Annotated in this window: 59 protein-coding genes and 1 tRNA gene (1 of these 60 only partly in view); 23 read left to right on the top strand and 37 right to left on the bottom strand. The window is 29.5% G+C overall.

Annotation, left to right across the window (positions count from 1 at the left end; all coding sequences use genetic code 11):
- Positions 1–72 precede the first annotated feature (72 nt).
- The 12 genes from AC2D8I_RS04900 to AC2D8I_RS04955 all read right to left on the bottom strand — a co-directional run bounded on the left by AC2D8I_RS04900 (position 73) and on the right by AC2D8I_RS04955 (position 5,916).
- On the bottom strand, positions 73–810 hold the full coding sequence (locus AC2D8I_RS04900) for a glycosyltransferase family 2 protein (protein ID WP_484704876.1): 738 nt from the start codon (positions 808–810) through the stop codon (positions 73–75).
- Positions 811–814: 4 nt separating this feature from the next.
- Entirely contained in the window at positions 815–1,033 is a 219-nt protein-coding gene (locus AC2D8I_RS04905; protein WP_484704877.1) for a hypothetical protein, read from the bottom strand.
- Positions 1,034–1,095: 62 nt separating this feature from the next.
- Positions 1,096–1,284, bottom strand: a complete 189-nt coding sequence (locus AC2D8I_RS04910) for a class IIb bacteriocin, lactobin A/cerein 7B family (RefSeq protein WP_484704878.1) — start codon at positions 1,282–1,284, stop codon at positions 1,096–1,098.
- A 31-nt stretch (positions 1,285–1,315) separates the two neighbouring features.
- On the bottom strand, positions 1,316–1,537 hold the full coding sequence (locus AC2D8I_RS04915) for a class I lanthipeptide (RefSeq protein ID WP_484704879.1): 222 nt from the start codon (positions 1,535–1,537) through the stop codon (positions 1,316–1,318).
- Between the two features lie 36 nt (positions 1,538–1,573).
- Positions 1,574–1,795, bottom strand: coding sequence for a class I lanthipeptide (locus AC2D8I_RS04920; protein WP_484704880.1), 222 nt, complete (start codon positions 1,793–1,795; stop codon positions 1,574–1,576).
- Positions 1,796–2,024: 229 nt separating this feature from the next.
- On the bottom strand, positions 2,025–2,216 hold the full coding sequence (locus AC2D8I_RS04925; protein WP_484704881.1) for a class I lanthipeptide: 192 nt from the start codon (positions 2,214–2,216) through the stop codon (positions 2,025–2,027).
- Positions 2,217–2,236: 20 nt separating this feature from the next.
- Positions 2,237–2,398 carry a class I lanthipeptide gene (locus AC2D8I_RS04930; protein WP_484704882.1) on the bottom strand — a complete coding sequence of 54 codons (162 nt, stop codon included), beginning with the start codon at positions 2,396–2,398 and terminating at the stop codon, positions 2,237–2,239.
- A 200-nt stretch (positions 2,399–2,598) separates the two neighbouring features.
- Positions 2,599–2,757 carry a hypothetical protein gene (locus tag AC2D8I_RS04935; protein ID WP_484704883.1) on the bottom strand — a complete coding sequence of 53 codons (159 nt, stop codon included), beginning with the start codon at positions 2,755–2,757 and terminating at the stop codon, positions 2,599–2,601.
- A gap of 33 nt (positions 2,758–2,790) precedes the next feature.
- Positions 2,791–2,940 (bottom strand): hypothetical protein, encoded by a 150-nt coding sequence (locus tag AC2D8I_RS04940; RefSeq protein WP_484704884.1) that lies wholly within the window; start codon positions 2,938–2,940, stop codon positions 2,791–2,793.
- Positions 2,941–2,955: 15 nt separating this feature from the next.
- Positions 2,956–3,126: a hypothetical protein gene (locus tag AC2D8I_RS04945; RefSeq protein ID WP_484704885.1), complete on the bottom strand. Its 171-nt coding sequence runs from the start codon at positions 3,124–3,126 to the stop codon at positions 2,956–2,958.
- 12 nt (positions 3,127–3,138) lie between these two features.
- The gene (locus AC2D8I_RS04950) at positions 3,139–3,321 is read right to left on the bottom strand and encodes a class I lanthipeptide (RefSeq protein ID WP_484704886.1); all 183 of its coding nucleotides are present in this window, start codon (positions 3,319–3,321) and stop codon (positions 3,139–3,141) included.
- 819 nt (positions 3,322–4,140) lie between these two features.
- Entirely contained in the window at positions 4,141–5,916 is a 1,776-nt protein-coding gene (locus AC2D8I_RS04955) for a helix-turn-helix domain-containing protein (protein ID WP_484704887.1), read from the bottom strand.
- Between the two features lie 211 nt (positions 5,917–6,127).
- Between AC2D8I_RS04955 and AC2D8I_RS04960 the strand changes: the two genes are divergently transcribed.
- A complete protein-coding gene (locus tag AC2D8I_RS04960; RefSeq protein WP_484704888.1) occupies positions 6,128–6,313 on the top strand; it encodes a class I lanthipeptide in 186 nt (61 codons plus the stop codon).
- 325 nt (positions 6,314–6,638) lie between these two features.
- On the top strand, positions 6,639–6,824 hold the full coding sequence (locus AC2D8I_RS04965) for a twin-arginine translocase TatA/TatE family subunit (RefSeq protein ID WP_484704889.1): 186 nt from the start codon (positions 6,639–6,641) through the stop codon (positions 6,822–6,824).
- 95 nt (positions 6,825–6,919) lie between these two features.
- Here AC2D8I_RS04965 and AC2D8I_RS04970 read toward each other — a convergent pair whose 3' ends face one another.
- The 3 genes from AC2D8I_RS04970 to AC2D8I_RS04980 form a co-directional block, all read right to left on the bottom strand.
- Positions 6,920–7,897 carry a DUF4837 family protein gene (locus AC2D8I_RS04970; protein ID WP_484704890.1) on the bottom strand — a complete coding sequence of 326 codons (978 nt, stop codon included), beginning with the start codon at positions 7,895–7,897 and terminating at the stop codon, positions 6,920–6,922.
- Positions 7,898–7,921: 24 nt separating this feature from the next.
- Positions 7,922–9,472: a lytic transglycosylase domain-containing protein gene (locus AC2D8I_RS04975; RefSeq protein ID WP_484704891.1), complete on the bottom strand. Its 1,551-nt coding sequence runs from the start codon at positions 9,470–9,472 to the stop codon at positions 7,922–7,924.
- Positions 9,473–9,578: 106 nt separating this feature from the next.
- Entirely contained in the window at positions 9,579–10,766 is a 1,188-nt protein-coding gene (locus AC2D8I_RS04980) for a phosphoglycerate kinase (RefSeq protein WP_484704892.1), read from the bottom strand.
- 234 nt (positions 10,767–11,000) lie between these two features.
- On the opposite strand from AC2D8I_RS04980, the gene AC2D8I_RS04985 reads away from it, so the two are divergent.
- A complete protein-coding gene (locus tag AC2D8I_RS04985; RefSeq protein WP_484704893.1) occupies positions 11,001–12,134 on the top strand; it encodes a DNA polymerase III subunit in 1,134 nt (377 codons plus the stop codon).
- Between the two features lie 57 nt (positions 12,135–12,191).
- Here the strand turns inward: AC2D8I_RS04985 and AC2D8I_RS04990 are convergent, their stop codons facing one another.
- The 8 genes from AC2D8I_RS04990 to AC2D8I_RS05025 form a co-directional block, all read right to left on the bottom strand.
- Positions 12,192–14,543 (bottom strand): TonB-dependent receptor domain-containing protein, encoded by a 2,352-nt coding sequence (locus tag AC2D8I_RS04990; protein ID WP_484704894.1) that lies wholly within the window; start codon positions 14,541–14,543, stop codon positions 12,192–12,194.
- Positions 14,544–14,601: 58 nt separating this feature from the next.
- A complete protein-coding gene (locus tag AC2D8I_RS04995; protein WP_484704895.1) occupies positions 14,602–15,516 on the bottom strand; it encodes a FecR family protein in 915 nt (304 codons plus the stop codon).
- A 60-nt stretch (positions 15,517–15,576) separates the two neighbouring features.
- Positions 15,577–16,083, bottom strand: a complete 507-nt coding sequence (locus AC2D8I_RS05000) for an RNA polymerase sigma factor (protein WP_484704896.1) — start codon at positions 16,081–16,083, stop codon at positions 15,577–15,579.
- A 304-nt stretch (positions 16,084–16,387) separates the two neighbouring features.
- Complete coding sequence (locus tag AC2D8I_RS05005) at positions 16,388–16,900, bottom strand: OmpH/Skp family outer membrane protein (RefSeq protein WP_484704897.1); 513 nt, start codon at positions 16,898–16,900, stop codon at positions 16,388–16,390.
- A 230-nt stretch (positions 16,901–17,130) separates the two neighbouring features.
- On the bottom strand, positions 17,131–17,985 hold the full coding sequence (locus tag AC2D8I_RS05010; protein WP_484704898.1) for a class I SAM-dependent methyltransferase: 855 nt from the start codon (positions 17,983–17,985) through the stop codon (positions 17,131–17,133).
- 423 nt (positions 17,986–18,408) lie between these two features.
- The gene (gene mnmG / locus AC2D8I_RS05015) at positions 18,409–20,280 is read right to left on the bottom strand and encodes a tRNA uridine-5-carboxymethylaminomethyl(34) synthesis enzyme MnmG (protein WP_484704899.1); all 1,872 of its coding nucleotides are present in this window, start codon (positions 20,278–20,280) and stop codon (positions 18,409–18,411) included.
- 178 nt (positions 20,281–20,458) lie between these two features.
- Complete coding sequence (ybeY, locus tag AC2D8I_RS05020) at positions 20,459–20,875, bottom strand: rRNA maturation RNase YbeY (protein WP_484704900.1); 417 nt, start codon at positions 20,873–20,875, stop codon at positions 20,459–20,461.
- Complete coding sequence (locus tag AC2D8I_RS05025) at positions 20,868–24,347, bottom strand: hypothetical protein (protein WP_484704901.1); 3,480 nt, start codon at positions 24,345–24,347, stop codon at positions 20,868–20,870. The genes ybeY and AC2D8I_RS05025 overlap by 8 nt, the downstream gene beginning before the upstream one ends.
- A gap of 310 nt (positions 24,348–24,657) precedes the next feature.
- On the opposite strand from AC2D8I_RS05025, the gene gltX reads away from it, so the two are divergent.
- Complete coding sequence (gltX, locus tag AC2D8I_RS05030; RefSeq protein ID WP_484704902.1) at positions 24,658–26,169, top strand: glutamate--tRNA ligase; 1,512 nt, start codon at positions 24,658–24,660, stop codon at positions 26,167–26,169.
- Between the two features lie 27 nt (positions 26,170–26,196).
- On the opposite strand, the gene AC2D8I_RS05035 is transcribed toward gltX, so the two are convergent.
- Positions 26,197–26,526, bottom strand: a complete 330-nt coding sequence (locus AC2D8I_RS05035) for a hypothetical protein (protein WP_484704903.1) — start codon at positions 26,524–26,526, stop codon at positions 26,197–26,199.
- Positions 26,527–27,045: 519 nt separating this feature from the next.
- On the opposite strand from AC2D8I_RS05035, the gene AC2D8I_RS05040 reads away from it, so the two are divergent.
- Positions 27,046–27,978 (top strand): SPFH domain-containing protein, encoded by a 933-nt coding sequence (locus AC2D8I_RS05040; RefSeq protein WP_484704904.1) that lies wholly within the window; start codon positions 27,046–27,048, stop codon positions 27,976–27,978.
- A 135-nt stretch (positions 27,979–28,113) separates the two neighbouring features.
- On the opposite strand, the gene AC2D8I_RS05045 is transcribed toward AC2D8I_RS05040, so the two are convergent.
- From AC2D8I_RS05045 to AC2D8I_RS05070, 6 genes are all read right to left on the bottom strand, one after another.
- Positions 28,114–29,271 (bottom strand): GNAT family N-acetyltransferase, encoded by a 1,158-nt coding sequence (locus AC2D8I_RS05045; protein ID WP_484704905.1) that lies wholly within the window; start codon positions 29,269–29,271, stop codon positions 28,114–28,116.
- 194 nt (positions 29,272–29,465) lie between these two features.
- The gene (locus AC2D8I_RS05050) at positions 29,466–31,487 is read right to left on the bottom strand and encodes a glutamine--tRNA ligase/YqeY domain fusion protein (RefSeq protein WP_484704906.1); all 2,022 of its coding nucleotides are present in this window, start codon (positions 31,485–31,487) and stop codon (positions 29,466–29,468) included.
- A gap of 116 nt (positions 31,488–31,603) precedes the next feature.
- Complete coding sequence (locus tag AC2D8I_RS05055) at positions 31,604–32,770, bottom strand: S41 family peptidase (protein WP_484704907.1); 1,167 nt, start codon at positions 32,768–32,770, stop codon at positions 31,604–31,606.
- A 19-nt stretch (positions 32,771–32,789) separates the two neighbouring features.
- Positions 32,790–33,821 carry a TolB family protein gene (locus AC2D8I_RS05060; RefSeq protein ID WP_484704908.1) on the bottom strand — a complete coding sequence of 344 codons (1,032 nt, stop codon included), beginning with the start codon at positions 33,819–33,821 and terminating at the stop codon, positions 32,790–32,792.
- A 95-nt stretch (positions 33,822–33,916) separates the two neighbouring features.
- Positions 33,917–34,780: a hypothetical protein gene (locus AC2D8I_RS05065; protein WP_484704909.1), complete on the bottom strand. Its 864-nt coding sequence runs from the start codon at positions 34,778–34,780 to the stop codon at positions 33,917–33,919.
- Between the two features lie 299 nt (positions 34,781–35,079).
- Positions 35,080–36,138, bottom strand: a complete 1,059-nt coding sequence (locus tag AC2D8I_RS05070; protein ID WP_484704910.1) for a helix-turn-helix domain-containing protein — start codon at positions 36,136–36,138, stop codon at positions 35,080–35,082.
- 123 nt (positions 36,139–36,261) lie between these two features.
- Between AC2D8I_RS05070 and AC2D8I_RS05075 the strand changes: the two genes are divergently transcribed.
- From AC2D8I_RS05075 to AC2D8I_RS05085, 3 genes are all read left to right on the top strand, one after another.
- Positions 36,262–36,675 carry a DoxX family protein gene (locus tag AC2D8I_RS05075; protein ID WP_484704911.1) on the top strand — a complete coding sequence of 138 codons (414 nt, stop codon included), beginning with the start codon at positions 36,262–36,264 and terminating at the stop codon, positions 36,673–36,675.
- Positions 36,676–37,044 (top strand): dihydroneopterin aldolase, encoded by a 369-nt coding sequence (gene folB, locus AC2D8I_RS05080; RefSeq protein ID WP_484704912.1) that lies wholly within the window; start codon positions 36,676–36,678, stop codon positions 37,042–37,044.
- Positions 37,045–37,090: 46 nt separating this feature from the next.
- Positions 37,091–37,161, top strand: a tRNA-Cys gene (locus AC2D8I_RS05085).
- 250 nt (positions 37,162–37,411) lie between these two features.
- On the opposite strand, the gene AC2D8I_RS05090 is transcribed toward AC2D8I_RS05085, so the two are convergent.
- The 3 genes from AC2D8I_RS05090 to AC2D8I_RS05100 form a co-directional block, all read right to left on the bottom strand.
- On the bottom strand, positions 37,412–38,128 hold the full coding sequence (locus AC2D8I_RS05090) for a LysE family translocator (protein WP_484704913.1): 717 nt from the start codon (positions 38,126–38,128) through the stop codon (positions 37,412–37,414).
- A gap of 172 nt (positions 38,129–38,300) precedes the next feature.
- Positions 38,301–38,975, bottom strand: a complete 675-nt coding sequence (locus AC2D8I_RS05095; protein ID WP_484704914.1) for a head GIN domain-containing protein — start codon at positions 38,973–38,975, stop codon at positions 38,301–38,303.
- Positions 38,976–39,304: 329 nt separating this feature from the next.
- On the bottom strand, positions 39,305–41,548 hold the full coding sequence (locus AC2D8I_RS05100; RefSeq protein WP_484704915.1) for a ribonuclease R family protein: 2,244 nt from the start codon (positions 41,546–41,548) through the stop codon (positions 39,305–39,307).
- A gap of 906 nt (positions 41,549–42,454) precedes the next feature.
- Between AC2D8I_RS05100 and rpiB the strand changes: the two genes are divergently transcribed.
- The gene (rpiB, locus tag AC2D8I_RS05105; RefSeq protein WP_484704916.1) at positions 42,455–42,889 is read left to right on the top strand and encodes a ribose 5-phosphate isomerase B; all 435 of its coding nucleotides are present in this window, start codon (positions 42,455–42,457) and stop codon (positions 42,887–42,889) included.
- Positions 42,890–42,910: 21 nt separating this feature from the next.
- On the top strand, positions 42,911–43,351 hold the full coding sequence (locus AC2D8I_RS05110) for a GNAT family N-acetyltransferase (protein WP_484704917.1): 441 nt from the start codon (positions 42,911–42,913) through the stop codon (positions 43,349–43,351).
- A gap of 499 nt (positions 43,352–43,850) precedes the next feature.
- On the opposite strand, the gene AC2D8I_RS05115 is transcribed toward AC2D8I_RS05110, so the two are convergent.
- From AC2D8I_RS05115 to AC2D8I_RS05130, 4 genes are all read right to left on the bottom strand, one after another.
- Complete coding sequence (locus AC2D8I_RS05115; protein ID WP_484704918.1) at positions 43,851–44,705, bottom strand: OmpA family protein; 855 nt, start codon at positions 44,703–44,705, stop codon at positions 43,851–43,853.
- A 51-nt stretch (positions 44,706–44,756) separates the two neighbouring features.
- Positions 44,757–46,400, bottom strand: a complete 1,644-nt coding sequence (locus AC2D8I_RS05120) for a S41 family peptidase (protein ID WP_484704919.1) — start codon at positions 46,398–46,400, stop codon at positions 44,757–44,759.
- Positions 46,401–46,507: 107 nt separating this feature from the next.
- Positions 46,508–46,867: a ribonuclease P protein component gene (gene rnpA, locus AC2D8I_RS05125; RefSeq protein ID WP_484704920.1), complete on the bottom strand. Its 360-nt coding sequence runs from the start codon at positions 46,865–46,867 to the stop codon at positions 46,508–46,510.
- A gap of 18 nt (positions 46,868–46,885) precedes the next feature.
- The gene (locus tag AC2D8I_RS05130) at positions 46,886–47,698 is read right to left on the bottom strand and encodes a S24 family peptidase (protein WP_484704921.1); all 813 of its coding nucleotides are present in this window, start codon (positions 47,696–47,698) and stop codon (positions 46,886–46,888) included.
- A gap of 498 nt (positions 47,699–48,196) precedes the next feature.
- Between AC2D8I_RS05130 and AC2D8I_RS05135 the strand changes: the two genes are divergently transcribed.
- The 13 genes from AC2D8I_RS05135 to AC2D8I_RS05195 form a co-directional block, all read left to right on the top strand.
- Complete coding sequence (locus AC2D8I_RS05135) at positions 48,197–50,368, top strand: hypothetical protein (protein WP_484704922.1); 2,172 nt, start codon at positions 48,197–48,199, stop codon at positions 50,366–50,368.
- 237 nt (positions 50,369–50,605) lie between these two features.
- Positions 50,606–51,121, top strand: coding sequence for a hypothetical protein (locus AC2D8I_RS05140; protein ID WP_484704923.1), 516 nt, complete (start codon positions 50,606–50,608; stop codon positions 51,119–51,121).
- 667 nt (positions 51,122–51,788) lie between these two features.
- On the top strand, positions 51,789–53,354 hold the full coding sequence (locus AC2D8I_RS05145) for an HAD family hydrolase (RefSeq protein ID WP_484704924.1): 1,566 nt from the start codon (positions 51,789–51,791) through the stop codon (positions 53,352–53,354).
- 7 nt (positions 53,355–53,361) lie between these two features.
- Positions 53,362–53,793: a hypothetical protein gene (locus AC2D8I_RS05150; RefSeq protein ID WP_484704925.1), complete on the top strand. Its 432-nt coding sequence runs from the start codon at positions 53,362–53,364 to the stop codon at positions 53,791–53,793.
- A gap of 120 nt (positions 53,794–53,913) precedes the next feature.
- Complete coding sequence (locus AC2D8I_RS05155; protein ID WP_484704926.1) at positions 53,914–54,072, top strand: hypothetical protein; 159 nt, start codon at positions 53,914–53,916, stop codon at positions 54,070–54,072.
- A gap of 74 nt (positions 54,073–54,146) precedes the next feature.
- The gene (locus tag AC2D8I_RS05160) at positions 54,147–54,689 is read left to right on the top strand and encodes a WG repeat-containing protein (RefSeq protein ID WP_484704927.1); all 543 of its coding nucleotides are present in this window, start codon (positions 54,147–54,149) and stop codon (positions 54,687–54,689) included.
- Positions 54,659–55,609, top strand: a complete 951-nt coding sequence (locus AC2D8I_RS05165; RefSeq protein WP_484704928.1) for a hypothetical protein — start codon at positions 54,659–54,661, stop codon at positions 55,607–55,609. Before AC2D8I_RS05160 ends, AC2D8I_RS05165 begins: the two co-directional genes overlap by 31 nt.
- A 17-nt stretch (positions 55,610–55,626) precedes the next feature.
- Entirely contained in the window at positions 55,627–55,950 is a 324-nt protein-coding gene (locus AC2D8I_RS05170; protein ID WP_484704929.1) for a hypothetical protein, read from the top strand.
- Positions 55,941–56,240, top strand: coding sequence for a hypothetical protein (locus AC2D8I_RS05175; protein ID WP_484704930.1), 300 nt, complete (start codon positions 55,941–55,943; stop codon positions 56,238–56,240). Before AC2D8I_RS05170 ends, AC2D8I_RS05175 begins: the two co-directional genes overlap by 10 nt.
- Positions 56,241–56,320: 80 nt before the next feature.
- Complete coding sequence (locus AC2D8I_RS05180) at positions 56,321–56,698, top strand: hypothetical protein (RefSeq protein WP_484704931.1); 378 nt, start codon at positions 56,321–56,323, stop codon at positions 56,696–56,698.
- A gap of 88 nt (positions 56,699–56,786) precedes the next feature.
- Complete coding sequence (locus AC2D8I_RS05185) at positions 56,787–57,071, top strand: hypothetical protein (RefSeq protein ID WP_484704932.1); 285 nt, start codon at positions 56,787–56,789, stop codon at positions 57,069–57,071.
- A gap of 49 nt (positions 57,072–57,120) precedes the next feature.
- The gene (locus AC2D8I_RS05190) at positions 57,121–57,333 is read left to right on the top strand and encodes a hypothetical protein (RefSeq protein ID WP_484704933.1); all 213 of its coding nucleotides are present in this window, start codon (positions 57,121–57,123) and stop codon (positions 57,331–57,333) included.
- A 14-nt stretch (positions 57,334–57,347) separates the two neighbouring features.
- Positions 57,348–57,671: the beginning of a hypothetical protein gene (locus tag AC2D8I_RS05195; protein ID WP_484704934.1), read on the top strand. It continues 420 nt past the right edge of the window; 324 of the gene's 744 nt are visible here — the first part of the coding sequence; it begins with the start codon at positions 57,348–57,350; its stop codon lies beyond the right edge, outside the window.

A 57,671-nucleotide genomic window follows, 5' to 3' on the forward strand; every position in this document is an offset into this window, starting at 1 on the left:
ATCAAACAATGTTTAAGTTACAATTGCTTTTGAAAACCATTTTTTTTGATGTTTTTTTGAATGATTAAAATTTTAATTCAGGACTTGATACAAATATTTTTGCCTTGTTTCAAAAACTGTATCTATATGCTTTTTTCCTTGGTCATACTCATAACCAAACTTATGTTTTTTATTAATATCGCTCATTCTGTCAGAATATTCTTGATGTTTTTTATACAAATACTCTTTCCCTAAATATTTATAATGTAACAGTTTAAATTCAATCAAAACATCTATTGTTTTATCTTTATTTAACTCTGGGTTACAATAATGAGACCCTGGTCCAAAGTTCATATTAGAAACTAATTTAGGGTTAAAAATAATGCTTTTATCAAAAGTTCTATCTCTAAATCCCTCTTTAATTTGCTCTGTTAATAATGTATTGTAATTATCAGGAAAAATGGAACTCATCATATTAAACCCATTAACAACAGGTACCGCAATGTTATTCTTATATAACAACGCTAGGGCTTCTCTTAAATTTTCATGATATAGAAACTCATCCATATCGCACACAATTACATAATCAGATTTACTTTCCTTCCAGCAATTATTACGTACATATATTTGAACATCTTCACGGTATTCGCCATCTGTATCCAGCTCTACAACTTCAATGTTATTAAATTTATTTGTAATTATTTTAATAGAATGATCGGTACTTTGATTATCGATAATTGTAATCTTATCACAGAAACTAGAGTAATAATTTAATGTATGTTCTATCATTTTTGCCTCGTTAAAGCAAAGAATAAATGCTTCTATAATCATTTTTTTAATTTTTTAAGCTTCTTTTTTTTAAAAATATAACTAATGCCCTACCCACTTTTTTTCCTAAATAATTAACTGGATAAGCTAAGATTATCCCTAAAACAACAAATACAATAACATTACCATGATACAGTTCAGCGCCTATAATTTCTCCAAATCTATACATAGGATAAACTAATATTATAGCTCCTATAACATATAAAGCAATTCTTTTATTTTTCATTTTTAATCAGGTTATATAAATAAAAAGAGGTGCAATTATAATTACACCTCTTTTTATTATTATTACTTTGGATTTGGCTTAGTTACCTCATCTGCAGCTCCAGCTACAACTCCCAATACAAAAGTTACTGCTAAAACGGATACAAAATAACATCCAGGAGAAGACCCTCCGTTTACATCAGTTAACTGATTGTCATTAAGTTCTGTTACGTTTTGTTTTTTAAATACTAATTTTGTGTTTTGTGTTTTCATAATGTTTTAAATTTAATTGTTAGTGTTTTTCTTAATCTAAAGCTCTTGTAATAGCTCCGCCAACAGCATGTCCTGCATCATAAGCCATTTTTGATAATGTTACTGATACTGCTACAGCACCGCAAGCAAACGTTGAAGTAGCAATAGTCGTTAACGTTGTACCACCACCATTCACTTCATTTAATTGATTTGAATTTAACTCTACAACTGTTCCTTTACTAAATTGTAACCCGTTTAATTTTTGTGTTTTCATAATGTTTAAAATTTAATTATTCTTGTGTAATTACTTTTATTTTAAAAGCCTGCTAATAGCACCTCCAACAGCGTGTCCTGCGTCATAAGCCATTTGTGATAATGCTACAGATGCTGCTACGGCACCACAGCCATAAGTTGATGTAGATATGGTAGTAAGTGTTGTTCCACCACCATTAACATCATTTAATTGGCTTGAATTTAACTCTACAACTGTTCCTTTACTAAACTGTAACCCGTTCAATTTTTGTGTTTTCATAATGTTTAAAATTTAATTACTATTATTTAATTACTTCTATAAAAAAACTAGCAATAACCCCTCCAATTACATGGTCTGCGTCATATGCCATTTAAGACAATACTACGCCCACAGACATAAGTTAATGTAGCTATTGTAGTAAGCGTTGTTACACCACCATTAACGTCGTTTAATTCTATAACAGAGTCTTTTAAACTATAACCGTTAATTTTTGCATTTTCATAATTATTTAGCCTCTAAAAAGCACTAATTCATCCTCTTGTTGCGTTGGTACTTTTATTACAGAGATCTTAATTATTGTTACTGTAGCACCAGATGAATTGCTCCATTGACATCCGCCATTAACCCCTTTTGTTTGAGAGTCTGTAAGTTCTGTGATTGATTTTTTACTAAATACTAATTTTGCTTTTTGTGTTTTCATAATGTTTGATTTATATTAAGTTAATTTTGATCGTAATTATCTTTAGTAATTGTTTGCAATTTATCATTGAAATAATCTACTATTAATGTCCAACTACCTCCATGAACCCTAGATAGGTCTTTATCATTTAACTCTACAAGTGAGTTCTTACTTAGCCTTAGCTTACTGTTTTGTGTTTTCATAATTATTTGTGATTTAATATTAATTTACTTTCTAATTCATACTTATTGAAAAATCGAATACTATTTAAAATGTTTTCAATGCCATCATGTCAATTCTATTTATTCGTTTATAAGTCTTCACATAGTTAAGCAACTCTACTAGTAGGGTAATTAATAATGCTTTACTCTCTTTTAGTATTTAAGTCTTCTGCGTCTATTTATTATGAAAAATCTATCCAGGTTCCATAAGTTGCAGCTCTAATGATACTTTCTAAAAACCCTGAAGATCCTCCGTGTATATCTTTGATATCCGTATCATTTAATTCTGTTATAGAGTGTTTTATTAAAGACAATTCCGTTTTATCATTTATTGTTTTCATAATTTATATCTGTTATTAAAACTAGCCTTAATACTAATTAGGATAAGTAATAGCTTCTAACTTACCATTAATATAGTCTACAAGTAAGTCCCAACTTCCACCATTGACACGAGATAAATCATTATCATTAAGCTCTAGTAGTGAGTTTTTACAAAATTTTAATTCATTATTTTGATTTTTCATACTTTATAATTGTTATTATTTTCTTGTTACACAGGTATCTTCTCCACCTCCACATGTTAAATGTTTTGTTAACTCTACTATAGTTCTGGTAATAGATGTACCACCATTAACACTTAATAACTCGTTATTTTGAAGCTCTGTAATGGTATAGCTATCAAAAGTCATTTTATTATCTTGTTTTTTCATACTAATTTAATCTTACTTAGTTATGAATTGATTCTGTTCTTGAGTAGGAACAACTATTATAGATTTTGTAATAATTACTGTAGCACCTGACGAGTTACTCCATTGACAACCACCGTTGACACCTTTTACTTGAGATTCGGAAAGCTCCGTAATTGATTTTTTACTAAATACTAATTTTGTGTTTTGTGTTTTCATAATTCACTGTTTTTAGTTAATAATTAATATCTTAAAATAAATTATTGAGGATGCCACTAATCATATAAAGAATATGGAATTGATGACTATTAATTAAATCTCATTATCGGTCTTTAATAAGTTTTAATTTTTTTAATATTTTTTTCATCCAACCAGTTTCTTTAGGCAATTCTACCAATAACTTCTTTTTATAATTAATTTTACTGTCTTTTATCATAGTACTTTATGTAAGATCACAATCCATAATAATTACATCTTGCTGTGTAAAAATTACATCAATGAATTCGCCTTCTAGCCCACATGAAATTACATCAAGTAAATCTAAATGAGTGTTTTACTCTCTTTTGTTATTTACTATTTTTCAAAATATCACATTATTGTAACTTATATGTAAAGAGCTGATTACTAACTAAAAAGTGTTCATCAACTCTTCAACTCAAGCGCCTTCATGCTTTAAGCTAAATCTTTAAAATCTTGTATTCCGAAAAAAATTGTGAAGTACTCATATGTATTTCTAGCACTATTGCTTTAAAGTGATAAAAAACATATATTTGCAGAGTACAACATGTTGACGGACATGGAATACATGAAAATTTGTGTTTTCAAAATTAACAGGGCTTTACAGAGCTCTGTTTTTTTATTCTAAATAATAGTATAAAGCTTGAGTGAAACTATTTTAGAACTGTTTTAATTCTTGTCCAAAGTAATTCCAAAAAAAAGTAGTTTCCAAATGAAACTGCCTACAATTTATAAAAAAACACTATATTTAAATCACGTAAACGATTAAAAACAAGTGTTTTAAATAAAAAAATAAACGGTTTATATTTCTTGTACCTTTTTAATATAAACAGACGGTGAGATACCTGTTGCTGCTCTAAAATACCGTGAAAAAGCATCGGCATTTTTATAGCCCATTTCTTGAGCAATACCTTTTACTGAATACGATCGTAATTTCGTATTATTTTTGAGCTCAATAATAGCATAGTTTATTCTTAATTCATTTATATAAGTACTAAATGATTTATCTAAATGTGTATTAATAATTTTAGACAAATAAGAGGTATTTGTTTTAAGTTTTTTGGCCATATTATGCAACGTACAATCTTGGCGTAAAAAGTATAATTTATCCTCTAAATTTTCGAGTTTAATAAGAATCTCTTCTACTTTTTTATCATCAATAATATAAGTAGAATCTTCATCATTTTCAATTGTGTTAAGGTCTATTGTCTTCTCTTTCTCTTCTACTTTGTCATTATATGTGGTCGTTTCTTCCTCTTTTTTTATTCCTGCTTCTTTTAAATTATAAGTAGACTCTATAGGTTGGCTATCGACATTACTGCCCTCATATACTTTTATCTTGAGCATCAAATCATCGAATCTATTTTGATTGACTTTAGATTTGTTTCTAAAAAAGAAAACAAGTATGATAACCAACAATAGTAAAGAAGCACTAACACCTGTCCAAAACCACTTTGTTTTTTTTAGGTTTTCTTTTTCCTTAATTTCTTCATTTAGCTTTGTTTGGTGTGTATTTTTAAGACTACTAGCCTGTTCTTTAAGAGTTAAATTATGTAAAGTTTCTAATGTAGACAATCTATTTTTTGATAACTTATCTTTTTCTTCCATGTAACTATAATAGTATGAATTAGATAAATCACTACTATCTAATTGCTTATAGGCATCTGCTGTTAGTTTATAGTATTTAGTAAGCTGTAAAGCTGTCTTTGTAATAGTGCTATTATTTATAAAGGTCAGTTCATCAATTGCTTTTTGGAAGTTTCTTTGTAGGAATGCTATTTCTGCATATCTAAATTTCACTTCATTAAGAAACTCCTCATTATTTAATTTTTCAGCACATGCTAAAGCGTTGTCGGCATCCTGCTCTGCAAGAGCATACTTTCTTTTTAAAACATTTACTTCAGATTTTAAATAATTCATATAATATATAAACTCACAATCGCTTTCCAGAATGGCTTCTTTTAAACCCTCATATATTAATTTTAAAGCTTCATCCAAATTTTTATCTTTTAAATAGGCTTCAACAAGTATTTTTCTTGTAAAACGTAAATTTAAATCGTCGCTAATTTTTTTATTTTCATAATCTTCTATTAATAGATTTACAGCATTTTGAGAATTACTAATCTTATTTTTCAAAGACTCTATCGAAATTTTACAGGTTTTTATAGATTGTTTATCGTCAATTTGTTTTGCTAATTCTAATATTTGAGAATACAATCGTAATGATTCTTTATACCTGTTCTCTTCTTCTAATACGCGAGCCAAACTATGTTTACTTCGAATAATATCTATAGGTTTATCAACTATACTTAAATTTTTATAGTGATAGTAAAGCGTACTATCAATTTCATTCATAACCTCATGAGCTGCCGCCAGTGATGCATTAGCCATAATAAGTCCTTCTATATCATTAGACTCTTCTTTAATTTTCACATATTTATGTAAAAACACTATAGCCTTATTGGGGTTTTTATAAATATTAATACTAATTGAGTCTTCTAAACTTGATATTTTATCTTGAGAATAGCCAGAATTAAAAAATAAAAAGAGGAAACAAAACAGTGTAATTTTGCGCATTAGTTGTTTAATTAAGTTTAAGGAATAAAATGCTAAAATAGTTTTTTTTTTGATAAAAAATTATCATTAATCCTTTATTTTAAGGGTAATAACAAGGATTACACTCTTACTTGTTTTTATAAATATTAGGTATATTGTTTTTTTTAATTCCGCTATAATCACAATATTTGGCTTGTAAAAAATTTATAAACCCTAATTTGAATATTTTATTATGAAAACTCAAGCAAACAAAAAATTAGTATTTAAAAAAGATTCAATAGTAGAACTTAATAATACTGAATTAAGAAAAATTAACGGAGGTGGAGATACTGATGGAGTTATAACTATAGATTCAAGATACACCTCAAAACTATGTACAGGTGTGGTTGAAATAAAAGATGCATTTTTACAGCAATAATCGTACAATCCCTTTTTTTTAATATTAAAACTCAATACTAAATGTGTTGGGTTTTTTTATTCTGTTTAAAACAAATAGAACCCTTTTTAAAATCTTAAATCAGTAATAAAATAACTCTATAAAACTATTTTAAATAGATTTAATACGTTTTAACAGTCATGACCACAGTTTACACCACATCATATAATACTATTAAATATAGCGCTTGTTAAGTATTTACTATAAACTAAGCTTGCTAAGAAACCATAGCCGTAGCTACCTTAAATCAATTTTTAACCTATATTTTAAACTTTAATTGCTAACTTTGCACTTTAAATATATTATTATGAGTTTACATATGTTACCTCTTTGGATCGGAATGCCACAAGTTATTATAATTGTTATTGTAGTACTGCTTTTATTTGGTGGAAAGAAAATACCAGAATTAATGCGTGGGCTGGGTAGCGGAATCAAAGAATTTAAAGACGCTAGCAAGGACGAAGAAAACAATAAGAATTTAAAAGAAGAGTAATTTTTTCTTTTAATAATATAAAAAACCAACGTAAATACGTTGGTTTTTTTGTTGGTTGTAATTTAACTTGACGTTTTAAATTACTTTAAGAATCTTTAATTAATAGTAATGGATTTAATCATTGCTTCTAATTCGAAAACATGTTCACGCTTGTTAATTGATGGTGCATCAACAAAACCTTCAGCTACTATAATCCTATCCTTTTTCTTGTCTTCTATAATGTAATTAACAAAAGGACCAGATTTCCAAGCGCCTTTTACATCCCAAATCCCCTTAGACTCTAGTGTTGGCTTATCATCTAATGTAATTTCAAATAAATAAGGTGCATAAGCCATTTCTGTAACCATATGACTCCCTTCAATTGGTCCAGGAATATATTTAGCACCTATTGAATCTCTAATTTTTATAATCTGGTCTACGATATTTTGCTCTTTATTAATAGTTTTTAAAGGCAATTCATAAAGCATTAAATTAAGCGTTCCTGTAGGAATATCTTTTCTAATCCAGAAAAAATTATCGTCTTCTTTTGCAATTCTATAGGCTTTAGAAAAACGAATATTAAGTCCTAGTTTTTCCTTGATATTATCTGTATTATGCAACGATATGGCTATACGTCGTTGATATTCTTTTGTCTCTCCTGCCTTAAAAACATCTACAATACGTTTAGCATTATTTTTAATCTCCTTCTTAATCTCAGCAATACTTGTGCCACTAACAATAATTAATTGTTGTGGCCTTGCATAACGATTTTCTAGAAACTTAATCCCTGTTTCTGTTCCTTTTTCAATTTTTATTATAGACCGGTTACTTCTTACAAAACCTGAGAACACTTGCGGGGGTATCTGGTTTATAGAAAATAGCGGTTCTTCTTGAGGTAAACCATCTACAGGCGCTGTAAGCACTTCTCGTAAGGTTTCACCAACAGATCCCTCCCATAGTTCATTATCTATAACCATAGACAAACTGTTTATTTTTCCTGAAGATTCTGGAAGAATTGTTCGTTTCTTTTTATTGTCTTCCTTACATGCCACTATAAATAGCATAGTCACAGCTATTAAAAGTAATTTTCGCATAATTTATATGTTTTTTTAAATCATTTAACTCTTAGAAATCTTTAGTATCATTCCAGGTTTTAAGTTATTACTACTAATATCGTTCCAATCTTTAATATTTTGTACAGAAATTCCAGGAAATTTTTGTGCAATACTCCACAAAGAGTCTCCAGCTTTAACTTTATACGTTTTGCCTTTATAGTTTTTTGAATTCGCCTTTTGCTTAGTAACGCCCTTTTTTAGGGCACCTGATGGATTTCTAGGAAAAATAGTTAAACGTTGTCCTACTTTTAAATTATTACTCCTTAAACCATTCCATTTTTTGATTTGGCTAACTCTTACACCAAATTTTCTAGCTATCTTACCTAAATAGTCACCACTTTTAACTCTATATCGAATTTTTGTATCTACATTCAATAATTGTGGCAATGGCTTTTCTCGTTTATCAAACTCAGCTTTAGCAAAAGCATACATTTCATTTTCATTGTTTACAAATGCACCTATAACTGCTCTCGGTAATCTTAATGTATAATTTTTACCTTTTATAACGGGTATAATATCGAGTTTATAAGCAGGGTTTAAAAACTGAAGCACTTCCATTTTAACGCCAGTAAACTCAGAAACTTGATCTAAAGTTATCATTTGTTTTACTCTTATAGTGTCTGTTTCCACATAATTAAATTGCGGTTTATGCTGGATAAACCCATGTTCCTTTGCGTATTCGAAAATATACATCGTCGCCAAAAAAGCAGGCACATATCCAGCTGTTTCACGTGGAAGATTCGGACGTATATTCCAATAGTTTTGATATCCTCCAGAACGCCTAATCGCTTTACTTACATTACCTGGCCCTGAATTATACGCAGCAAGAGCCAAATCCCAATCTCCAAAAATCTTATAAAGCTTGGCTAAATATTTTGCTGCCGATTCTGTAGATTTAATAGGATCACTCCGCTCATCTACATAACTGCTAACATCTAATCCATATTGCTTTCCTGTGGCAAACATAAATTGCCACAAGCCTGTTGCTCCAACTCGAGATCTCGCCCTTGGTTTTAATGCAGACTCTACAATAGCTAAATATTTCATTTCTAATGGAATATTATAATTATCTAGCTCGCGTTCGAACATTGGAAAATAATATTTACTCAACCCCATTAAACGTTCAAAAGAGTGATGTCTGTTTTTTAAAAAAGATTTTATGACGTTCTCTAAACCAGGATTATATTCAACGTTAAAAGGTGTTTTGGCATTTAAGCGTTCTAATCTAGCTTTAAGTGTATCTGTAGAGAGTTCTGGGTAATAAACAGCATCGTATTTTAAACCTGTAACATCTCTATAAATAGTGTCAAAAAGAGAAGTTCCATACAATTCCTTCATCCATTTTTCATCTATCTTAGCTGCAAATTCATGATCTTGCATCTTTTTTAGAGAATCTAAAGGTTTTATGGTTTCTATAGTTGTTTTAAAAGCTGTCTTTCCATCAATAATACTGTCTACACTTTCATTTTTATTGGTAGCTAATTCTGTCTCCTTAAGTTTATTGCTTTTGATTTGCAACGAATCTTGACCAAATAATAGTTGTCCAAAAATCATAACAATAAAGCATATCATTTTATACTTATGTTTCCCCATTAATAAAAATCTATTTCAATTGTAATGTATCTATACTTTAGTTTCATTGTTTGATTTAAAACTATTCTTATTTTAAAACAGCTGCTATTCCAGGTAATGTTTTTCCTTCTAAACTTTCTAACATAGCACCACCTCCTGTACTAACATAACTCACTTTATTTTCAAAGCCAAACTGTTTTACTGCTGCTACAGAATCACCTCCTCCGACTAAAGAAAAAGCGCCTTTTTTTGTTGCTTCTGCAATAGAATTACCTAAAGCGATCGTTCCATTAGCAAAAGCTTTCATTTCGAAAACACCTAACGGCCCATTCCAAAGTATTGTTTTACATCGCATTACAACCTCATTAAATTTAGCAATAGATTTCGGGCCTACATCAAGGCCTTGCCAACCATCGGAAATAGACATAACATCCATAATCTTTGTATTTGCTTCTTCATTAAAAGCATCTGCTGCCACAACATCTAATGGTAAATGTATAGTTACATTTTTTTCCTTAGCTAGTCTTAAAATATCCAAAGCCATCTCCATTTTATCATCTTCACAAATGGAATTTCCTATTTTACCGCCTTGTGCTTTAATAAAAGTAAAGGTCATTCCTCCACCAATAATAAGGTGATCAATCTTATCTAAAATATTTTCTATAATGGTTATTTTAGAAGATACTTTAGCACCTCCTAATACAGCTAAGACTGGTTTTTCTCCAGTACGCATTACTTTATCGATACTTTTTATTTCTTGTTCTAATAAATAGCCAAAACATTTAGTATTTGGAAAAAAATCGGCAATAATAGTAGTCGATGCATGTGCTCTATGTGCTGTTCCAAAAGCGTCATTTACATAAATGTCTCCTAATTTAGAGAGTTGCTCTGCAAAACCTTTATCTCCCGTTTTTTCTTCATCATGGAAACGTAGATTTTCAAGAATTAAAATTTCTCCAGGTTTTAAATCTTTTGCAGCAGCTTCTGCTTCTTTCCCAACACAATTGGAAACAAATTTAGTCTCTACTCCTATACTCTCTTCAACGGCTTCTCTAATGTGTTTCAAAGAAAAGCTTTCTTCATGACCTTTAGGTCGCCCTAAATGAGACATTAATACACAGCTTCCTCCATCTTCCAATACTTTAATTATCGTTGGCTTTGCTGCAGAAATTCTTGTAGTATCAGTTACTAAAAATGCTTCATTTAACGGGACATTAAAATCTACACGAATTAATGCTTTTTTATCTTTAAAATTAAAATCGTTTAAGGTCTTCATTAGTAATTATTATATCTATTAATCGTTTTAAAATTCAACTCTTTAAAAAAAACGCACTATTGTATTTCTTTTAATAACAGTATTACAAAAAATAAATTAAGCATTGTTTTTATAAACTTTCAAATATATGGAAATAAGACCATACTCATTCAGCTTTTAAGTTACAACTTCTATTTTACAAGTTATAGCACTAAAAAAATAGTTTTTATTTATTATGTAAACTATATTTGTCCTATGCCATTTAGTAATATTATAGGTCAGAATCATATAAAAGCCCACCTCACAAAAAGTGTTGATAATGGCAGAATTCCACATGCTCAATTATTTGTTGGACCAGAAGGTTCTGGTACTTTAGCTATGGCTGTGGCATATGCACAATATGTTTTGTGTTCTGACACAGAAAATAAAGCGGCTTGCAATTTAAAATTTAAAAATTTTTCGCATCCGGATTTACATTTTGCCTTCCCTGTTACTTCCAACGGAAAAATAAAAAGACATCCTGTTTCTAGTCATTTTTTAGAAGAATGGCGAGAGCTTTTAACTAAACAGCCTTATGCAAATCTCTTCGATTGGTATAAATTACTTGGAGTCGATAACAAGCAAGGGCAAATTGGAGTTGATGAATCTTTAGACATTGTTAAAGCTTTAGCATTAAAATCCTATGAAGGTGGCTACAAAATAATGTTGATTTGGATGGCTGAAAAAATGAATGTGGCTGCCGCAAATAAACTTTTAAAACTTATTGAAGAGCCTCCAAATAAAACTATTTTTATTCTTGTTACTGAAGATGAAGAACAAATAATTAGCACTATTAAATCTCGTTGTCAAATAATACATTTTCCACCATTGGCAGAAAATGATATTAAAACAACTCTTCAAGAACAGCATGACTTAGAAGAAAACTTAGCAATAAAAATAGCACATCAATCCAACGGAAATTATAATAAAGCATGTAGTTTAACGAATCAGGATACTGAAGATGTTCAATTTGAAACTTGGTTCATTTTATGGGTTAGAACGGCTTTTAAAGCCAAAGGAAATAAAGAAGCGATACTTGATTTAATAACCTGGAGTGAAGACATTGCTAAAACAGGGAGAGAAACACAAAAACAGTTTTTGTATTTTTGCTTGGATGTTTTTAGACAGGCTTTATTAATGAATTACAGCGCCAATGAATTGGTTTATTTAAATATTAAATCCGAGACATTTAAATTAGAAAAATTCGCGCCTTTCATTCATAATAATAATATTTTAGACATTTCTAATGAACTTCAAGATGCTATTTACCATATAGAGCGAAATGGGAATTCCAAAATAATACTTACAGATCTTTCTATAAAATTAACGCGTTTGCTACATAAAAAATAATTTTTTTTAATTAAACATTTTATCAAAACCACTGTTTAATTCAATAATACAAACACTTTAGAACTCTACTCGAAACACAAGATTAGGTGTAATACCTAATGATTTTTTTTTTATTTCTCTTAACACATTTCCATCTTGTCGTAAACCTACCCTATAAGTTCTACTCAAAACATTTTCTTTATTATAGATATTAAATATAGAGAATCCTATTTTCCCTTTCCAATCTCTTTTTTGAGAGAATTTAAACGTATATGTTGAAGAGAAATCTAAACGATGATAATCTGGTAAACGTTCTGCATTTATATCGCTATCGTAAACAATCATAAAATCATTATCAGATAGCCTTAATGCCCTTGTATATGGCGTACCAGTTCGGTAACGCCATCCCAAAGAAAAACTAAATTGATTTAAATTATAACTGTGAGACCAATTGATTTGATTTGCTATATGAAAATTACTGGGAAATGATTCGCCATTATTAAGAGCACTAAAGGAAAAGCTGTTTTTTGTAATAGAATAACTTAACCAGCTTCGATAGTTGTTTATCTTTTTTTTCAATAAAACATCTATTCCTAGAACATTACTATCGCCTAAAGAAAAACTAGAAGTTGTAAAACCTCTTGTTAGCGTGTTTAAGCCTTTGTTTTTTTTTAGGTAAGCATCTAGATCAATATTCCATCCTTCTTTATTAAAACCCGCTCCTATTGAAAATTGAGTGCTTTTTAATAAAGAAGCGACATTGTTATCGGCAAGTACCCATATATCTGTTTCCAATCCAAAATTTTGAGAAACTAATTCTTCTATTTGACTAACGGTTTGATGTAATTGCTCGGCAGATCCCCTAAGCTTTAACACTGCATTTATTTTTTTTTCTAAATGTATTCTTGGTTCTATATAAAACTCATTAAGTAAAGAAGCATAATGCCCTCTAGCACCTATATTAAACTGCCAAGCATCTTTCTTTTTGTATTCATATTCTACATACGCATTATTATTATTATTATTACTAGAGTTAGAAAAATTTAAAAACTCAGCAAATTCACTGATGTTAAAATCGGATACATCATATACAAAAGCATAATCTACATTAGTATTAGAAAATTCATAACCAAAATTAAGACCATTATTAGAATTTAATTTCAAACTATTATGCATAGAAACTCCATAGTTTTTAACATTATTCTTTTTTGAATATATTTCATTAAACCCTTCAGAAAAAGAATTAATATCGAAATAATCTAAACTATAAAACGAACCGTAAGCTTTCAATTTAAAATAATTTCCATGATTGTATTTATGTTTCCAATTTAAGCTAACACCTTCATTATTAATATTTAAATTATCTCTGGAGGAATCTAAAGTATCTTCATTAAAAAAATGATAATCTAATGTATTAGTTGTAAACAAACTACTAATAATTATCTTGTCCTTGGGACTGGGCTTATAAATGAGTTTTGCTGTAAAATCAGAAAATCTAAAAAACGATTCTGTTATTGTTATGGGATCTGTGTCAAAAAAAGTATTTCCTTCAGATATTTTTGTACTCTGAAAAACACTTTCTGAAAGTTTTTGAAAAGTAAATGTATTTATAACATCTTTATAAGATCTTCGCATTGAAACCATTAACCCCATTTCTTCTGTTATAGGACTTTTAAAAAACAAATCGAAGTGTGTCATATTAAAGCCAAAACCACCTTCTATTTTTTTAGGGATATCATTGTAAGAGCTTATATCTATTACACTAGAAATACTATTACCATATTTCGATTGAATTCCATTTGCATATAATTTTACATCCTTTATTATATAAGGATTAAAAATCGAAATGGTTCCAAAAAAATGACTTGTATTATATATTTTTATACCATCCCAAAGCACTAAATTTTGATCTGGTGTTCCTCCTTTTATATATAATTCTGTAGCCGTTTCATTTGGGCTTTTTACTCCTGGTAACAACTGTAAACTCTGCAAAACATCTGGCTCGGTAAGTCCTGGAAGTATCCCTAAAATACTAGGAGATAAAACTACAGAGCCGTATTCTTTTTTTCTTATGCCAGAAGTTATATATTCTGCTATAAAAACTTCATCTAAGCCTTGAGTTTCTGAAAGCTTAAGAGCACTTGCTTTATTTATTATATAATAGCGCTCTGAAATTTTTTGTACTTTAAACCCTGTTTGAGTCGCTATAGCTTTTAAAACATCTTGAAGCGTTACGTTTGTATTAGAGTATTTAAACCGTTTATTTTCAATAAGTTTAGAATCATACGATAATTTAATATCGTAGGCTTTTTCCAAATCTAAAATAACCGTATCTAAAGGCGTATTAGCATAAGTAAAAGATGCTTTCTCTTGGGAGGTTATTACAGATAATGAGAACAAAAACAATAATACACTAAGCTTAAGCCTCATAGTTTTGTTAAAATATTATAAGTAAAAACAGCAAATTAACAAAAAAAACTTAAGATTATTATTTTAAAATAATGATATTATTTTCCACTTCTATATAAGCGATATTCATAGGTTTGAAAACAGTTTGCATTGCTAGTGATATATTGCTATGCGTAAAACTTCCTGTATAACGTTTGCTAACATCTACATTTGAGACATTAAATTGAATACCGTACTGACTTTCTAATGCACTTATAACTTGGGATAATGGTGTATTCTTAAAAGATGATTCTCCTAACAACCAACTAGGCTTATCTTCCTTGAAACGCCAATTTTCGTTAGTATTATTAACGATTCGTATTGCTTCACCATGGTCTAAAATAACTGTATCATTATTGTGAAACGTTAAAACTTTCACGCGTCCTTTATGACATTGAACCTCCAAATAACCGTCTCTAGAAATAACATTAAATGCTGTGCCTAAAACTTCAACAATACCATGCTTAAAATTTACTTTAAAAACAGCACCTTTTTCTACATCAAAAAAAGCTTCTCCGTTAAACTCAATATCCCTATGCGCTTTCCAATTATCTTCATTAAATTCTAATACTGTATTAGCATTTAAATATACTTTCGAATTATCTGGTAATATAACTACTGCTTGTTCTCCAAAATGAGTTTTGTAGAGTTTATTTTTATCTTGTAAAAAAAATAGGCCAAAAGAAATAATTAAAATAGCTGCTGCAGTATAAGCCCAATTAGATATTTTTTTTAACACATTAGAGCTTTTTCTATCACCGTCTAAAGCATTATATAATTTCACTAAATTAGTTTGCTTATCAAACAAAGGAGCTTTTAATAATTGAGCGCCTTTATTTATTTTTTTATACTTAAAATAATCCTTTGACTTTTTAAACGAAATAAGTTCCTCCGGAGATAATTCGCCAGCCGCCCATCTAGCTAAAAAAGTATCATCTAAATACTCTCTTCCCATATTTAATACACCTATTATTTTTATTTATAAAACAATTATCATGCGTTTTACCCTACTTTTTTATATGTTTCCTATTTTTTCTCTTAGTATAATTAAAGCTTGGCTCATTCTTTTTTCTACAGCCTTCACAGAAATACCTACAATTTCTGCGATCTCCGTATATTTCTTTTTATCGATGCGACTTAATAAAAATACTTCGCGCTGCTTTGCAGGTAAACTACCTATAGCTGCTTTTAATTGCATCATAAATTCTTTCTCCTCGAGCAAAAATTCTGGCGACTCATTTGTGCTAGTTCTAAGGTTTAATTTTTGATAGTTTATAACCACTTTTTTATGAGCAACTTCATTTAAAAACGCATTATTTACAATTGTAAAAAGATACGATTTTGCCTTTTTAAAGATCACTTTTTTGCAGTTTTTCCATAACTTAATAAAAGCCTCTTGAACAAGATCTTCTGCTTGACTTAAATCACCACATTTATAGTACATGTAATTACGCATAGATTGAGAATAGTTATTAAAAATAACTTCATAATTTTTCTTATCGCAAACAGATTTATGATCCATAATATTGTTTAAATGATGGAAGTACCAAATCTAAATAAAATAAAATAAAATTAGGGTATTTATCTTCTAACCTGTTTATTAAGTATAACAGATAAATACGCTCTCTAAAAAATAATGCAAGAACCCCTTTTTATAAAAAAATATGAAAAAGAAAAACTGTTATTAAGTTTTAATAACAAAAAAGTGAGGAATCAAATATGAAATAATATTAAAATAAGTATGATTATTTTTGATTTGATTTAATGACAAAAGCCCTTTACTTAGTTAAGTAAAGGGCTTTATTTTTAATAATATTTTTTAATTATTATTTCTTGTATTCTGCATTTAGAGCATCTAAAATGATTTGCGATAAATCATCTTCTTCTGCACCATACAATACACTAGGTGCAGCATCGTTAGTCCCTAAAATAAGCTTATAACCATTCGTTTTACCATAATCTTTTACAAAATCTTTCACTTTAACAATTACTGAATCTATTTCTGCTTGAAATGCCTTTTGCAACTGTTGTTGTTCAAATTGCATTTGTTGCTGTAAAACTTGTTGTTTTTGACCTAATTCTTGCTCTTTCGCTTTAATCGCATTAGCATTCATTTTTGAACGCTCTGTATTATACGCTTGAACTTCTAATTGAAAATTTCTACCTATACTATCAGCTTTTTTTGTAAAAGCCTCGTCTTTGCCTTTAAATTTTTCTTCTATATCTTTCTTCTCCTGAAATTCATTAATAACTTTCCCGCTATCTATATATCCAATTTTTTGTTGTTGACAAGAGGCTAATGTTAAAATTGCAAAAGCGGCTAAAATTAAATTCTTCATTTTTTATATTTTTAAGTGTTGCGCAAAAATATAAAAGTTGTTAGGATTATTAAAGCTTAAAATCAACCGATATACAAAGTATAACATTTTACTATACCTTTAAATACTTATAATAAATATTATTTATAAAAAACAAATCCATACAAAGTATTCTAAGAAACTTTAAAAAAAACTTAATACAAAACCCAGAAAACAACTTTAAACACTCTAAAAAAGCCTTAAAATAGCTTTTACTCATTTTTTATGATATAAATTAATGAAGAATACTCTCCAGAGCGCCTTGCCTTAAAATTCGAACACATTCCTACAATAAAAGCATTAAATATATTCATTGATTGATTTTTATATTTTTCAGAAAGAAGACTTACATAAAAAGCATCAAAAATCATGGGAAGCGTTTTATTTACTTTAAAATTTTCCTTTTCGAACAGATTTTTAATAGAAGTTTGAGAAAAATGCCAAAGATGTCTCGGTACATCGTAAGCAGCCCAAAAGTTTTTATAATATTGCGCATCATAACTTTTATAATTAGGAACAGCAATAACCAAAGCGCCATTAGGTTTTAATATTTTTTTAAAAATTAAAATATGTTCTTCTAAATTTGGTAAATGTTCTAAAACATGCCATAATGTAATAACATCGAAACTGTTTTCTTTAAATTTTAAAAGCTGATCTGTATTATACACTAATTTATTTATAGAATCCCCTGCTATTTTTCTAGCATTAACATCAGGCTCTACACCAGAGACATTCCAGTTATTATTTTTTGCGACTTTTAAAAAAGCACCTGTACCACAACCAATGTCTAAAAGTGTCTTTTCTTCTGAATTAAATGAATTAATTAATTTTAATTTACGTTTTAAAGAAATTTGGCGAATACTATGATAGACTCTCTCAAAAATATTACGCTTAGAATTTGTATGAGAAATATAATCTTCGCTTTTATAATAATCTGGAAGTTTATCGAGTACTGGCTTAGGTTTTGTTTCTAAATAATCTAATTCTGAATTATAAACTAATTTAAATTCTTCTCCCGAAACAGAATAATCCTTTACAGTAATATATGTTTTTTCTTTTTTACTCACGAAATATATATTCTTTTTATTTATAAAAATATCTTTTAACCTATTTTAATTACTTATTATTATTGACTTTATTTATTAGAAGACTACAACATCACACTTTAAGAATAATTATTTAAAATAAAGCACTGGCTTTAAATTAAAACCATACATGTATGATTAAAACATATAAGATCTGTTTTAATTTACAAACAGATCTTAATAAGAATTCCATATTATTACAAAACACTTTCTATTTTTATTAAAATACCACTTAGCAAATACATAAAAACTATATTTAGTCACTTTTTTTTAGGCTCAAAAAACATTCTTATTTTTCATAAGCGTTCCACGTGGAACACAATTTTAAAAACTTAAAAAACAACTTAAATAGTAAAAACATAATTTAAAATATCATATTATTGTTTAAAATAAAATAACATAACTTTACCTTCCCATATACACTAAAAGCACAGAAATATCACTAGGAGATACACCACTAACTCGTGATGCTTGTGAAATGGTAACTGGTTGAATTTTGTTTAATTTTTCCCTTGCCTCCATACTCATGGATTTTAATTTTGAGTAATCAAAATTTTTAGGGATTTTAATATTCTCTAAACGCATCAACTTATCTGCGTTATTTTTTTCTTTATCTATATATCCAGAATATTTAACTTGTATCTCAGTTTGTTCAATCACTTCCCTATCCAAATTATTAGCTGCGATATAATTTTCAACAGCTTCAAATTTCCGCACATCTTCTATCGCAATATTAGGCCTAGCAAAAAGTTTAAACATTTTACCTTGCTGCTTTACTACTGCAGACCCCTTAGATTCTAATACAGGATTAGCTTCTTTTGGTGTAACACTTGTATTTTTAAAAAACTGTACAAATTTTTTGGATTCTTCTTGCTTGTACTCCATTCTTTTTAAACGCGCTTCACTTGCTAACCCTAAAGCATACCCTTTTGGCGTAAGTCTAAAATCTGCATTATCTTGCCTAAGTAATGTTCTATATTCTGCCCGAGAAGTAAACATCCTATAAGGCTCTTCTGTTCCTTTAGTAATTAAATCATCCACAAGAACACCTATATAAGCCTCATCACGCTTAAGAATAAAAGAATCTTTCTCTTGAACTTTTAAAGCTGCATTAATACCAGCCATTAAACCTTGTGATGCGGCTTCCTCATATCCAGTTGTACCATTAATTTGTCCTGCAAAAAACAAACCATCTATTAGTTTCGTTTCTAAAGTATGCTTTAACTGTGTCGGCGGAAAATAATCATATTCTATAGCATAACCAGGTCTAAAAAACTTAACATTTTCAAAACCTACAACAGAACGCATGGCTTTAAATTGAACATCTTCTGGCAACGAAGTAGAGAATCCATTAACATAAACCTCAACTGTGTTCCAACCTTCGGGTTCTACAAATAATTGATGTTTATTTTTATCTGCAAAACGATTAATCTTATCTTCAATAGAAGGACAATATCTAGGACCTAAACTTTTTATTCTACCATTAAACATAGGTGAACGATCAAATCCTTCACGTAATAAATCATGTACTAATTCACTAGTATAAGTCATATAGCAAGAACGTTGTTTTGTCAAAGCCTTAGTACAATCTAAATACGAAAATTTTTCTGGCATTGAGTCCCCAGGTTGTTCTATCATTTTAGAATAATCTAAAGACCGACCATCTACTCTCGGTGGCGTCCCTGTTTTCATTCTTCCTGACTCAAAACCCAAATCAACGAGTTGTTCCGTAATACCTGTAGCAGCTCTCTCACCTGCTCTTCCGCCACCAAAATTCTTATCCCCAATATGAATCAATCCATTTAGAAAAGTACCATTAGTAAGCACTACTGTTTTAGCTTTAATCTGAATACCCAAAGAGGTTTTTACACCAACTACTTTTTCTTTATCGATAATCAATCCAGAAACCATATCCTGATAAAAATCTAAATTATCAGTCTTTTCTAAAAGCAAGCGCCAATCTTCTGCAAAGCGCATCCGATCACTTTGAACCCTTGGACTCCACATTGCCGGTCCTTTGGACTTATTCAACATTTTAAATTGAATAGCAGACGTATCACTTACAATCCCAGAATAACCTCCCAAGGCATCTATCTCACGCACTATTTGACCTTTTGCAATACCACCCATGGCGGGATTACATGACATTTGCGCAATATTTTGCAAACTCATTGTTACCAATAAAGTCTTACTCCCCATATTAGCTGCTGCTGCTGCTGCTTCACTTCCAGCATGACCTCCACCTACAACAACTACATCATATATTTCATTAAACATAAACTACTTTTTAAATATAAAAACGCGATCTAAACGAACACAAATAACTTAATACAAACTCATATTAAAACCCACTTTCGTATAAAAACACATAGTTCCACGTGGAACTACCCTATTGTTCCACGTGAAACATTAACATGTTTCACGTGGAACAATTTACAAATATACGCTGATTTTATTAATCTGTTTTAAGAGCATTAAGATAGAGATTTTCCTTCATTCTCATTTCTTCAGCTTCAGCTTCAGTTTTATCTTTATAACCACAATAATGTAAAACACCATGTACAATTACTCGACTTAGTTCTTCTTCAAACGGCACACCAAAATCTTTAGCATTATCGTTTACCCTTTCTACAGAAATAAAGATATCACCTTGTAAAATTTTTCCTACTGAATAATCGAAACTGATAATATCTGTTAAGGTATCATGATTAAGAAATTCCACATTCAATTTATGTAAATAATCATCGTCACAAAACACATAATTAATCTCTTCAATAGTACAGCCCTCAGCAGCTATTACTTTAGATATCCATTGGGATATAACCGTTTCATTTTCTAACGTAAATTCGCTTTCGTAATTAAAATTAATCATTCTTTTTTTTAAAATACTCTTGTGCTTTCTTTTTATAAACTTCTTGCAAAGGTAGTGTTTGTCTGTTCAAGATTTCAGTTGTATTAAAATATTCTTTAGCCCTATTGATTTGATTAACTTCTTTAGCCCCATATTCCTTTTTATTGGACTCTGATTTCCGTTTTGAATCTTGTCCTTGTTGAAATGTAGCATTTTCAAGTTTAAGTAATTGATGTTGTAAATTCATCATTTTACTTAGTGTCTGGTTAGTAAACCCCTTGTTTATTAAATCCAATTCTACTTGTTCCATTTCACGGATTATTTTTTTTGACTGTATATTAACGCCTTTACCGCTTAGCTTATCTTTTAACAAACGTTCTTCTAAAGCTTGCCTTAGCAATTGTTGTTGTTGGTATATTTTATACAATTCACCATTAACATCTTCATTAAAACCATCGCCTCCTTTTTGATCACCACCAGTCCCATTACCTTCACCATTATTGCCTTCTTTAGATCCTTTACCTGTACTCCCCTTTTCACCTTTTCCTTTATCACCAGCTTTACCTTTTTCGCCTGCTTTTCCTTTATCACCTTCATTTTTTCCTTGTCCTTCCTTATCGCCTGGTTTTTCACCTGCTCCTTCTTTAGGATCGCCTTCGCCACTTTTTTTCATTCCTTCTTCCATCATTTTATTAAGTTCTTCCTGACTCATAATAATATCCGGCAAAGGCATTCCACCTTCGCCTTGACCTGGTGATGGCATCCCCATTTGATCTTGCATCTGGTCCATTGTATCACTAAGGAAATTAGCCAAATTATTCGCTGCAGTAATAACATATTGCTGTGCAGATGCTCCTAAATACACATTGTTTTCTGATAGATGATCAAGTGCTTTATCAATATTGAAATAAACTTCGGAAATTTCCTTATTAACGGTTTCAGAAATTTTTGGTTGCCGTAATGATAACGAAAACAAACTATCGTCTATATGCTCAAAATGTGAACGTAATTCTTTTTGCTTTCGCAAATAAGAGGCATATTCATTATGATCGATATCTATACTTTTGAATTGTTTCATGACAGCTTCTTCATCGAAAGAAAAAACTACAAGATTATCTAATATTTGCCTAAGCGTTTCGACATCTTCTTGCATCGCTTCTTGGCCGCCTTGTCCCATTTGCATTTGCATTTTTTGACCCATTTCTTTCATTTTTTGGGCGGCTTTCTTTTGACTTTTTTTTGCACTTTGATTGTTTTCCTTTTTTTGAGCTTCTGTTTTGGATTGTTCTTTTTTATCTAATGCTTGAGATGCTTTTTGTTGTTCTTCCTTAACCGAATCCTCTTTATTTTTATCTCTTGAAAGTTTCATTGGTTTATTTAAATTTTGATTTTCTTTTTCCAAATCATCCAATTGTTTCTTTATCTCGTCAAACTTATTATTAAGTTTATCTTGCTTTTCTTTTGTGTTTTTCTTCTCTATTTCATTTGCTAAAGAATCTTGTTGTTTAGCTAGTTTATCTAATTCATTGCCTATCTTTTCCATTTTCTTACTTACATAATAGCGCTTGGTAAGCTCAAGCATTTGCTCTAAACTTCTTTTTTGATTCTTATTTTGTTTGGACAGTTTATCAAGCTTTTTTGAAAGTTCTTCTTTGTTAATTTTTTCTTTCAATTTTTCTAATTCTTCTAGGAGTTGTTCATCCTTCTTTAGCTGTGCTTCATTTTCTTTTAATCGTGCTTTTAAATCCTTTTTAAATTGGTCATTTTCTTCATTTTCTTTTTGAAAATCTTCAAGATTATGTTTTAGCTTTTTATTAAACTTCTTCATCATTTGCTCTTGTTGCTTTTGACGTTTAATAAAGTTTTCTAATTTCTTTTTATCATTGAAATTTAATTCGCTTTTCTCTTTTTGTGTTTTAGAGATTTGCTTTAAAGCTTTTTCTTGACTATCAAACTTTTCTAAAGATTTACTTAAGTCTTGAATGGTTTCATTTTGCTCATTTAATTGTTTCGCTTCCTCCTCTGATTTAGTTCGTTTTCTATAATTAAACACCTTACTTTTTACACGTTTATTTTGTGCTAAACCATCATTATCGAAAACCTCAAAATACAAATCATAACTAATGCCTTCTTTAATATTTAAATTATTTGGGAAAGCGCTAACAAACTCATCAAAATTAGATTTAGCAATTGGTATATTTACGTAATCTTTATTTTGAATATTATCACTTGGATAATAAACAAGTTGCAATTTTGTTAATCCGTAATCATCACTTACCTGACCGTAAAAATAAAGTGATTGTTTATCTAAGGAATCGATTTCAGATTTTACTTTTAATTCTGGATACGAATCTTTAATTACATTTATGTTAAATGCTAGATTTTCATAATCTTTAAGAGTTTTATTATTTGTACTAATACTATAATCAAAATTCTTATATATCTGTTTAGAAACTACAAAATCACTTTTAGTTTCCTTGTTAAAAGAAAGCGTATCTTCCGCATACATAAAAACATGATCTGTCGCTTTAGTTTTTAGCTTCCAAATAACTTTTGTTCCTTGTGGAACTATAGCACTTCCTGTACTTTTTAAAGTTTCATCTTTTTTTCTAGTATAACTAGGATAATCTAAAAGCATCTCAAAACTTAATAACGTAGGCACTTCAATTACTTTTAGCGTATACGGTTTTGAATTTACATTATTTGCCGATAAGCTAAAGGTAATGTCCCGCATGGGTTGCTCAAATACATATTCGAAAGCCCCAGGTTGTACCTGCTTAAGAAAATAACTTTCGTTATTGAAATTTATTTGTGCAGTTTCGGGAACTATTTTTCCTGCAGTTTTAACTATTAATTTAAACGGCTTGTTTTCAGTGGTTTGTAAATTTGAATTTAAAATAAAAAATTGAAATGGTGCTGGTGGTTCATAAGCTGTTTGATAATGTAATACTCTTTCGTAACTCTCACTAAACCAATGCATTTTATTAAAAATTATACTGAACAAAATTATACATAAAGGAATAATGGTATATTTGAAATATTTGATATTATTTTTGAAATCTATAGCAAGTTTAAATGGTATGGGTTTGAGCTCTTTAGATTTTTGATCTATACTAGCAGTTAATAATTCAGAATCTTTTTGGCTAGCATTTAATTGTAGTACATTTAATAGCTTGTCCTTTACATTAGGAAAATGATTTCCAATTAATTTAGAAGCCTCTTCATAATTTATGCCTCGCCTAATTTTAAGCAATTTAGCTAATGCAATAATTATGAATTTGTAGAATAATCCTAATTCTACAAGTACAAACAACCAGAACAAAATGGTTCGAGATAACGTATTTAGCCATAGCAAAGATTCTATAAGTAATGTGAGTAAGAAATAAAGTAATCCAATACTAAAAAAAAGAATGATACCTTTAATAAGCTCATTGGTATAATATTTTCTTATAAATTGCTCTAATTTGGATTGTATATTGTTAAAATTATTCACTGTATGGAAAGGTTAATTATTTTAGAAACCAAAATAGTTTGATGCCAAAAAAGTTTTATCAACTAAACTACAATTTTATTTTTATCTGTTATTAACAAGATTTGATAAAACTTAGTTAATAACAACCCTATTATGATAATTTAAAAATTATTTTTTAGTATTACACGTCGTATATTGTATAAAAGTTAGTTTTTTGTTGATAAAAAAACTTGCGTAATCAAACTTCTACCTTGATTTTATAAATCAAGTGCCGTCAATCTTTCATCTTAACACTTATCAATATATCTTTGCAACTATTAAAAACAAAACCATGTCTAAACCCGTAAGAGTGCGCTTTGCACCAAGTCCTACAGGACCTTTACATATTGGAGGTGTGCGCACTGCACTTTTCAACTATTTATTTGCCAAAAAACATAATGGTACCTTTGTTCTAAGAATAGAAGATACCGATCAAAATCGTTATGTTGATGGTGCTGAAAACTACATAATAAAAGCATTAGAATGGTGCAACATCCCTTTTGATGAAGGCCCTAATAAAAACGAAAAATTTGGTCCTTACAGACAAAGTGAACGCAAACATTTATATAAACAATATGCCGATCAATTAATAGCTAGTGGACATGCTTATTATGCTTTTGACACTGCTGAAGAATTAAATACTGAAAGGACTAAATATGAAGCAAATAAGGAAACGTTCATCTATAATTGGCATAACAGATTAACATTAAATAATTCATTATCGCTCTCTCCTGAAGAAACAGAAACTAGATTGAAAGCAGGCGATAATTATGTGATTCGCTTTAAATCACCACAAAACGAAACATTAAATTTAAAAGATTTAATACGTGGTAATATTAAAATAGACACCAATATTTTAGATGATAAAGTCTTGTTTAAAAGTGATGGTATGCCGACCTATCATTTAGCAAATATTGTAGATGACCATTTAATGGAAATATCGCATGTAATTCGTGGAGAAGAATGGTTACCGTCCTTAGCTTTGCACATTCAATTATATACTGCATTAGGTTGGGAATCTCCTGAATTTGCACATTTGCCATTAATTTTAAAACCGTCAGGGAAAGGAAAATTAAGTAAACGTGATGGTGATAAACTCGGATTTCCTGTTTTTCCATTAGAATGGAAAGATCCTAAAGATGGTTCTATTGCTATGGGTTACAATGAATCCGGGTATTTTCCAGATGCTGTTGTTAATTTTCTAGCTTTTCTAGGTTGGAACCCTGGAACAGAACAAGAATTATTTAATTTAGATGAATTGATTGCTTCTTTTGATTTAAATCGTGTAAACAAAGCCGGAGCTCGTTTTGATCCTGATAAAATCAAATGGTTTAATCATCACTATATGCAAAATAGAACTAATGATGATTTAGCAGAAACCTTTAAAAACTTACATCCGGAACTCACCACTATTGATATTGGTTATATTGCATTAGTTATTGGCTTAGTAAAAGAACGTGCCACCTTTGTAAGTGATTTTTGGGAACTGAGTAGCTATTTCTTTATAGCGCCTAGCAGTTATAATGAAAAAGCCGCTAAAAAAGCATTTAAAGAAGGTACAAAGACTTTAATGACGGATTTGATAGCAGTTATAACTAACAGTAATCTTTTTGAAGTAGAAGCGCTTGAAAAAGAAGTAAAAACTTGGATTACCTCTAATGAAATAGGCTTTGGTAAAATAATGATGCCGTTACGACTGGCACTAGTAGGTGCTTTACAAGGTCCAGATATTTTTGATATTATGTTTTTGATTGGAAAAAATGAAACGATTAAAAGGCTTGAAAAACTAGTTCAAACTTTATAAAAAAAAGCGACCTTTTGGTCGCTTTTTTTAATTAAAACATACAGTAAATGTGAATATGAAACCTCCTCTAAAACTAAGATTAGTATCTATTTTAATTCTATTGACATTTGATATACTTGAATTATTTTGAATATAATTAGATATTTTACTTATAGATGAAATATAAATATCTGTTACATTTTTACCAGATATATTGAAACTGCTTTTACGTTCCTTTGTTTTACCTTCAGATATTTTGGTAATATTTGATAATTCTTGTTCTAGTCTAGAATTAGCTACTTGGTCTACTTCTATATCAGAATTATTAGAACATGAGAATATTGACAATGTAATTAATGAGTAAAAGATTTTTTTCATAATTTATATGTAATGGCGAAAATATTTTAAATACTAGTTTGATTAAAATATATAAAATAATAGGTGATCATTACTATTAAACGAAGCATTTATTGAGTCTTTTAAATTTAGTTTCATTATTACATAAATCAAAAAAATTATTCATTAACCTATTAAAAATGCTCTAGTTCAAAATTGTTCAATTTATAAGGAGGAGCTCACTAGCACTTTTATTTCTCCTTCAATACTAGAGTTCGAGTGTTAATTGAGACGCTTGAATTTCTTTTATTTACTGAAAAAAAAACCAAAACAGCCCTCTACTTTGTTTGTATTAAAAATTTTAAATCTGGATAACTCCTCGAGACAAACTAAATGGTTTGTATTTTATAATTTCTAGATTATAAAAAAGAGTTTGTAACAAAACCTATAGTTATTCCTACTAATAAGATAATTTGTGCATCTTTTCATATATAATAAAGCATATGTGCGTAAATAAAACTTAATTTAGTATTCCTTTTTTAACCATTAAAAATAAAATCTATGTACCTATTTGGAGCTCTTGCCGTTTTTGGATTATTTATTATAATATCCGCCTTTTTTACTGTTAAACAACAAACAGCCGCTGTTATCGAACGCTTTGGTAAATTTCAAAGCATACGTCAATCTGGATTACAATTTAAAATTCCATTAATTGATAGAATCGCAGGTCGGTTAAGTTTAAAAATTCAGCAATTGGATGTTATTATAGAAACCAAAACTAAGGATGATGTATTTGTACGTTTAAAAGTTTCTGTGCAGTATAAAGTAATTAAATTGAAAGTAGAAGATGCTTTTTATAAATTAGATTATCCACACGATCAGATCACATCTTATGTTTTTGATGTTGTACGTGCCGAAGTACCAAAAATGATTCTTGATGATGTATTCTTAAAAAAAGACGATATTGCTATTGCTGTAAAGTCTGAGCTTAATGAGGCGATGTTGGATTATGGGTATGATATTATTAAAACCTTAGTTACCGATATTGATCCTGATGCACAAGTAAAAGAAGCTATGAACAGAATTAATGCTGCAGATAGAGAAAAAACTGCTGCACAATATGAAGGAGATGCACAACGTATTTTAATCGTTGAAAAGGCGAAAGCTGAGGCAGAAAGTAAACGTTTACAAGGTCAAGGTATTGCTGATCAACGTAGAGAAATAGCACGTGGTTTAGAAGAATCTGTAGAAGTTCTTAATAAAGTTGGTATTAATTCTCAAGAAGCTTCTGCTCTTATTGTAGTAACACAGCATTATGATACTTTACAAGCTATTGGTGGTGAAACCAATAGTAACTTAATTTTATTACCTAACTCACCACAAGCAGGAAGTAATATGTTAAACGATATGGTCGCTAGTTTTGCTGCTAGCAATGAAATTGGAGAAGCTATGAAAGAAGCAAAATTAAACAAGAAATTAAAAAAAGAAGAATAAATTCACTAGTTAATTCACCTTAACTAAGGTTTATAAAAGAAATAATTAAAGGCAGTACTATAAAGTGGCTGCCTTTTTTTATGCTTAAAAATTCCTGCTGTAAATGGTATATTATTTAAAATAAGGTCTTGTTTGTTAAGGAAATGGATTTCTTTCTGTCCAATGCTGTACAGGATTTAAATACTTTACCATAAATTTTAAAATAGCGTTTGCTATAAAATTATGAGTATGCTTCACATAAATAGTCATAGCATATGGTTTAGCACCAACAGAACTCTTTATTTCCATAGCCGTTCTTGCATATACAATGGTTTTAAACTTATTATTTATAGCAAAATCAACCATATCGTATAGCATATTTAAATACATTTTATGCTTAGCTTGTAAGGCTGTATCGTATCCTAAAAAATAGGTTTCTAAGCTTCTATTATTTAATATTAAAGAATAAAAACCAATCAATTCATCATTTAGAAAGTAACCAAAGAGTTTAAAATTAGTCTTTAATTCTTCCTTTAAATTAAAAAAATGATGCTTAGGTAATATAAAAGAATTCACTCTGGCATTGTCTGATACATTTTTATACAGTTGAAACAATTGGTTTTCATAGCACTTAACTGCTTCTATATTTAACTCTTTACAAACAATAGAGCTGCGTCGTTTTCTTGCTGTTTGGTATCGCTTTCTATATTTTTTTGTAAATGCGTTAACGTAGTTCTCCGTAGTAACCCAATCTTTAGAAAGCTGTAATAACATATTAGGTTGTACTTGTACTTTTACTAAATGGTTACTTTTTAAAAAAGCTATGTTTTTATGAATGTTATCACTTTCAAAATAATCTTTAAAAGCGATAATTCGTATTTTTTTATGGTACTGTTTCCTTATGTCACTTTGAAGCTTTTTTAAGGCATTAAAAACGACAATTAAGTAATCCTTATAGCATAACTCATTTTTCAAAAAAAACATACCGTGCTGTCCTGTATGCATTAAATTTCCAATAACTAAGGCATTGCCTCTAACTACTCTTGAAACGGATTGCTTTAGTAGTTGTTTTAAATTGGGTGATGCTGTTGGTCTAAAAACGTCATCTAAATACATTTCTACCCGTTGTATAATGGCAATACCAACTAATTTATTTTCTTTATAAATACATAAATAATAAGAAAAAATATTTTTCGGAGATGCAGTTTCCAGTGCTTTCAAAAACGAACGTTTTAAGAAAATGTCGTTACTAGGCATAGCATCCCAAGAATCGGGAAGCGCATTGGTTGTGTTGTAAATTTTAAAATCTATCAATTATAATATAAAGAGAAATACTATTAAAAAGTTTCACAATTTAACGTAATGTTATACCAAATACAACGTAATTTTATATAACTTTAAAATATTATTACATCTATTTAGATAGATGTGGATAGAAATATGATCTTTTAAATACAAAAAAGCCTCTACTATTAAATATTAGAGGCTTTTTTATATATAATTACTAGTTATTTAAGCTTTTGAGCTTCCATAACCAGTAATTCGTTTTTATCGTCTAATGCTTTAGAAATAAAAGCATTAATTTCATTATTTTTTTCTAATCCATCATTTAATAAAACACCAAGCGATAATGCAACAGCAATACGTGTTCCTACTTTTTTAACCGCTGTTGTAAACAACGGTTGTAACTCTTCATAACTAAGCTTTTGCGCTAATTCTAATATTTCTGTTCTTACTTTTAGTTGCTTTTCTTCTGGTAGGTTTGTATATTTTTTTCCCAATTGTTTAATGACATCAATAGCTTTGCGTTGCTGTTGCTTGGTTTTTTGCTTATTGTTTGTTTCATTTTCTTTAGGCTTTACTTTGGCCCATGAATCTTTTAATCCAACAGTCTTATTAAATATCAAATGAGTTCTTGTAGCGTCTTTATCAACATTAAAATACCCTAATCGTTGAAATTGAAATTGCGTTCCTATTTTAGCTTCTGCTAAGCTAGGTTCTACAAAAGCCTCTACAATCTTTAAAGAATTAGGATTAATAAAATCTATAAACGCTTTATTAGCATGACTGTCTGGAGCTTCGTCATTAAACAAGCGATCGTATTCTCTAACTTCGGCTTTAATAGCATGTTGTTTAGAAACCCAGTGTAAGGTACCTTTTACCTTTCGTAAACTGGCTTCTGTTCCACTGCCACTTAATGTCTCGGGATCGTATGTACACTGAATTTCGGTAATATTACCATTGGCATCCTTAACGACACTTTCACCTTTTATTATATAGGCATTTTTAAGTCTAACTTCTTTACCTAAAGTTAATCTAAAAAATTTATTTCCGGCATCTTCCTTAAAATCTTCCCGTTCAATATATATTACTTTAGAAAACGGTATTTGTCTAGAACCTGCTTGTTTATCTTCTGGATTGTTTTCGGCTTCTAGCCATTCTTCTTTAGTGTCTGGATAATTTGTAATTACCAGTTTTATAGGGTTAAGAACTGCCATTACTCTGGCTGCTTTTTTATTTAAATCTTCACGAATACAAAATTCCAGCAACGAGACTTCAATAACATTTTCACGCTTAGCAACACCTACTGTTTCAACAAACTTTCTAATAGATGCAGGTGTATAACCTCGACGTCGTAACCCTGATATGGTAGGCATTCTAGGGTCATCCCATCCAGAAACAATACCATCTTCAACCAATTTAAGTAACTTCCGTTTACTCATAATAGTATAACTTAAGTTTAAACGGGCAAATTCTCGTTGTTTTGGCCTTAATTTGTTTGGTTCTACTACTTGATCAAGAAACCAATCATAAAGCTCTCTATGCGGCTTAAATTCTAATGAACATAGAGAATGAGAAATTTGTTCTATATAATCACTTTCACCATGTGTCCAATCGTACATTGGGTATATACACCAATCGTTTGCTGTACGATGGTGGTGTCGTTTTAAAATACGATAAATTAAAGGGTCACGCATTAACATATTAGGATGCTCCATGTCTATTTTAGCTCTTAAGATATGTGCACCTTCATCAAACTCTCCATTTTTCATTCTTTCGAACAAATCCAGGTTTTCTGCTACACTTCTATTTCTAAAAGGACCATCTACACCTGCTTGTGTTGGGCTTCCTTTTTGTTCTGCCATAGCTTCACTAGATTGTGAATCTACATAAGCTTTGCCTTTTTTAATTAACGCTATAGCCCAATTATAGAGTGTTGTGAAATAATCTGAAGAATAACATTCTTCTGCCCATGTATAGCCCAACCAACTAATATCTTCTTTTATAGCGTCGACATATTCTTGTTCTTCTTTTGCAGGATTAGTATCATCAAATCTTAAATTTACTGGTGCATTGTAACGTTCACCTAACCCAAAACTAATACCTATAGCTTTGGTATGGCCTATATGTAAATAGCCATTTGGTTCTGGTGGAAATCTAAAGCGTAAATTGGTTTTGGATAATCCATTTGTTAAGTCTTCTTCTATGATGTGCTCTATAAAATTAAGCGATTTTGTTTCTTCAGACATTATATTCAATTAATAGGTACAAATTTATAGAAATAAAGCGAGATATATACAAAAAGCCTCTCCATAAAAAAGGAAGGCTTTTTGTATATATTAAGACGTTTTATAAAAACCAATTTTTAATTTAATATATAATTTACAGCAGCATTAATATGTACATCTTCACCTGTAGAAACTTGCTCTGTGGTTGGTAAAATTTGTTCATCTGGAAGAATTCCTATGCCTTCAAAAGATTGAAACGCGCCATTATATTTTATTTCAACATCATGAGTTGATACTCTTGTTTTCCATTTACCGTTTCCATTTGTTAAAGTGAAAATATCACTCCCAGCAAAAATTCCAAATGTTTTATCGCCTATAGATTTTACATGCATTTGTGTTTTCATTGCTCCTGTAAAATATTCTGCTGCACTAGCCGAACCATTAGAGGTTAATAATGCTACTTTGTTAGTGTATTGAAAAATACCAGATTGAACAATGGTGTTATCTTCTGGAAATACTCCAGCAACATAACCACCTTCTACTCTCGTATCTGGATACCCTTCGAATTCTGTAGTAGCCCAATCACCTAAGGCACTGGTTGTACTTCCGGTAGTTTCTTTTATGCGTTGCCTAATTAATTCTATTGGCGTTGCATTGGTAAAAAAACGCCCTGCTAAGTAGTACGCAAATGGTCCTTGTCCGCCACCATTTGTTCTTACATCTACAATTATTCCTGTTTTATTTTGTAATACTATTAAAGCTTCGTCTACAATAGCTTTAAAATTATTAAACTCATTTTCGCTTTCATTAACTGGTTCGAAATTTTTAGAATTAATATATCCAATATTTACATTACTAGATAAGGTACCATAAGAAATGTACGGGTTGTTAGCACTACTTGCTACTATATTAACTTTACTAGGTGCATTATTAGTAACCATTGTTTCTATTAGTTCATTAAAACCTGACTCATAAATAGCTTCTTGGTTATTATTATAAACGACATCTGTGTGCCCATCTTTAATGATTGTAGTCATTATGATATTAAAAAGGTTAAATAATTCTGTATCTGTAGTTGTTTCAGTTATTTGTGGATAATATGTATCGTATACAGATTGCCAGTTAATATTTTTTCTATGCATTAAAGGATAATGTCTATCGTATATATCCCAAAATTCTTGAAATACTTTTTGCTGTTCTGTTTTAGATGTTGAAGGCATTGTTGTAGTTACCGAATCATCTTTACTACATGAAATAAAGCTAATAAGAATGCTTACTATTACAATGTTTACTATATTCTTCATAATTTTTTAAAGTTTATTTTTAATTTACAGGAACTGGAGACCACCTTGGTTCATAAATATTGACAATAGTTGGTAGTTGTGTTCCAACATTACTATTTTGAGTTGTTTTTGCAACTCCTGCTTTTCTGTTTTCATCCCCTATTTCAAAAACCATATAATTACCATTAATAGGAGATAATGCGCCCCCTGAAATTTCATTATTTATACCTAAAACCGTAAGCTGTTCTATTGAATTACTTAAAAAAGTGTAATAACTTAAATCTAAAAATGATAGTTTAGAACTATCTATACTCCAAATAGGTTGATCACTATTTTCTGAAATTAAAGTATTAGCTGTGCCATCTGGTTTAATTGTATAGGCATGCGTATATGAAACATCATCTTCATCGTACCGCCATGTTTTGGTATATGCCAAAATAGGATTAGAAGCCTCATGATTCCAATTTAGTTCTTCAAACCAAAACTGATCTTCATTTGGAGCACTTAGAATACTAGTTAAATCGTTCATAATAATTTGATTTCCAGCTGCTATTTTAGATTCAACAACAGACATAGGAACTGTATATAAATTTGTAGAAAACTGAGTAAGATTATCGTTATTATTACCAATATTAGAATTACCTGTCATAACAGAAATTGCTAATGTTTGTCCATCTGGAGAGACACCTAATGAGCGTACATCTAAATTAAAATTAGAGATTTTAGTTAATTCTTTTGTTGTAACATTAACTCTAAAGGCTTCCCAAGCATTTTCAGCTAAACCTTTAGCACTGGCAAAATATATATAATTAGCATCTGGACTCCATGAAACATACCCAGATATAGGTGATCCATCTGCTAATTCTTCTACTTCAGATCCATCTGGATTCATTATATATACTTTTTCGGTATCTCCAAAAGCTATTTTATAGCCTTCTAAATCTGTTGCTATTTCTTGTAAAATAGTATTAGTGTTATTTTCTGTAGTTATGGGTATATCATGAGAGTCTTCCGCTTCTGAGCAATTTAAAAAAGCTAACATTAATGCTATTATTCTTATTTTTAAATTCATTTCTATCCTCTATAAGTAAACTATTGTTCTTGTGACTGTAGGGCTGTTAATTATTATTAAAGACAAATTATAACAGCCCACAATACTTTTAAATTTTATTGTCTATACGTTCCGTCTGGTAAAACTGTAGGAAGCTTATATTGAGGATCTGTTAATAAGTTGTATACTGCTGTATCTGTACTTTGTACTAAAGCGCTAGTATTTAAATTCCACTCTTGATCAATTTCATTTAAGCGGTTTTCTTGTGCTCCTAAAATAGAAGTCATTGCCCAGTAAAAATATTCTGTATTCATACAATTATAATCGCAAGTTTCGTCATCATAGGTGTACCAAGCATCATTAGGGTAAGGATTAGGTATTGTTGTAAATTGACCTCCTCTGGCGATATCCATAGCATTACTTAAGGACGTTCCAATACCTTCTCCAAAAGTATCTGGATAAGCACTTGCATAACCTGCATGCGTAATAATGTGCCAAACTTCTTCTAATGCAGCATCAAATGTACCTGTATGTTCATTAGTATGCCAAACAGGAATAGTTTCATCATTACCTAAATCTTGACCTTCTGCTCCATTTGGTACACTAACTGTATCGAAATCATTTTCATTTTTCCACATAAAAAGGAAGGCATTATTATTTTGCATAGCACTTAAAACGGCAGGGTTATCAACAGTGCCATCTTCATTATTATCTAAATATTGCGCCATTACATTTGCAGCATGTAATAGTTTAGAATCGGCCACTCCAGATACTGCATAAATAGGAACCCCAAATACCATCACTTTTCTATTAAATCCATTGTAACCTTGATCTGTATTTTCTACTATAGTAAAATTTGGATCATTACCTGGATTAACAGTTTCTGCTGTTGTAGTTTCTGTTGTTGAACTATCGTCTTTGGAGCAAGAAGCACAGTTAAACGTTAAAATTGATAATCCAATCAATACTATTGAATTCATTTTTTTCATCGTATTTAAATATTTAAAAGTTAATCACAACAAAGTAACGGCCAACACTATAAATTATGCGCTTACAGTTGTCCATTTGCTTCTATTCGGACTCTTACATATTATTAAACAATTGATTTAATGACACTTAAATAAACGTATCTAAAATGATACTATTTACATAAACTGGGAAGTTCTGATTTAGTAAAGTGGTTTATTATAATAAAAACTGTATTGATTTATTATAATTAGTACTTTCAATTTTTATCGCTTATTTAATAAAACTACGATAGTAAATAAAAAAAAACTATTCAAATCTTTTCTAAGGATAGTTCATACTGCTTAGGTGTTATACCTTCCACTGCTTTAAAAGCGGTATAAAAAGTTGATTTTGAAGAAAAGCCAGCTTCTTCTGCGAGTCCTAAAAGCGATAATTGTTTTGCTTTAGGTGAAGCCACTAGTCTTTTAAACTCTGAAACTCGAAAGCTATTAATAAATTGATAAAAATTGGTTTTAGCATGGACATTAATAAGTTTAGACAATTCTTTTTCTTTTAAATCTAAGAGCTCTGAAAGCTTTCGTAAATTTAAATCTCTATTGGTAAATAGTTTTTCTGCTTCTATTCTATTTTTTAACCTAATAAATTCTTTGTGTTCTGCTTTACAAATAGCTAGTATTTGCTCGTTAACAGCTACTTTCTCTGTTTGACTTATAAATAATTTGTTTTTAAATATTTCCGATTGAGAAAATCCATTATAACCAATCCAATACACCATAAAAAAAGTTAGAATTGTTGATAAAGCTGAAAAATATTCTGTGATCTCCTCATTATGAAGACTAATAATATCTTCGAAAATCCATAGTGTATGAAATCCTAAAAAGATAAATACGATCGCATTAATCCAAGACAACGTTTTATGTTCTAAATCTGAATAAAAATGATTTACATTATTTCTATTTTGTTTTAGTAAAATTAAAATATGAAATAACAGATAGATGTTGAATAAGTAATCGAAAAATTCAAATGTAGCGATTGTGGGGTCTAAATAGTTGGTAACATTTATTGTAACACCAGGAATAAACAATAGGAGATACCATTTCTTAAAAGTATTATTAATAGTTTGATTAACATACAAAAAAAGGAATACGATGGTAAAGAGTACTGTTATAGGGCTATTAAAAGATTCGATAAAAAAATTTTGAGTAAATACTTGTACTATTTCGGCTGCTAAACTCCATAAAAATAAACCTAAAAAAAGATTGGCTTTTTTATTTTCTGATCTTACAGTTAGAAATAAAAACCCTAGCATTAATGCTGTTGCAAAGGATAAAATATCAATAATGGCTATTAGAGTAAACTCAAGGGGCATAAGCTATCGTTTTAGCAAATTACCGACTTTTTAAGTTATTCTTAAAAAGATATAACTAATAATATGTTGGAGAACAGTATATATTACGACCTAGTTATAGCATTAATTCTAAAATAACACATTATGAATAAAAAACACATTATACTATTTACGAGATTATTAACAGGTCTTATCTTTTTTTGGCAAGGTTATGGAAAAATATTCAATATGGGTGTAGAAAACATATACAATGGTGGATTCAAATCTTTTGAAAGTACCTTTTTACCCATCTTTATTTTAAAATTCACTGCCTATTTTACCTCTTATGCAGAATTTATTGCTGGTAGTTTATTGCTATTGGGCTTATATAGAAAACAAGCTTATTACCTAATTGGCTTAGTTTTATTAATAGTCTCATTTGGTCATGGATTACAATCGCCTATATGGGATATGCAACATGTGTTTATAAGAACTGTATTTTTAATCTTTTTAACAATGACTTTTAATAAAGATACCCTTACCTTAGACCGATTTTTAATTAAATACTTAAACAAGTAAATGGGAATTATAAAAGTTGAAAATATTCGTGTATATGCATACCATGGTTGTCTTAAAGAAGAAACAAAAATAGGTAGTGATTATCGTGTAGATCTTAAAGTAAAGGCAGATTTACAAAAAAGTGCGGCTTCAGATCACTTAAATGACACCGTAGATTATGTTCTTTTAAATAAAATTGTTGTTGAAGAAATGGCAATACCAAGTGCCCTTTTAGAACATGTAGTGCAGCGTATTTTAGAGCGTATATTTACTGAAGATAAATTAGTTACAATGGCTACAGTAGCCGTAAGTAAGATAAATCCTCCTATTGGAGGTGATGTTGAAATGGTAACTGTAGAAATGAATCAGAAAAGAAAAAACAATCTGTAATAGCGTATAAGTTTATTTTTTTTTACATTTGCCGTATCAAAATAATGGCGTCGTGGCCGAGTGGCTAGGCAGAGGTCTGCAAAACCTTGTACAGCGGTTCGAATCCGCTCGACGCCTCAACAACCTTCAAGTTTACTTGGAGGTTTTTTTTGATCCATACGTAAATGATATCTTATCTAATAAATAGGTAAAAAATGAAACTCTTCTTCTAAAGTCTTTATTTTACTTACCTCCTATTCCATAATAAGCTTCAATTAAAACCTACTATAATTTAATCTGATTTAACAATACTAATTGTATTTCCTAGAGCTAGGATATTAAATACTTGAATGGTGAATAAAGTAAGTATGGTATGAATACTTAAAACCTAATGATAGTGAAAAACAGCTGCGCTTATATTTTTATTTTTCATTGGATTTATTTTCTTTAATTTCTCTTTATTTTTTTCATAAGCCTTAGGAAAAAGACCTTGGGTAAGTAAGAGTATTCCAAACAAAAGAATAAATAAAGCGACTATTTTTTTTGTTTTAAAAATACGTCGTGGTGTTAGTTTGCTTCTTAAACGTTTGGCTGCAATAATTTTTATTATATCGGTTAGAAAATAACTAACTAACATTGTAGATATAAAGATAATAACACCATTTTTAGACGTTGTAATGGAGTTGCCTATAACCATAAACCCTAACCAACCAATAAGAACACCTATATTAATAAAATTAAGTAAAAACCCTTTTATGAACAATTTCCAATAGTTTTTTTGAATTTTTACTTTATGATATTCTTTTACAATAGTCCTAAAGGAATTTGAGGTTTTTATAAAGGAAATAATACCATAAACGATTAATAAAACACCACCAAATATTAAAAAATGAGGATCGTCTTTTACTTTTTCTAATATATTATTTGTACTGTAATAGGCCAAAATAATAAAAATAATATCTGCTAGAATAACGCCTATATCAAATATTAAAGCAGATCTAAAGCCTTTTGTTGCACTAGTTTCTAGTAATACGAAAAAAACAGGACCAATAGTAAATGCTAGTATGATCCCAAAAGGAATGGCTGTTAGAATATCATCAAACATACTGTAATAATGGATTTAATACAAAGTAAAGAAATAATTTAAAAATGAGGACCTAATTTTAAAGTTAAAACACGAGACTTGAATAAAACAGGGATTTACTTCCTTAATTTATTTTATAAAAAAAGAGCTTTGAAAATTTTCAAAGCTCTTAGAATTATAATTATAGTCTTATTTATTTTTCTACTCTTTTTATTCTGCCTCCAAAGGTAGTACTTTTATTAAGTGTCTCAGGATTACCATAAACATATATGTCACCGCCTGCCGTAATTTTGGCATCCACAGTCTCTGATGAATTAACATCTGCTTCGCCTCCTGTACTTATTTTTACGGTTGTATTTTTAGTTTCAAAACTTTTTCCTTGGTAAATCCCTCCAGTATTAATACTTATGGATTGAGTATTTGCTTTTCCTTTGGTTTCTATTATACCTCCAGAGATAGCTTTTATAGACACTTCGTCTACATTTAGGCCAATTCTAAGTATCGCTCCTTCTTGAGCTTTTAGTGTAATTTCTTTTTGTTCAATTAATTCATTACCAACAATTTTAGCACCTTCATTGCCATCGATAATGTTTAAAGTTGTATAATGCACAGCCACGAAAGTATCGGAACCATTAAATATTTTATCAAATTTCATTCTAACTTTTAAAATACCATTTTTGTTTATTATTTCTACATCATCGACATCGTCACCAGAAATAACAACTTTGTTTTCATCTGCTTTAATTAAACTAATGTGAATTAAATCAAATACTTTTACTGTTGTAAAATCGCCAACCTTTTGTTCTTTTGATTTTTGGGCAAAACTTGCTACACTTATAAATAACAATGCTAATACTATATTTTTCATCTGTTTGTTTTTATTATTTTAATTATAGAGCAATACTTTTATAGTTTGTTACAGTTTATATATTTTTTCTTTTAAGAATATTAACGTCTCTTATGTTAATAGACAGCATTAAGCTATTCAAATTTTCTAATGTTTCAATATCAATAGTTGTTCCAACCATTGCATTTGGTATTTAAATTTTCTACATTATTTTTTAATTCTTTATAAATACCCATAAGTTTTCCAGGTAAATTTAAAAATTATAATTTCTGAAATTAAAAAAGAATGCAAAATAAATTTCACATTCTTTTATTATATAATACAGCTTAAGTTTTATAGTACTATAAAACTTAAGCGTCTCCTTTATTTACCAATTCAAAGTCTAAATGACGTTTAACTAAATCGGCTTGTTTTACCTTAACTACAACCTCATCACCTAATTGGTACATTTGTTTAGTATCGCGTCCTATTAATGCAAATTGTTCTTGATCAAATTCATAATAATCGCCTTTTATATCTCTCGTTCTTACCATGCCTTCACATTTATTAGAAATAATTTCTACATAAATACCCCAATCGGTTACTCCTGAGATTACTCCTAAAAATTCTTCGTCTTGATGGTCTTGCATAAAACGTATTTGCATGTATTTAATGGAATCGCGCTCTGCTTTTGTTGCTAAGTATTCCATATTACTCGCGTGTTTACATTTTTCTTCGTAAACTTCTGCATTTGCTGTTTTTTCGCCGTCTAAATAACGTTGTAATAAGCGATGAGCCATAACATCTGGATAACGTCGTATGGGTGATGTAAAATGACTGTAATGTTCGAAAGCTAATCCGTAATGTCCAATATTATCTGTAGTGTATTCTGCTTTACTCATAGTTCGTATGGCAAGAGTATCGACTAAATTTTGCTCTTTTTTTCCATTAACATCACTTAACAATTGATTTAAAGAGGAAGCGATACTCTTCCTGTCTTTAAAATTAAGTTTATGACCAAACTGAGATACCACTCCTTGTAAAGCGGCTAATTTACTTTCGTCTGGTTCATCATGTACTCTATAAATAAACGTTTTTGCAGGTTTTTGTTTGCTAATAAATTCAGATACTTTCCTATTAGCCAATAACATAAACTCTTCTATTAATTTATTTGCTGCTTTACTCGTTTTAAAGAACACCCCTATTGGATTGGCCTCTGCGTCGAGATTAAACTTTACTTCTACTTTATCAAAAGAAAGCGCACCAGAACTCATACGTTTAGCTCTCATTTTTTTGGCCAACGCATCTAATTTTAAAATAGCTTGCGCAATAGCACTTGTTGTTTGGTATTCTTTTCCTGTTAAAGAGACTTCTCGAGGAATGTTCTTATTTATTTTTTCAGCATTATTAATAATATCTGCAGCATTTATACTTACATTATTTTCAATAATAGCTTGGGCTTCTTCATAAGCAAAACGAGCATCTGAATAAGTTACTGTTCTACCATACCATTCTTTTTTTATTTCTGCTTTATCATTTAAATGAAAAACTGCTGAAAATGTAAATTTCTCTTCATTTGGACGTAATGAACAAGCTTTATTAGATAATATTTCAGGTAACATAGGTACTACTCTATCTACTAAATAAACAGAAGTGGCACGCTCATAAGCTTCGTCATCTAATAAAGTACCTTCTTTTAAATAATGAGAGACATCGGCTATATGTATTCCGACTTCGTATAAGCCATTATCTAAAACTTTAAAGGATAATGCATCATCAAAATCTTTAGCGTCCTTAGGATCTATCGTAAAAGTTAAATCTTTACGCATATCTCTCCTTCTAGCTATTTCTTCGGCATTAATTGTGGTATCGATATTATTAGCATAAGCTTCTACTTCATGAGGAAACTCATAAGGCAATCCATAATCTGCTAGAATAGCATGTATTTCTGTATTATGCTCACCTGGTTTACCTAATACTTTTAATACTTTTCCATTGGGGGAATCTGAACGTTCTGGCCAATCTTCTAAAGTTACCAATACTTTATCACCATCTTCAGCTTTGTTTATTTTATTTATTGGAACAAAAATATCTTTATACATTTTGTTTCCATCTACTACTACAAATGCATAATTGTTATTTTTTTGAATTTGAATGATGCCAACATATTCACTTTTAGCACGTTTAATAATGTTAGTAATCTCACCTTCTAGTTTGCCTCTTTTTCTTCTTTTATAAACATATAATTCTACCGTATCGCCATTTAATGCTTTATTAACATTATTAGATGCGATGTACACATCGTCTTCAAAAGCATCACAAATAACGTATCCAGATCCTTTTTGAGTCGCATCGAAAATACCAGTATGATATTCTGTAGTACTAAGTACTTTAAATTTACCACGTTCGACTTCTTCAATCTCTTGTTTCGCCTTGAGTAACGCTAATTTTTTAATAATTTGATTTCTACTACTAGCATCGTTTACACCAAGTTTAGCAGCTATTTGTTTATAATTATAGGATTGGTTTCTATCTTTTTTTAAAATACTTAGAATCGTATTTGTTAAGTTGGAAATCTTATTATGCGATGGTTTCCTTTTTTTCTTTCTTGTCATTTATTTCATCTTGTTTCTACACTTTAGTAGAACTCTTATTTAATTAATTCTCTTAAAAGTATTGATTTTTTTACGTTTGGGATAAACTATAATTCATAGGAAGTAGATTTAAAATAGGATGAATTCTTTTTAAATCAATCTATTAAGATTACTGCAAAGCTACACTTTTAATATTAAATCAATATTTCTTTAAAATTAAATTAATAAAAACAGTTATCCACATATATATATATTAATATCTTTTTCTTTTAAAAATTTAAAAAAAATAATGATGCTTATTATTGCTTGTTAATAGCGGTATAACTTTTATACATTTTGGTTTGATATGTTTTGAACTCTACTTTATTAACAGGTTATTATATCTGTAAATTATTGATTATTAAAGAAACTGTAAAGGTTGTTAACAAGTGTTTATAACTCCTATTCACTAATTATTTTTAATAAGTAATATAAATTTAAGTGTTGGTATCTGTATTTTTTAGCTTGAAAAATTGTCTAAAAAAAAGGCCTAACTTTTTTGGTCATCTCATTTCAATTTTTGTTTGAAAAATTAATTGAATAAACCTAATAAAAGTTTTCAAAAGCTGTAATAAGATATTAACAAGTAATCCCTATTTTAAGCTAGACTAATGAACAATTCCTCTCTTTTGTTAATAACGTAGGTAAATTACTTATAACATGCAGTATTAACTATTACTAACGTCGTATTCCTGTATTTTTATATTAAAAAGACTTTTGCTCTTATTTTTTTATTATAAGTGATAAATCGACCAAAATAGCTGTTACTACTTATGAGATTATTAACGAATTCAAACATAAGTCATATTGCTAATAAAAGGTAATTTATTGAGTGTAAGTTATTCTCAATTGTTAACTTTGAATTTTAAATAACATAACGACTAAATTATGACTATTTCTATAGGAAATGACCACGCAGGCACGGATTATAAATTTGCCATATTAAACTATCTTGAATCTAAAGGCATTACTGTTAATAATTACGGTACAGATGAAAAAAATAGTGTTGATTACCCAGATTATGTACATCCTGTTGCAAAAGATGTAAAGGAAACTAAAGCCGATTTTGGTATTTTAATTTGTGGTAGTGCTAATGGTGTTGCTATGACTGCTAATAAATACCAAGATATTCGTGCAGGTTTATGTTGGACTAAAGAAGTGGTAACTTTAATAAGGCAACATAATAACGCTAACGTTTTGTGTATTCCTGCACGTTTTACTGCCATTCCACAAGCAATACAAATGGTAGAAACATTTTTAAAAACAGAATTTGAAGGCGGTAGACACCAAAATAGAATAGATAAAATACCAGTACAATGTTAATTGATTTATTTATTAGTTATTATGGAAATTAAAGTTAAAACCTTTCAAGAACTAAGGACTCAAGAATTATATAATTTATTACAATTACGTAGTGCGGTTTTTGTTTTAGAACAGGATTGTGTATATCAAGATTTAGATGGAAAGGATAAAATGGCATTACATATTATAGGAGTTAAAAATGAAGAAGTAGTAGCATATACACGATTATTTAAGCCAGGCGATTATTTTGAATATGCAAGCATTGGTAGAGTTGTAGTTAAAGCTTCAGAAAGAAAATTTAAATATGGTTATGCTATTATGAATGCTTCAATAGCTGCTGTAAAAGCTCATTATAATACCACAACGATTAAGATTTCTGCGCAGACTTATTTAAAACATTTTTATAATAATTTAGGTTTTAATGAAGTTGGAGAAGAATATCTTGAAGATGGTATACCACATATAGGAATGATTAAAAAATAATCTTTTTAATAAAAAAAACCTCACTATAATTAGTGAGGTTTTTAATTTCAAAGTTATTACCTACTAAAATAACACTACTTAGAAATATATTTTATATCATTTTTATAAAATGACGATCTTATTACTTTTTTAGACGTCCTTATTAGTGTAACCTTTCTATTGAAAGCACTTAATTTACTATACTAAATTAAGTTTATTTTAAATGATTTATATATTTAATTTATATAAAAAAAAGTTAATAAAAATAAGGCTCTTTTTATCTAAATAACTTAGAGCGCCGCAAAGATAGTTCTAGATATTAGAATGATAAATATTTTTAGATAATAATCATTAATATTGGGTTTAATGGCAAAAAAGACGTTTAAAGGTTGTTTTTTTATGATGAAATACTCTTTTTTTAGTATTAAAAAAGGAGTATTCTAGTCATTATTAAAAATAATAGCTCATTAAGGGAGTTTAATACGTTTAAGAAACGCTAAAAATAGAATTTTTGTAAAAACTATTTTCTTTTGCCTACATAAGTTATTAAAATTTCGACGCGACGATCATCTTTGGCTTCTCCACCTAGTGGGAATTTACGGCGTAAACCGACATACTTCATACGTTTTTTATTTACACCTTTCTTGGCTAAGTATTCGTATATATATTTGGCACGAGCTACAGATAAGTTACGTTTTCTGGTTTTTTTATCTACGGCATCTCTACTCATTTGTGTACAGCAAACATGCCCTTGTATTGTAAAATATAGATTATCATATTCAACAAGTAGTTTTGCTATTTTTTCTAAAGTTTTTTTAGATTCTGCGGTAACATAACTATAACTTGTTTTAAAATAAATTTTATCTAAACGTATTTTATCGCCTTTTTTAATAGTCCCTTTTTTAATATCGTCTGTCGTTTTTGGACCATTTTTAGAAACTATAGTATCCTTTGTAGCAAGGGCTTGTTTTGGTTGCTTTTTAGAAACTATAATTTCAACCTTTCTGTTTAATCCTCTAATTTTATGAATTTCAGTCTCGTTTAATATTTTTAAAAGAATTTCTCCTTTACCATTAACATTTGTAATTAGATTAGAGTCAATACCATAACCAGAGAAAAGTTCTTTAATTTTATCTGCTCTATTTTGTGAAAGTTCTTGATTGTATTTATCGGTACCACGATCGTCACAAAACCCATAAATAGATATTTTTTCTATAGCTGTATTATCTAATGAGGAAATAAAAAGAAGTAATCTATTTTCCTCTGTTAAAGGGACATCATATCTATCGGTATCAAAATAAACATCATGAGTAATTTCATTTTGCGAAAAGGCAAAATTGAATAGTGATATAAGTAAAATAAATAGTCTTTTCATAGTCGCAATATTGAATATATCAAATTTTGAAAGCCGAGAATTTAAGCTATTTTAGTTCAAATATTTATTGTATTTAGAGGGGTTAATTAATATTTCTGTTGCTTTTTTTATTTCTGCATTATGCAATTTGTAGTAGTTATATAATCCTTCTCTATACACATATCTTTTAACAATTTCATCAGTTAATAATCCTACTAATTGCGTTTTGTTATCATCTATAGCTTTTAATTTAGATTTGTTAAGATTAGAAATTAAAGATTTGTAACCCTTTGCGATATCGTCATCTAAATTCTCAGTTTTAGCGATTTCGATAGCTTTGGATAGCGCTTTTTCTGTTTGTGTTTCAAAAGAAAAATGGGTCGTTTTTAAGTAGTTTTTAAACTCTGAGAAATCGGCATCTGTAAATTTAAAAGTATTAATATCGGTAATGTTATGACTGTAATAATATTGGGTAGCAAAATCGAATATACTTTGATTATTTAAAATAGCTTTTGTTATAGCCGAATTCTTAGAATATGCTAAGGTCTCGTCTGGGAGTACGCCTCCTCCATCAAAAACTTTTCTTCCGTTTTTTGTTTTAAAAACATGATAATCTTTTTGTTTTACACGAACAGCATTACCTTTTTCATCTTTGTTCCAATAATCTAAAGCTTGAATACAACGTCCAGAGGGTGTATAATATCGCGATATAGTTACTTTTAATTGTGTGCCATATGTTAGTTTTTTTGGGCGTTGTACTAAGCCTTTTCCAAAACTTCTTGAGCCAACTATCACTGCACGGTCTAAATCTTGTAAAGTACCAGATACTATTTCACTAGCAGAAGCACTTCCTCCATTTATTAAAACGACCACAGGTATTTTGGTATCTATAGGATCTTTTTTTGTATAATAAGTCCTGTTGTATTTTTTAACTTTAGATTTTGTCGTTACAACTAATTGTCCTTTAGGTACAAATAAATTAACCACATTTACAGCTTCACGAAGCAAACCTCCTGGGTTTCCTCTTAAATCTAATATTATACGTTCTGCACCTTGTGCTTTGAGATCATTTAAAGCATAGCCTGTTTGAGAAGCGGCTTTTGTATTGAATTTTTTAAGAACAATATATCCAGTTTTGTCATTAATCATAGAGAAATGAGGAACGGCATCAATCTCAATTTCTGAACGTTTTACAGTAGTGGTATATTCTTTACCTTGTCTTATATACGATAGTTTCAAAGAGGAATTTGGGGCCCCTTTTAAGAGATTAGAGGCATCGTCCTTGTAATTTGATATTAAGACCTCTCCTACTTTTATAATCTCATCTCCTGCTTTTAAACCCGCTTTATCTGCTGGATAATCCTTGTAAGGTTCTATAACAACAAGTTTGTCTTTTAATGTTTTTATTCTTGCTCCAACACCTGTATAATCGCCAGTACGTTTTATACGCTCTGCTTCAACATCCTGTTCGTTATAAAATCGGGTGTAAGGATCTAGCTCATTTAGCATATTTTTAATGGCATTATCCATAAGATCCCCAGGATTGGTTTCATCGACATAATTCATATTAAGTTCCTTAAAAAGCGTAGTAAATATTTCTATTTGCTTTGCGATTTCAAAGAAATCATTGTTATAGGTTTTAAATGCGGTTCCTGTAAGAAGTATGGAGAACGCTAGAACTGGAATAAGTACTTTTCGTTTTAGAAGTGTTTTCATCTGTTCTTTAGTTTATTGTTTTAGTTAGTCAGATAAAATTACCATCAAATTGTATTGGTAAATTAATACGCATTTATGGGGTATTTTATGGGTTCTTTTGTGTATGATTAATGCAAGCTGCTATTAAATTTACTAAATAAAGCTTTCATTTTAGAGTTTATAAGCTCAAAATTTGGTATTTCTTTGTTAATGTATAAAATCATAAGCGAATAGCCTTCAATGTTGTTGTTTATTAACATATTTTTATTAAGTCTATAGGCTTCACGTAATAAGCGCTTAATTTTAATGCGTTCTACAGCTTTTTTAAAATTTCGCTTGCTTACAGAGACGCCTACCTTCATTGTCTTTTCATTTTTTAGATAGACTAACCGTAAAGGGTATACCGAAATGCTTTGGCCTTCTGTAAAGAGTTTAGCAATGTTTTTTTCGCTTTTTAATTTTTCAGTTTTATTGTAAGTACGTTTCATAGGAAACAAAAATAGCTTCTAATTTTTTAATGTTTTATTTCCCATAGCTTCTTTAAGTTCTAATACTTGACTTTCTAATTCGTGCAACCTATCATAAACATCTATGGGTTCAGGCATTTGCTTAGAAGCGAACATCGTAACATCCCAAACTTCTATTATATTTTCAATATCAATGGTGTATGTGGGGTAGTTTCCATCTTTATTATCACTTTTTAATATGAGCTTACCGCGTTTATCTATTCTGTTAATAACACGTTTTAAAACAATACCGTCGTTTTTACTAACAATGATATAAACGCGACCATCCTTTACTTGATTTAAATCCTCAACATAGTTTCCAAAGACTAAATCTCCATCAAAAAAAGTACGTACCATAGAATTACCTTGTACTTCAAAACACCTAAAAGTTCCGTTATTGAGTTGTGGCATATTAAAAGAAGCTAATGTTTTGATATATTCGGTATCGCCATAACCCTTTAAATAGTCTGTTCGTGCTTTTACAGGAACATAAACCACGTTTTCTTCATTATCTTGGTTTACTGCTACAACTTGAGGGACTCCAGAATATGTTTGATTTTGTACTGTTTCCGCCTTAAGCATTAAATCACTTTTACCAAATAAATAATCGGGATTGATTTTAAATTCATCAATAATTGCCGATAAAACATCGTAACCTGGTTTTGTTTTCTTTCGAGATCCATCTGCTTGCGGACGTCCATTAACAATACTATCTATAGTAGTTCCTGTAACGCCTATATGTTTTGAAAAAGAAAAATTATTTAATTTAAAGTGTGTAATAATAGCTTTTATTTTCTTATCTATGGTTTCCATAAATTATTTTGGGTAAAACATTTTACAGTATTTTATGTTATATGTTTTATATATAGAGTGTAATCACACAACAAATATACAATATTATCTATAAATCAAACATTTGTATAAAATAGGGTCACGATTTCTTGATTTGCATGCTTAGGATATCTTAAAAAATCAAATCGATGCCTAACTATTTAAACATTTTATTGAATATGATGGAGGATTATACCTTTCATTATTAAGGTTTTGTATTCAGTTAAACCTATTGTAAAGCAAAATTTAAATAGGTTATAATTAATGAGTAATGAAATTAAGTAAAACCTATTTAAGTTCGTTATTGTACGTAATCCTCAATTAATTGACGATAAAACAGACCATCCAGGTTTTGTATAGCATCCAGACGAAAGTCAAAGTTCTTTTTTTGAAGTTATAAAAAGTGCTCAAGCATCCGAAAAGAGGATAAGATTAATAGAGACAACAAAAACATTTTCAGCTTTAAAAACTAGAGCAGAGGTGCGTAATAAAAACAAGGGTTTGTATCAGTTTTCGTCTTGGTTAATGCGTAATAAAAATGATTTATCATATCAATCTATAAAAAATAATCTAAACGAAGTAATACCATTAGGGAATCTTAAATTAAGTATATGGGAAAACTTAATATATCAAACAGTAACAAGAACATCTGTTCAAGTGCGTGAAGCTCTAATTCAATTATTAATAACGGACCAGTTTTTAGAAGCTTTTAATCGTTTTAAAGTATCTCTTATAAATGATATAAATGTTGTGTTTACAGAGGAGCAATTAGAATTGTTTAGACGTCGTGCTTACGCCAGTGTTGTAATCAATAAGTCTTTATTTTTAGATAAGGAGAAATTAAGTTTGGAAAAACCAAGACGTGTAACAGAGGTTCAGGAAAGAGCGATGTTAAAAGCAATAGATGTTGAAGCTGCTCAAGAAAATATAATGGCATATAAAATTTTGGATAGCGAATTAAAAAATATAGAAGCTAAATCTAATAAGGCATTAGAGATAGCGTATGATCAAGCTATATATGAATATAATGTTTCTATAGATAAAATTATTGATGATATAAAACCAATTCCAAATGAACCATTTCCAAATGTACCTTTTCCGAAATTTAATTTTGAAAAGCGTAAAACGGTAAATGAAAAGGAGTTATTAAGCGAACTATCTGCCGATGCTATGTGCGTGTTTGAAAATCAAAATTTTGAGATCTATGAAGAATTTTCTGAAGTTTATGAACAAATTGATGCACAGGTTAAAAAACAAAATCAGATTGTTATAAATAATGAACAACATACTATACCTAGAACAATACTTGTTGGAGGAGTTAAGACTTCTGTTGCTAGTAAAAGATTAAAATTAGATCCATACTGTTTCTTTGTGTCTAGAAAGAATTTAATAGAAATTAATGGTTTAACTATGTTTTTAGGAACAGGATATTCGAGTGTTCAAATTTCTGAAGCCTCATATACATTAAGAAACGAAAGAACTGGAACTGAATCTACAGGAACAATAGTTCAAGTTAGTGCTGGATTAGATAATGTAAGTGCGCGATTATTTTTCCGGATGAATCATTCTATTGACAGTAATACGCCTTATCGTTTTTATGGTACGCTTACTTTAAATAATGGTGTAACCTTAAACTTCAATGAAACAAATAATATTTCTAAAAAAGGAGTTATATTTAGTGGGTGTTGTGATATTATTAAAGGAGATGATGTTATATTTGAAAGTTTCCAAAAGCCCGAAGTTTATGGAATTACTAGCTTAGGAATTGCCGATTTTAGGCGTGTTGAGCAAGAAGTATGTTGCTATGTTCCAGGAGAAGTGTCTCATATAGAAAATGTCATGGCTCGTGAGTTTAAAGAGCGTTCGACAAGAAGTTTAACGAGTATAGAAAATACTACAGAGGAAACTTCGGAACGCGAAGTAGAAAATTTAACAGATACTACTACAACAGAGCGAAATGAAATGCAAAGTGAAGTTGCTTCTGTATTAAATGAAGATAAATCTACAAATTATGGCGCCAATAAGGTTGCTAAGTCTGCAAACATAGTTGCAAAAATAAAACTTGCTGCTGGAATTGTCGAGATTACAAGTGGTACAGTAAATGCTTTAATAAAACTAAGTGGTACAGATTCTGAATTTTCTAAAGCACTACAAAAATATTTATTTTTCCTAGAAATGCTTACGTTAACAGGAGAGTTAACAGTAGCAATAAAAGGCGGATTAAAAAAGTATGCTAGAGAAGCCTTAGTACAAAGTGATGATGCGATTAGGAAAACCTATTCAGATGTGTTTAAGCAGTTAGAAGAGGTTGCTGAAAAAGGATTAAAAAAATCAGCTAAATTAGCTAAACGTAAAGCTAGAACCGCTAAAAAAGGAGATATAAACAAATCGTTTTTTGAAAATGTAGGTTCGAAAGTAAAAATAGAAGAAACAACTGATTTAATCTCAGGTCAAACAAAAGATTGTACTTGTGTTGCAAACTCTTTAAGAATGGTGCTTTCAGATGTGGGAGTTGCAGAATTTGAAGAAAGTTTAGCAATAGCATTAAAGACAGATAAAAATGGAGCAGTTATTTCTGATATACCTAATGCTATAAAGAGTTTAGAAATAGACGGACTTTCTCTTATAAATAGAGCAGCTAAAAACAGCTAAAAACATTAATTTTAATACATTATAAAAATTAATTAAAAATGGTAATAAAAAGGCTGTTGTTAGTGTTAGAACTATAGATTTAGGAGCTCATGCAGTTGTTGTGGATAAAATTGAAAACGGGCGTGTTTTTGTAAGAGATCCTTTGTCTTTAAATGCAGGCTCTTATTATAGTGTTGATATTAAAGATTTTGAAACAGTATTTAATAATAAATTTGTAACGATAAAAGTTAATTAATCATGATAGAGGTAGAAAGAATACAGGATAATGTTAATGGTGAACTGCCAGGTGGGGCAGATTATCAATACATAATAGTAGAAAACATAGAAAACCCCAAAAGAGAGCTCAATATTTTTAAAGAAAGTATGAAGGCTTTAATAGAAAACAAAAACCTAAGCCCAGAAAGCTCAAAATGGAAAAAATTATTGCCGCAAGCCATTATTGCTTTTGTTAATCAATTAGAAGGGGACGATTATCATCATGATGACTTAGTTTCTAATATCTCAAACATTGTTGATGGTTTAACAAGGTTAAAGAATTGGGAATGGTATAGTTCTCAATTGTACGAGGATGGTTTTGAGGTTGTTATAAAAGGTCAAGATGTAGGAGGGAAGTCCATTACTCTATTACATCATCAAGGATTACCTCATTCAAGTTTATTTATTGGAGGAGAAGATTATAAATATCCAACTAAAGGTGTTCGAGATGTTTTGAGTTACAAAACTTGGAATCCAGAAACATTGGAACTAAAATAGATTATTAATTTATGTATAGAGATATACTATAGTTTTAAAAATAGAGCATCAAAAATGATGCTCTATTTCTATTTTAACTGTTAAATTTATAGAATAATTAACACCAAAATGATTACTAAAAGAACAGGCCTTGGCAATAGTAATTAATGTGCTTAAAAGTAAAGAGATTGACTATGTGAGTGTAGATACTGGTTATGTGTCTCATAATAATAAAAAAGCATCTTAAAGATAAAGGAACAGAAAATGAAAACTCCTTTTTCTTAATATTAAAAAGAGGCTTTTACATTTAGGAACACGACTAGTAGAAATTGCAGCAGATTTTACGTTAGCGCCACTAGGAGATTTTTTTGAATTTGTTTCCGATGGGATACAAAATAGTTTAAGACTATCAGACAATAGGTGGGAAGCTACAAAAGATGGGAAAACAAATCCAGATTATAATCCTATTTTACCAGGCTATAAATTAATAACCGAAAGTTTTTCGCCAGAAAAATTATCAAAATCTATAGACGAAACGTTCTTTAAGCCCTTTACACCAAAAATAAAGGAGATTATAACAAAACTAAAAGAGACTAAACCTTTAGATAAGCTTATAGGTAGTAGATTAAATAGTGTAAAACGCTTTATTGATAAAATACCAGAGTATTTAAAAACATTGTTAGAGCTTATGCAATCTGCCTTAAAAGGCGCTTTCGAGTTTTATAATGGCTTATTAGTAGGTATTATAAATAGTTTGGTAGACCTTTTAAAAACAGTCTTCGATATTTTAGCATTAATATGTAAAGGTTTATATGCGCTTTTAAAAGAAGGTGTAAAATTTGTAAACTCTCCAGGCGCTTATATGGGGATGATTGTAGAAGGTTTAGAAAACGGTATCGAAATAATAACCAATGCTATAACCTTAGATAATTTAAAAGCGTTTATGGGGTTCCAGTTTTTTATAATTAAAAAAGTTGGAGAGTTAGGTATTAGCGCTATACAAAGCTTGCAAAATTTGAGCATTTCAGACATAAAAGATGCGGCGAGCGAAGCTACAGATGTTAGTATTCCATTTGATAGTATTGGTTATTATACAGGCTATATTATTGGTTTTATAGCTCAGGAAGTGCTAATTTTTATGGCAACAGCAGGAGTTGGTACAATTGCCGAAGGTATTAGAGGCGCAGTACGATCGTATGTAGAGTTAGGGAAAGCAATAGGTCGAGTGTCTAGTAAAGTAGCTAAAGGCGTGCACAGAAAAATAACAATTTCTGTAGAGTTATTTTTAAAGATTATGAGAAGTGTAAAATCTTTTGTAAAAAATATACCTAAGCATTTTGAAACTTTAAAGGGATGGATAGATAACTTATTAGCAACTTTAAAAGCAAAAACAATACTAATAGGAAATGTAGCCTATAGTTTTGTAGATCCAATATCTATTTTAGGAAAAATATTCTTTAACCTAGCAAGAAGAAAGCTTTGGAAAACTATAGCTGGGTTTGGAGTGAAAATGCAAGAAGTGAGTAAAGGGGGGTATGCTTTTACATACAAAGGGGGAAATTTAGTAGAAGATTTAAGTAAATCTCAAGCAGAAGAGTTTTTGAAAAAAATATTTTCAAAAATAAAAAAAGAATCATATGTAGGTATTCAAAAATATTTAGACGAATTATTAATATTATCAAAAAGTCCTAGACAGATCTTTAGTAAAGGTAAATTAATTGCTAAATTTACAAGAGGTAAGGAGTTAGAGCTTTTAGGACGGCAGTTTAAAAAGCTTTATGGAGGATCTAAAATTTTACTTAAAGAAGATTCTACCATAGCTATTACAGGTTTATTAAGTGATGTCTTAGATGTAAAAAGACTAGGTTTTAAAGTAGATGGACTATGGAGACAAGGAATAAATGTAGGAGGTTTAGATATGTTATCTTCTCCCGTTTTTAGTCAGTTAAAAAAGCAATTTGCACATTTAGAAAAAACAAACCCAAAGCAATTTTGGAAAAACGTTACAGATGGTTTTTGGGATAAAGTTAATAAGCCGTGGTTGGATGATATTATAGAAAGAGGAGATGATGTTAGGTTTGTAACTAATCCAACATTGGAAAAATCAAAATATGTATATATTACTAAAGAGCAAAAGTTTGCAACAGATCCAGATGGAAATAAAATATTAACAATATTTGCTAGAGAGGTAGAATATTTATTGAAAAATGGTTATAAAATTGAAGGCAGCATGGCTGTGAAAATTAAAAAATAATTAAAAGATGGATGAAAACTTATATATGCCAGAAGGACACATGACGGCGAGCATGGTTCGAGAAATAATGAAAGAATTTGAATGGTCTAATACTTATCATATTATAGATGAAACAGATCTTGTAGAAACTGTTGTTGTTAAATTTTCAAAATCAGAGATTGAGTTTAAAGAAGTTCCAGATGATGGAATTCATATTAATTTTTTAACATACAATAATAAAGAATTAGATGCTGAAATGCCTGATATAATTGAATATATTGCAAATTATAATCCTTCTGAAGATTTGGATTTAGAATTTAATAATTATTCTAGTCCAATTGAAGATGTTAAGACCTCATTGAGAAATAATTTTAAAATTTTACAGCATTATTTTATGCCTTTTATTTTAGGAGAAGAAGTTTCTTGGGTTGAAGAGTATACGAATAGAAACAATAGTTAGTTCGTAATCTCGTTAAATGTTAAAAAGAGCATCAAATTTAATTTGATGCTCTTTTGTTTAGTATAGATTAAATTTGTTATATGAGTAATTATTATTTAAATCAATTTTTCGAAAAAAAAAGTGAACGAACCTATACCTTATAGAAAAGGAGAGGTTTGGGGATATTCAAATATATGGGGAGACATTATTATAGAACCAGAATATGAAGAAGTTTCATTTTTTAGACAAGTAGATTTCCTTGATTTAGAAAGTTTAAGAGCTTGGGTAAAAAAAAGGTAATTATTTTTATGTTATAGATGCAGATAATAATTTACTTACTAAAGGGTATAAACAAATTAAATTTTTAAGCTTTTTTGGATTTCCATTTAGCTTTTTTGAGATTACATCTAGCGAAGAAAAAAAAGGCGCTTTTTTTTAAAAACAGTATAATTACTGAGCCTATTAATGATGTTATAGAAAAAGAAGATGTTGGAATAAAAGTAACTTTAAATAATAAATGTGGATTAATAGATAGCGAAGGTAAAATTATTATACCTGTTAAATATGATGACATAAAACCAATAGAAACCAATAATAGCTCTGGTATTATACAAGAATGGGAAGCTGTTTTAAATAATAAAATAGATAATTATTCTTATATAAGTGATATCGAAAAGAAGTTTATGGATAATCTTGTAGATGATGATTTTATAGATAGTATTTATATTTCTATTACATCAGAAGAGAATATAATAAAGCGTATATATAATAAAACAAAGGAAGGAGCTGTAGTTTTAAATTCTAAAAAAAGGATAGAACCTAATTTTGATAGGCTAAAAATAGGCTGCGTTATGTCTATGAGCCTAAAGATCAATTGCCTTTTGGAATGCGTTTTTTTAGTTCAGCAATTACACTAACATTTAATTATGTAGGAGCGCTTTTAGAATTTTTAAATCAAACAGTTTTTTACGACGGAGATTTCGATTCGTTTACAAATAACAAATCATTACGACAGAAGTTTCTAGATAATTATTCAAGATTTAAGGTTGTTGTAGAAACAGGTAAATATGTTTATGAAGAGGTTTATAGTCCTTTCGAGAAAGGAAATGTACTTCGAAAAAAGGAAATAAAAGTCACCTCTTATTACCATCCATTTCAGCCAATTTTCTTAAAAGATGTTGACAATCAAAAAACAGCGCTTAAACTAGATAGAGTAATGCCTACTTTTTATTTAAAAGCAGTAGAAGCAAAGAAAACTGTTTCTAATATTTATACCTCTTTAGAGTATGCTGCAGACGTATTAACAACAATTTCTGGAGTTGGTAATATTGCAAAATTTAGACATTTAAGTAAGTTATCTAAATTGGTTAAAGTAACAAAAGGTATCAAAAACGCCAATAAGGTTGCTAAGTCTGCAAACATAGTTGCAAAAATAAAACTAGCAGCTGGAGTTGTCGAGATTACAAGTGGTACAGATTCTGAATTTTCTAAAGCACTACAAAAATATTTATTTTTCCTAGAAATGCTTACGTTAACAGGAGAGTTAACAGTAGCAATAAAAGGCGGATTAAAAAAGTATGCTAGAGAAGCCTTAGCACAAAGTGATGATGCGATTAGGAAAACCTATCCAGATGTGTTTAAGCGGTTAGAAGAGGTTTCAGATCTTCGTAAGATAGTAGATTCAAAAGGGTTAAGAGGGTCTAAGCCTTTGACAACTAAACAGAAAAATGATATAATTAAATATGGAAAAAAATATGTTTCTAAAAGTGAAAATATAGATGAATTAATTCAGTTTTCTGATGAGTTATCTACACAAGAAACTGGCTACAGTTATTAGTTGTAAATACTGATATAATGCCAGGAATTGGAACTAAAGCTAACTCTAGGTTAAGTTGGAGAGCTGCAATAACTCATGAATTAGAAGGGCATAGGGCAGCTGCAATAGCAAAAAAACAGTTAATGATCCAGATATCATTTGAAGCTAATTGGCTATTAGAAGAAATTCAGGCAAGTGTTAGATCTAGTAGAAAAGGAAAAGATCTAACAGATATTGAAAGAAATGATTTATTACAGGATGCAATTGAAAGATTTGAAAACCCTGAATATAATGTGTTTCTAGAAGGAACTAAATATGGAAGTTATACTTTTGAACAAATAATAGATGTATTATGGATTTAACAAAATTAAAAATAGGTGCGCTTATTGAGCGTAAAGGAAAAATAATTATAGGAGCTAATTTTATAGTTGAAGAGGTTAAACAAAAGGTTAGAAAACTAGCTCCAAGAACGTTAATTGAAGAATTAAAAGGTAAAAAGATTACCATTTCTAAAGATGATATTACTACGGAAATAAATGTAGTTTCGATTGATGTTACAAATTCAATTTCAGATTTTAAAAGCGTTTATTTTGAAACTGATTTAGAGGATTTAGGATCTTTAGAAATAAATGACGCAATAGAAATTATTTAAATATTAATATTTTTTAGTGAGTTAAATAGCTGCCATAATTAACTTAATTATGGTGGCTATGTATTATTTGGATGTAAGAGATGAATTATACAGAACTAGAAATAATTGAAATAGCAAAAAATGCAATGAATGATATCGAATGGGGATATAATACTAATAAAAGTTTGATCGCTATTTTTAAAAGTAAGGAGGAACAAATAGAAAACCTGGATGAGGTATACAATGCTGGTTTTTTGCCTAAAGTAATTACTTATGATGAAGCTAAAAGTAAAATAAAACCCTATTGGATAATAGGGTTTGACTTTGAAGAGGAGTCTGAAATTTTTAATAATAAAATGTTTATGGAAATAAGTGATGATACTGGAGAGCCATATTATATTAGACATAAGCAAGCAGGGGTGGAAATATTAAAAAATGGAGAAGGAAAATACTTTTTAAAAGATGATTGGGTAGGATAACTGCAAAACATAAATTTAAAAAATAGCGCATCAAAACGATGCTCTATTTTTGCTTTAACTCTTAATTTATAAAATAATTAACAACAAAATGATTACAAAAGCGCAGGCCTTAGCAATAGCAATTAATGTACTTAAAAGTAAAAAGATTGACTATTTGAGTATAGATACTATTAACGATATTAGATATAGAACTAAAAACGAATTAACGCAATCTATTCCTCATGGGAAATATTACGGGCAAAAAATTGATATTTATAGTGTTTCGTATACAGAAATATGGGGTTTAGATGAAAGAACAATGGGTATAGATATAAATGCTAATACAGGAGAAGCTCTGTATATAATAACACCACATATTTTTATAGATATTTAACTCTTATAAATTATTAAGAAGTAAACTAAATTGGTTAAAGTAACTAAGGGTGTTAAAAAATGCCAATAAAGTTGCTAAGTCTGCAAACATAGTTGCAAAAATAAAACTTGCTGCTGGAATTGTCGAGATTACAAGTGGTACAGATTCTGAATTTTCTAAAGCACTACAAAAATATTTATTTTTCCTAGAAATGCTTACGTTAACAGGAGAGTTAACAGTAGCAATAAAAGGTGTATTAAAAAGTATGCTAGAGAAGCCTTAGCACAAAGTGATGATGTGTTTAAGCAGTTAGATGAGGTTGCTGAATTAGAGAGAGAGATTCTTAAAAAAATTAAAAATGGAAGATATCAAGAGGTTTTGGATGGTCCTGCTGTTTATTTCTTTAGAGGGTATTCTCCAAAGGTTGGTGGTGTAGTAGAAATAACAACCTATACAATGCAACACGAGTTGTTTCATTTAAAACTTTGGCATAAATTAGAGAAAATTTCAGGCAAGAAAATACCTAGAAAGTTTCATGAAGAATATGTACTATCTGAGTTTTTGAAAAGCAAAGAAAAATGGGACATATCAGATTTATTAAACGATGTCAACGTATATAAT

This window comes from Lacinutrix sp. YIN62, from assembly GCF_057219185.1.

What these genes read in the sequence shown, in the direction of transcription:
- AC2D8I_RS04900 (WP_484704876.1), bottom strand. Translation starts at nt 810, where the DNA reads ATGATTATAGAAGCATTTATTCTTTGCTTTAACGAGGCAAAAATGATA.
- AC2D8I_RS04905 (WP_484704877.1), bottom strand. Translation starts at nt 1,033, where the DNA reads ATGAAAAATAAAAGAATTGCTTTATATGTTATAGGAGCTATAATATTA.
- AC2D8I_RS04910 (WP_484704878.1), bottom strand. Translation starts at nt 1,284, where the DNA reads ATGAAAACACAAAACACAAAATTAGTATTTAAAAAACAAAACGTAACA.
- AC2D8I_RS04915 (WP_484704879.1), bottom strand. Translation starts at nt 1,537, where the DNA reads ATGAAAACACAAAAATTAAACGGGTTACAATTTAGTAAAGGAACAGTT.
- AC2D8I_RS04920 (WP_484704880.1), bottom strand. Translation starts at nt 1,795, where the DNA reads ATGAAAACACAAAAATTGAACGGGTTACAGTTTAGTAAAGGAACAGTT.
- AC2D8I_RS04925 (WP_484704881.1), bottom strand. Translation starts at nt 2,216, where the DNA reads ATGAAAACACAAAAAGCAAAATTAGTATTTAGTAAAAAATCAATCACA.
- AC2D8I_RS04930 (WP_484704882.1), bottom strand. Translation starts at nt 2,398, where the DNA reads ATGAAAACACAAAACAGTAAGCTAAGGCTAAGTAAGAACTCACTTGTA.
- AC2D8I_RS04935 (WP_484704883.1), bottom strand. Translation starts at nt 2,757, where the DNA reads ATGAAAACAATAAATGATAAAACGGAATTGTCTTTAATAAAACACTCT.
- AC2D8I_RS04940 (WP_484704884.1), bottom strand. Translation starts at nt 2,940, where the DNA reads ATGAAAAATCAAAATAATGAATTAAAATTTTGTAAAAACTCACTACTA.
- AC2D8I_RS04945 (WP_484704885.1), bottom strand. Translation starts at nt 3,126, where the DNA reads ATGAAAAAACAAGATAATAAAATGACTTTTGATAGCTATACCATTACA.
- AC2D8I_RS04950 (WP_484704886.1), bottom strand. Translation starts at nt 3,321, where the DNA reads ATGAAAACACAAAACACAAAATTAGTATTTAGTAAAAAATCAATTACG.
- AC2D8I_RS04955 (WP_484704887.1), bottom strand. Translation starts at nt 5,916, where the DNA reads ATGCGCAAAATTACACTGTTTTGTTTCCTCTTTTTATTTTTTAATTCT.
- AC2D8I_RS04960 (WP_484704888.1), top strand. Translation starts at nt 6,128, where the DNA reads ATGAAAACTCAAGCAAACAAAAAATTAGTATTTAAAAAAGATTCAATA.
- AC2D8I_RS04965 (WP_484704889.1), top strand. Translation starts at nt 6,639, where the DNA reads ATGAGTTTACATATGTTACCTCTTTGGATCGGAATGCCACAAGTTATT.
- AC2D8I_RS04970 (WP_484704890.1), bottom strand. Translation starts at nt 7,897, where the DNA reads ATGCGAAAATTACTTTTAATAGCTGTGACTATGCTATTTATAGTGGCA.
- AC2D8I_RS04975 (WP_484704891.1), bottom strand. Translation starts at nt 9,472, where the DNA reads ATGATTTTTGGACAACTATTATTTGGTCAAGATTCGTTGCAAATCAAA.
- AC2D8I_RS04980 (WP_484704892.1), bottom strand. Translation starts at nt 10,766, where the DNA reads ATGAAGACCTTAAACGATTTTAATTTTAAAGATAAAAAAGCATTAATT.
- AC2D8I_RS04985 (WP_484704893.1), top strand. Translation starts at nt 11,001, where the DNA reads ATGCCATTTAGTAATATTATAGGTCAGAATCATATAAAAGCCCACCTC.
- AC2D8I_RS04990 (WP_484704894.1), bottom strand. Translation starts at nt 14,543, where the DNA reads ATGAGGCTTAAGCTTAGTGTATTATTGTTTTTGTTCTCATTATCTGTA.
- AC2D8I_RS04995 (WP_484704895.1), bottom strand. Translation starts at nt 15,516, where the DNA reads ATGGGAAGAGAGTATTTAGATGATACTTTTTTAGCTAGATGGGCGGCT.
- AC2D8I_RS05000 (WP_484704896.1), bottom strand. Translation starts at nt 16,083, where the DNA reads ATGGATCATAAATCTGTTTGCGATAAGAAAAATTATGAAGTTATTTTT.
- AC2D8I_RS05005 (WP_484704897.1), bottom strand. Translation starts at nt 16,900, where the DNA reads ATGAAGAATTTAATTTTAGCCGCTTTTGCAATTTTAACATTAGCCTCT.
- mnmG (WP_484704899.1), bottom strand. Translation starts at nt 20,280, where the DNA reads ATGTTTAATGAAATATATGATGTAGTTGTTGTAGGTGGAGGTCATGCT.
- ybeY (WP_484704900.1), bottom strand. Translation starts at nt 20,875, where the DNA reads ATGATTAATTTTAATTACGAAAGCGAATTTACGTTAGAAAATGAAACG.
- gltX (WP_484704902.1), top strand. Translation starts at nt 24,658, where the DNA reads ATGTCTAAACCCGTAAGAGTGCGCTTTGCACCAAGTCCTACAGGACCT.
- AC2D8I_RS05035 (WP_484704903.1), bottom strand. Translation starts at nt 26,526, where the DNA reads ATGAAAAAAATCTTTTACTCATTAATTACATTGTCAATATTCTCATGT.
- AC2D8I_RS05040 (WP_484704904.1), top strand. Translation starts at nt 27,046, where the DNA reads ATGTACCTATTTGGAGCTCTTGCCGTTTTTGGATTATTTATTATAATA.
- AC2D8I_RS05050 (WP_484704906.1), bottom strand. Translation starts at nt 31,487, where the DNA reads ATGTCTGAAGAAACAAAATCGCTTAATTTTATAGAGCACATCATAGAA.
- AC2D8I_RS05055 (WP_484704907.1), bottom strand. Translation starts at nt 32,770, where the DNA reads ATGAAGAATATAGTAAACATTGTAATAGTAAGCATTCTTATTAGCTTT.
- AC2D8I_RS05060 (WP_484704908.1), bottom strand. Translation starts at nt 33,821, where the DNA reads ATGAATTTAAAAATAAGAATAATAGCATTAATGTTAGCTTTTTTAAAT.
- AC2D8I_RS05065 (WP_484704909.1), bottom strand. Translation starts at nt 34,780, where the DNA reads ATGAATTCAATAGTATTGATTGGATTATCAATTTTAACGTTTAACTGT.
- AC2D8I_RS05070 (WP_484704910.1), bottom strand. Translation starts at nt 36,138, where the DNA reads ATGCCCCTTGAGTTTACTCTAATAGCCATTATTGATATTTTATCCTTT.
- AC2D8I_RS05075 (WP_484704911.1), top strand. Translation starts at nt 36,262, where the DNA reads ATGAATAAAAAACACATTATACTATTTACGAGATTATTAACAGGTCTT.
- folB (WP_484704912.1), top strand. Translation starts at nt 36,676, where the DNA reads ATGGGAATTATAAAAGTTGAAAATATTCGTGTATATGCATACCATGGT.
- AC2D8I_RS05090 (WP_484704913.1), bottom strand. Translation starts at nt 38,128, where the DNA reads ATGTTTGATGATATTCTAACAGCCATTCCTTTTGGGATCATACTAGCA.
- AC2D8I_RS05095 (WP_484704914.1), bottom strand. Translation starts at nt 38,975, where the DNA reads ATGAAAAATATAGTATTAGCATTGTTATTTATAAGTGTAGCAAGTTTT.
- AC2D8I_RS05100 (WP_484704915.1), bottom strand. Translation starts at nt 41,548, where the DNA reads ATGACAAGAAAGAAAAAAAGGAAACCATCGCATAATAAGATTTCCAAC.
- rpiB (WP_484704916.1), top strand. Translation starts at nt 42,455, where the DNA reads ATGACTATTTCTATAGGAAATGACCACGCAGGCACGGATTATAAATTT.
- AC2D8I_RS05110 (WP_484704917.1), top strand. Translation starts at nt 42,911, where the DNA reads ATGGAAATTAAAGTTAAAACCTTTCAAGAACTAAGGACTCAAGAATTA.
- AC2D8I_RS05115 (WP_484704918.1), bottom strand. Translation starts at nt 44,705, where the DNA reads ATGAAAAGACTATTTATTTTACTTATATCACTATTCAATTTTGCCTTT.
- AC2D8I_RS05120 (WP_484704919.1), bottom strand. Translation starts at nt 46,400, where the DNA reads ATGAAAACACTTCTAAAACGAAAAGTACTTATTCCAGTTCTAGCGTTC.
- rnpA (WP_484704920.1), bottom strand. Translation starts at nt 46,867, where the DNA reads ATGAAACGTACTTACAATAAAACTGAAAAATTAAAAAGCGAAAAAAAC.
- AC2D8I_RS05130 (WP_484704921.1), bottom strand. Translation starts at nt 47,698, where the DNA reads ATGGAAACCATAGATAAGAAAATAAAAGCTATTATTACACACTTTAAA.
- AC2D8I_RS05140 (WP_484704923.1), top strand. Translation starts at nt 50,606, where the DNA reads ATGATAGAGGTAGAAAGAATACAGGATAATGTTAATGGTGAACTGCCA.
- AC2D8I_RS05145 (WP_484704924.1), top strand. Translation starts at nt 51,789, where the DNA reads ATGCAATCTGCCTTAAAAGGCGCTTTCGAGTTTTATAATGGCTTATTA.
- AC2D8I_RS05150 (WP_484704925.1), top strand. Translation starts at nt 53,362, where the DNA reads ATGGATGAAAACTTATATATGCCAGAAGGACACATGACGGCGAGCATG.
- AC2D8I_RS05165 (WP_484704928.1), top strand. Translation starts at nt 54,659, where the DNA reads ATGCGTTTTTTTAGTTCAGCAATTACACTAACATTTAATTATGTAGGA.
- AC2D8I_RS05170 (WP_484704929.1), top strand. Translation starts at nt 55,627, where the DNA reads ATGCCAGGAATTGGAACTAAAGCTAACTCTAGGTTAAGTTGGAGAGCT.
- AC2D8I_RS05175 (WP_484704930.1), top strand. Translation starts at nt 55,941, where the DNA reads ATGGATTTAACAAAATTAAAAATAGGTGCGCTTATTGAGCGTAAAGGA.
- AC2D8I_RS05180 (WP_484704931.1), top strand. Translation starts at nt 56,321, where the DNA reads ATGAATTATACAGAACTAGAAATAATTGAAATAGCAAAAAATGCAATG.
- AC2D8I_RS05185 (WP_484704932.1), top strand. Translation starts at nt 56,787, where the DNA reads ATGATTACAAAAGCGCAGGCCTTAGCAATAGCAATTAATGTACTTAAA.